At 67.6% G+C, this 57354-nt stretch carries 54 protein-coding genes and 1 pseudogene (2 of these 55 running past the window's edge); 14 read left to right on the top strand and 41 right to left on the bottom strand.

What is annotated here, in order from left to right; genetic code table 11:
• The 3 genes from ACFVJ3_RS28690 to ACFVJ3_RS28680 form a co-directional block, all read right to left on the bottom strand.
• Window positions 1-133 carry the 5' end (the start) of a GlsB/YeaQ/YmgE family stress response membrane protein gene (locus ACFVJ3_RS28690; protein WP_005239513.1) on the bottom strand. It extends 137 nt beyond the left edge of the window, so 133 of the gene's 270 nt are visible here — the first part of the coding sequence; the start codon lies at window positions 131-133; the stop codon falls past the left edge of the window.
• A gap of 148 nt (window positions 134-281) precedes the next feature.
• Window positions 282-908 (bottom strand): response regulator, encoded by a 627-nt coding sequence (locus tag ACFVJ3_RS28685; protein WP_378455279.1) that lies wholly within the window; start codon window positions 906-908, stop codon window positions 282-284.
• A complete protein-coding gene (locus tag ACFVJ3_RS28680; RefSeq protein ID WP_378455278.1) occupies window positions 905-2107 on the bottom strand; it encodes a sensor histidine kinase in 1203 nt (400 codons plus the stop codon). The genes ACFVJ3_RS28685 and ACFVJ3_RS28680 overlap by 4 nt, the downstream gene beginning before the upstream one ends.
• A 163-nt stretch (window positions 2108-2270) precedes the next feature.
• Between ACFVJ3_RS28680 and ACFVJ3_RS28675 the strand changes: the two genes are divergently transcribed.
• Window positions 2271-2861 carry a heme-binding protein gene (locus ACFVJ3_RS28675; protein ID WP_378455277.1) on the top strand — a complete coding sequence of 197 codons (591 nt, stop codon included), beginning with the start codon at window positions 2271-2273 and terminating at the stop codon, window positions 2859-2861.
• A gap of 19 nt (window positions 2862-2880) precedes the next feature.
• On the opposite strand, the gene ACFVJ3_RS28670 is transcribed toward ACFVJ3_RS28675, so the two are convergent.
• The 5 genes from ACFVJ3_RS28670 to ACFVJ3_RS28650 form a co-directional block, all read right to left on the bottom strand.
• The gene (locus ACFVJ3_RS28670; RefSeq protein WP_378455276.1) at window positions 2881-4518 is read right to left on the bottom strand and encodes an AMP-binding protein; all 1638 of its coding nucleotides are present in this window, start codon (window positions 4516-4518) and stop codon (window positions 2881-2883) included.
• 161 nt (window positions 4519-4679) lie between these two features.
• On the bottom strand, window positions 4680-6020 hold the full coding sequence (locus ACFVJ3_RS28665; protein WP_378455275.1) for an MFS transporter: 1341 nt from the start codon (window positions 6018-6020) through the stop codon (window positions 4680-4682).
• Between the two features lie 120 nt (window positions 6021-6140).
• Window positions 6141-6686 (bottom strand): hypothetical protein, encoded by a 546-nt coding sequence (locus ACFVJ3_RS28660; RefSeq protein ID WP_378455274.1) that lies wholly within the window; start codon window positions 6684-6686, stop codon window positions 6141-6143.
• A gap of 78 nt (window positions 6687-6764) precedes the next feature.
• Window positions 6765-7532: an ethanolamine ammonia-lyase subunit EutC gene (eutC, locus tag ACFVJ3_RS28655; protein ID WP_054245398.1), complete on the bottom strand. Its 768-nt coding sequence runs from the start codon at window positions 7530-7532 to the stop codon at window positions 6765-6767.
• A complete protein-coding gene (locus tag ACFVJ3_RS28650; RefSeq protein ID WP_378455273.1) occupies window positions 7529-8941 on the bottom strand; it encodes an ethanolamine ammonia-lyase subunit EutB in 1413 nt (470 codons plus the stop codon). Before ACFVJ3_RS28650 ends, eutC begins: the two co-directional genes overlap by 4 nt.
• 110 nt (window positions 8942-9051) lie before the next feature.
• On the opposite strand from ACFVJ3_RS28650, the gene ACFVJ3_RS28645 reads away from it, so the two are divergent.
• On the top strand, window positions 9052-10212 hold the full coding sequence (locus tag ACFVJ3_RS28645; RefSeq protein ID WP_378455272.1) for an RNA-guided endonuclease InsQ/TnpB family protein: 1161 nt from the start codon (window positions 9052-9054) through the stop codon (window positions 10210-10212).
• A gap of 32 nt (window positions 10213-10244) precedes the next feature.
• On the opposite strand, the gene eat is transcribed toward ACFVJ3_RS28645, so the two are convergent.
• The 14 genes from eat to mftA all read right to left on the bottom strand — a co-directional run bounded on the left by eat (window position 10245) and on the right by mftA (window position 26749).
• Complete coding sequence (eat, locus tag ACFVJ3_RS28640) at window positions 10245-11699, bottom strand: ethanolamine permease (RefSeq protein ID WP_378455271.1); 1455 nt, start codon at window positions 11697-11699, stop codon at window positions 10245-10247.
• 155 nt (window positions 11700-11854) lie between these two features.
• The gene (locus ACFVJ3_RS28635) at window positions 11855-12397 is read right to left on the bottom strand and encodes a DUF779 domain-containing protein (RefSeq protein ID WP_378455270.1); all 543 of its coding nucleotides are present in this window, start codon (window positions 12395-12397) and stop codon (window positions 11855-11857) included.
• Window positions 12397-13920 (bottom strand): aldehyde dehydrogenase, encoded by a 1524-nt coding sequence (gene adh / locus ACFVJ3_RS28630; RefSeq protein ID WP_005239499.1) that lies wholly within the window; start codon window positions 13918-13920, stop codon window positions 12397-12399. The genes ACFVJ3_RS28635 and adh overlap by 1 nt, the downstream gene beginning before the upstream one ends.
• A 75-nt stretch (window positions 13921-13995) precedes the next feature.
• A complete protein-coding gene (locus ACFVJ3_RS28625) occupies window positions 13996-15312 on the bottom strand; it encodes a transcriptional regulator (RefSeq protein WP_378455269.1) in 1317 nt (438 codons plus the stop codon).
• A gap of 66 nt (window positions 15313-15378) precedes the next feature.
• A complete protein-coding gene (mftG, locus tag ACFVJ3_RS28620) occupies window positions 15379-16854 on the bottom strand; it encodes a mycofactocin system GMC family oxidoreductase MftG (protein ID WP_378455268.1) in 1476 nt (491 codons plus the stop codon).
• A complete protein-coding gene (gene mftF / locus ACFVJ3_RS28615; RefSeq protein WP_378455267.1) occupies window positions 16854-18254 on the bottom strand; it encodes a mycofactocin biosynthesis glycosyltransferase MftF in 1401 nt (466 codons plus the stop codon). The genes mftG and mftF overlap by 1 nt, the downstream gene beginning before the upstream one ends.
• 106 nt (window positions 18255-18360) lie before the next feature.
• Complete coding sequence (gene mftE, locus ACFVJ3_RS28610; protein WP_378455266.1) at window positions 18361-19083, bottom strand: mycofactocin biosynthesis peptidyl-dipeptidase MftE; 723 nt, start codon at window positions 19081-19083, stop codon at window positions 18361-18363.
• A gap of 41 nt (window positions 19084-19124) precedes the next feature.
• Window positions 19125-21086: a mycofactocin system FadH/OYE family oxidoreductase 2 gene (locus tag ACFVJ3_RS28605; RefSeq protein ID WP_378455265.1), complete on the bottom strand. Its 1962-nt coding sequence runs from the start codon at window positions 21084-21086 to the stop codon at window positions 19125-19127.
• Window positions 21083-21895, bottom strand: coding sequence for a mycofactocin-coupled SDR family oxidoreductase (locus tag ACFVJ3_RS28600; protein ID WP_378455264.1), 813 nt, complete (start codon window positions 21893-21895; stop codon window positions 21083-21085). Before ACFVJ3_RS28600 ends, ACFVJ3_RS28605 begins: the two co-directional genes overlap by 4 nt.
• A gap of 8 nt (window positions 21896-21903) precedes the next feature.
• Window positions 21904-23868, bottom strand: coding sequence for a mycofactocin system FadH/OYE family oxidoreductase 1 (locus ACFVJ3_RS28595; RefSeq protein WP_378455263.1), 1965 nt, complete (start codon window positions 23866-23868; stop codon window positions 21904-21906).
• A gap of 16 nt (window positions 23869-23884) precedes the next feature.
• A complete protein-coding gene (gene mftD / locus ACFVJ3_RS28590) occupies window positions 23885-25066 on the bottom strand; it encodes a pre-mycofactocin synthase MftD (protein ID WP_378455262.1) in 1182 nt (393 codons plus the stop codon).
• 29 nt (window positions 25067-25095) lie between these two features.
• Window positions 25096-26313 (bottom strand): mycofactocin radical SAM maturase, encoded by a 1218-nt coding sequence (gene mftC / locus ACFVJ3_RS28585; RefSeq protein WP_378455261.1) that lies wholly within the window; start codon window positions 26311-26313, stop codon window positions 25096-25098.
• Window positions 26314-26348: 35 nt separating this feature from the next.
• Window positions 26349-26651 (bottom strand): mycofactocin biosynthesis chaperone MftB, encoded by a 303-nt coding sequence (gene mftB, locus ACFVJ3_RS28580; protein ID WP_080578158.1) that lies wholly within the window; start codon window positions 26649-26651, stop codon window positions 26349-26351.
• Window positions 26652-26653: 2 nt separating this feature from the next.
• Window positions 26654-26749 (bottom strand): mycofactocin precursor MftA, encoded by a 96-nt coding sequence (gene mftA / locus ACFVJ3_RS28575; RefSeq protein ID WP_005573048.1) that lies wholly within the window; start codon window positions 26747-26749, stop codon window positions 26654-26656.
• A 133-nt stretch (window positions 26750-26882) separates the two neighbouring features.
• Here mftA and mftR point away from each other — a divergent pair, with 133 nt between their 5' ends.
• Window positions 26883-27506: a mycofactocin system transcriptional regulator gene (mftR, locus tag ACFVJ3_RS28570; RefSeq protein WP_378455260.1), complete on the top strand. Its 624-nt coding sequence runs from the start codon at window positions 26883-26885 to the stop codon at window positions 27504-27506.
• Between the two features lie 38 nt (window positions 27507-27544).
• A complete protein-coding gene (gene mftM, locus ACFVJ3_RS28565; protein WP_378455259.1) occupies window positions 27545-28369 on the top strand; it encodes a mycofactocin oligosaccharide methyltransferase MftM in 825 nt (274 codons plus the stop codon).
• Window positions 28370-28374: 5 nt separating this feature from the next.
• Here mftM and ACFVJ3_RS28560 read toward each other — a convergent pair whose 3' ends face one another.
• The 4 genes from ACFVJ3_RS28560 to ACFVJ3_RS28545 all read right to left on the bottom strand — a co-directional run bounded on the left by ACFVJ3_RS28560 (window position 28375) and on the right by ACFVJ3_RS28545 (window position 31414).
• A complete protein-coding gene (locus ACFVJ3_RS28560; RefSeq protein ID WP_378455258.1) occupies window positions 28375-29658 on the bottom strand; it encodes an HNH endonuclease in 1284 nt (427 codons plus the stop codon).
• Between the two features lie 136 nt (window positions 29659-29794).
• Window positions 29795-29992, bottom strand: a complete 198-nt coding sequence (locus tag ACFVJ3_RS28555; RefSeq protein WP_378455257.1) for a hypothetical protein — start codon at window positions 29990-29992, stop codon at window positions 29795-29797.
• 155 nt (window positions 29993-30147) lie between these two features.
• Window positions 30148-30621, bottom strand: coding sequence for a DUF6226 family protein (locus tag ACFVJ3_RS28550; protein WP_378455256.1), 474 nt, complete (start codon window positions 30619-30621; stop codon window positions 30148-30150).
• A 208-nt stretch (window positions 30622-30829) separates the two neighbouring features.
• Entirely contained in the window at window positions 30830-31414 is a 585-nt protein-coding gene (locus ACFVJ3_RS28545; RefSeq protein ID WP_378455255.1) for a DUF664 domain-containing protein, read from the bottom strand.
• 219 nt (window positions 31415-31633) lie between these two features.
• On the opposite strand from ACFVJ3_RS28545, the gene ACFVJ3_RS28540 reads away from it, so the two are divergent.
• Complete coding sequence (locus tag ACFVJ3_RS28540; RefSeq protein WP_378455254.1) at window positions 31634-31951, top strand: putative quinol monooxygenase; 318 nt, start codon at window positions 31634-31636, stop codon at window positions 31949-31951.
• A 25-nt stretch (window positions 31952-31976) separates the two neighbouring features.
• Here the strand turns inward: ACFVJ3_RS28540 and ACFVJ3_RS28535 are convergent, their stop codons facing one another.
• A complete protein-coding gene (locus ACFVJ3_RS28535; RefSeq protein WP_378455253.1) occupies window positions 31977-33176 on the bottom strand; it encodes an RNA-guided endonuclease InsQ/TnpB family protein in 1200 nt (399 codons plus the stop codon).
• Window positions 33177-33211: 35 nt separating this feature from the next.
• On the opposite strand from ACFVJ3_RS28535, the pseudogene ACFVJ3_RS28530 reads away from it, so the two are divergent.
• The 4 genes and pseudogenes from ACFVJ3_RS28530 to ACFVJ3_RS28515 all read left to right on the top strand — a co-directional run.
• A pseudogene (locus ACFVJ3_RS28530) lies at window positions 33212-33412 on the top strand (transposase); the annotation flags it as partial.
• A 71-nt stretch (window positions 33413-33483) separates the two neighbouring features.
• Window positions 33484-34715, top strand: a protein-coding gene (locus ACFVJ3_RS28525; RefSeq protein WP_378455284.1) for an IS3 family transposase whose coding sequence is annotated in 2 segments (ribosomal slippage) — window positions 33484-33805 and window positions 33805-34715 — 1233 coding nt in all. Because the reading frame shifts where the segments join, the coding sequence is not laid out codon by codon here.
• Window positions 34688-35062: an IS200/IS605 family transposase gene (gene tnpA, locus ACFVJ3_RS28520; protein WP_378455283.1), complete on the top strand. Its 375-nt coding sequence runs from the start codon at window positions 34688-34690 to the stop codon at window positions 35060-35062. Before ACFVJ3_RS28525 ends, tnpA begins: the two co-directional genes overlap by 28 nt.
• 61 nt (window positions 35063-35123) lie before the next feature.
• Window positions 35124-35696: a putative immunity protein gene (locus ACFVJ3_RS28515; protein WP_378455252.1), complete on the top strand. Its 573-nt coding sequence runs from the start codon at window positions 35124-35126 to the stop codon at window positions 35694-35696.
• Here the strand turns inward: ACFVJ3_RS28515 and ACFVJ3_RS28510 are convergent.
• The 8 genes from ACFVJ3_RS28510 to mdo form a co-directional block, all read right to left on the bottom strand.
• A complete protein-coding gene (locus ACFVJ3_RS28510; protein ID WP_378455251.1) occupies window positions 35683-37347 on the bottom strand; it encodes an ABC transporter permease in 1665 nt (554 codons plus the stop codon). The two genes, ACFVJ3_RS28515 and ACFVJ3_RS28510, sit on opposite strands and share 14 nt — an antisense overlap.
• On the bottom strand, window positions 37344-38279 hold the full coding sequence (locus tag ACFVJ3_RS28505) for an ATP-binding cassette domain-containing protein (protein WP_378455250.1): 936 nt from the start codon (window positions 38277-38279) through the stop codon (window positions 37344-37346). The genes ACFVJ3_RS28510 and ACFVJ3_RS28505 overlap by 4 nt, the downstream gene beginning before the upstream one ends.
• A 70-nt stretch (window positions 38280-38349) precedes the next feature.
• Window positions 38350-39036: a response regulator gene (locus ACFVJ3_RS28500; protein WP_378455249.1), complete on the bottom strand. Its 687-nt coding sequence runs from the start codon at window positions 39034-39036 to the stop codon at window positions 38350-38352.
• A complete protein-coding gene (locus ACFVJ3_RS28495) occupies window positions 39033-40373 on the bottom strand; it encodes a histidine kinase (RefSeq protein WP_378455248.1) in 1341 nt (446 codons plus the stop codon). The genes ACFVJ3_RS28500 and ACFVJ3_RS28495 overlap by 4 nt, the downstream gene beginning before the upstream one ends.
• Before the next feature lie 4 nt (window positions 40374-40377).
• On the bottom strand, window positions 40378-41565 hold the full coding sequence (locus ACFVJ3_RS28490; RefSeq protein ID WP_378455247.1) for an iron-containing alcohol dehydrogenase: 1188 nt from the start codon (window positions 41563-41565) through the stop codon (window positions 40378-40380).
• 138 nt (window positions 41566-41703) lie between these two features.
• The gene (locus tag ACFVJ3_RS28485; protein ID WP_378455246.1) at window positions 41704-43242 is read right to left on the bottom strand and encodes a VWA domain-containing protein; all 1539 of its coding nucleotides are present in this window, start codon (window positions 43240-43242) and stop codon (window positions 41704-41706) included.
• Window positions 43243-43244: 2 nt separating this feature from the next.
• Complete coding sequence (locus ACFVJ3_RS28480; protein ID WP_378455245.1) at window positions 43245-44351, bottom strand: AAA family ATPase; 1107 nt, start codon at window positions 44349-44351, stop codon at window positions 43245-43247.
• A gap of 106 nt (window positions 44352-44457) precedes the next feature.
• The gene (gene mdo, locus ACFVJ3_RS28475; RefSeq protein ID WP_005239439.1) at window positions 44458-45729 is read right to left on the bottom strand and encodes an NDMA-dependent methanol dehydrogenase; all 1272 of its coding nucleotides are present in this window, start codon (window positions 45727-45729) and stop codon (window positions 44458-44460) included.
• Between the two features lie 322 nt (window positions 45730-46051).
• Here mdo and ACFVJ3_RS28470 point away from each other — a divergent pair, with 322 nt between their 5' ends.
• Window positions 46052-47107 (top strand): 2Fe-2S iron-sulfur cluster-binding protein, encoded by a 1056-nt coding sequence (locus tag ACFVJ3_RS28470; protein ID WP_378455244.1) that lies wholly within the window; start codon window positions 46052-46054, stop codon window positions 47105-47107.
• 6 nt (window positions 47108-47113) lie between these two features.
• Here the strand turns inward: ACFVJ3_RS28470 and ACFVJ3_RS28465 are convergent, their stop codons facing one another.
• Both ACFVJ3_RS28465 and ACFVJ3_RS28460 read right to left on the bottom strand, forming a co-directional pair.
• Window positions 47114-47710: a CHAP domain-containing protein gene (locus tag ACFVJ3_RS28465; protein WP_378455243.1), complete on the bottom strand. Its 597-nt coding sequence runs from the start codon at window positions 47708-47710 to the stop codon at window positions 47114-47116.
• 25 nt (window positions 47711-47735) lie between these two features.
• The gene (locus ACFVJ3_RS28460) at window positions 47736-48464 is read right to left on the bottom strand and encodes a DNA alkylation repair protein (RefSeq protein ID WP_378455242.1); all 729 of its coding nucleotides are present in this window, start codon (window positions 48462-48464) and stop codon (window positions 47736-47738) included.
• 174 nt (window positions 48465-48638) lie between these two features.
• Between ACFVJ3_RS28460 and ACFVJ3_RS28455 the strand changes: the two genes are divergently transcribed.
• Both ACFVJ3_RS28455 and ACFVJ3_RS28450 read left to right on the top strand, forming a co-directional pair.
• Window positions 48639-49004 (top strand): SPW repeat protein, encoded by a 366-nt coding sequence (locus tag ACFVJ3_RS28455; protein ID WP_378455241.1) that lies wholly within the window; start codon window positions 48639-48641, stop codon window positions 49002-49004.
• An 87-nt stretch (window positions 49005-49091) separates the two neighbouring features.
• Window positions 49092-49745: a TetR/AcrR family transcriptional regulator gene (locus ACFVJ3_RS28450; RefSeq protein WP_378455240.1), complete on the top strand. Its 654-nt coding sequence runs from the start codon at window positions 49092-49094 to the stop codon at window positions 49743-49745.
• On the opposite strand, the gene ACFVJ3_RS28445 is transcribed toward ACFVJ3_RS28450, so the two are convergent.
• The 4 genes from ACFVJ3_RS28445 to ACFVJ3_RS28430 all read right to left on the bottom strand — a co-directional run bounded on the left by ACFVJ3_RS28445 (window position 49733) and on the right by ACFVJ3_RS28430 (window position 55099).
• The gene (locus ACFVJ3_RS28445) at window positions 49733-50506 is read right to left on the bottom strand and encodes a glutamate racemase (protein WP_378455239.1); all 774 of its coding nucleotides are present in this window, start codon (window positions 50504-50506) and stop codon (window positions 49733-49735) included. The genes ACFVJ3_RS28450 and ACFVJ3_RS28445 overlap by 13 nt on opposite strands.
• A 32-nt stretch (window positions 50507-50538) precedes the next feature.
• Window positions 50539-51720 carry an NAD(P)/FAD-dependent oxidoreductase gene (locus tag ACFVJ3_RS28440; RefSeq protein ID WP_378455238.1) on the bottom strand — a complete coding sequence of 394 codons (1182 nt, stop codon included), beginning with the start codon at window positions 51718-51720 and terminating at the stop codon, window positions 50539-50541.
• A 69-nt stretch (window positions 51721-51789) separates the two neighbouring features.
• Window positions 51790-54321, bottom strand: a complete 2532-nt coding sequence (locus ACFVJ3_RS28435) for an ABC transporter permease (protein ID WP_378455237.1) — start codon at window positions 54319-54321, stop codon at window positions 51790-51792.
• A gap of 4 nt (window positions 54322-54325) precedes the next feature.
• Complete coding sequence (locus ACFVJ3_RS28430; protein ID WP_378455236.1) at window positions 54326-55099, bottom strand: ABC transporter ATP-binding protein; 774 nt, start codon at window positions 55097-55099, stop codon at window positions 54326-54328.
• Window positions 55100-55243: 144 nt separating this feature from the next.
• Between ACFVJ3_RS28430 and ACFVJ3_RS28425 the strand changes: the two genes are divergently transcribed.
• Complete coding sequence (locus ACFVJ3_RS28425; protein ID WP_378455235.1) at window positions 55244-56161, top strand: hypothetical protein; 918 nt, start codon at window positions 55244-55246, stop codon at window positions 56159-56161.
• 72 nt (window positions 56162-56233) lie between these two features.
• Window positions 56234-57354, top strand: partial view of a long-chain-fatty-acid--CoA ligase gene (locus tag ACFVJ3_RS28420; protein WP_378455234.1) — the 5' portion only. It continues 442 nt past the right edge of the window; only the first 1121 of its 1563 coding nucleotides appear in the window; it begins with the start codon at window positions 56234-56236; its stop codon lies off the right edge, out of view.

Genomic DNA, 57354 nt, shown 5'->3' with positions numbered 1-57354 from the left:
CGATCAGCGCACCGATGATGCCGAGGACGACGGTGATGACCCACCCCATCGCTTGCTTTCCCGGAATCACGAGACGCGCCAGAACGCCGATGACCGCACCGAAGATGATGGTGCCGATGATGTTGCCGACCATGGCCCTTGTCCTCTCAACACGCAATTCATGGTGCGAGCGGAAGGTCACCGCTCATTTCGAACATAACCACCTGGACAGCCGTTCGACAGGGCTTCGGCAAATCGTTGCCAAAAGGTTCACACGGCGTACCGCCGTGAAACCCGCCGGTTCAGCGAATACCCTGCCGTCGCAGGGCAACGGACACCGCTGCGGCACGGGTGTCGACACCGAGCTTCGCGTAGATGTGGACGAGATGCGTCTTGACCGTCGCCTCGCTGATGAAGAGGGCTTTGCCGAGCTCCTTGTTGGTCATGCCCTCGGCCAGCAGGGTGAGCAGTTCGGCCTCCCGCGGCGTGAGGGCCTCCGCGGGGCGCTGCATCTGCTGCAGTAGTCGCGACGCGACGGGCGGCGACAGCACACTCTGGCCGGCGGCCGCGCCGCGCACAGCGGTGAAGATCTCCTGGGGTGTCGAATCCTTCAGGAGGTATCCGATGGCACCGGCGTCGATGGCGCGCACCACGTCGGCATCCGTGTCGTAGGTCGTGAACACCAGCACCGGCAGGTCCCGATCGACCTGCCGGATGCGGCGAATGGCCTCCGCCCCGTCGATGCCGGCTCCGAGGGCGAGATCCATCGTCACGAGCTGCGGACCGAACTTCGTCACCGCAGCCACCGCCTCCTCCCCCGTGCCCGCCTCGGCGATCACCTCGATGTCCGGCTGCGAATCGAGAAGCGCTCGCAATCCGGCGCGAACGACCACGTGATCGTCGACCAGCAGCACCGTCACGATCGTCATGCCGCGGTTCCTCTCGCGCACGGTATCTGGGCGGCAACCACGGTGCCCTCGCCCGGCGCACTCTCGACGGTGAACGTGCCGCCCAGTTGCTCGACGCGACTGCGCATCGCGCGCAGGCCGTATCCGCCGCGCGCCGAGGGAGCTCCGGTGGGCGCGGGTTCGAAACCGGTGCCGTCGTCGAAGATGTCGAGGGCGACGGCGCCCGGGAGGTACGTCAACGTGACACCCACGGTCTCGGCGTGGGCGTGCCGGGCGATGTTGGAGACCGCGCTCTGGGTGATACGGAGTAGCGCGTGCGTCACCTCCGCCGGAATCGCGATCGGAGTACCCACGATCCGGAGCTCCGCCCGCGGGTGGTGGGTGCGCGCGGCAGCGAGCAGTGCCGCGTCGAGCGGCTGGGATTCCAGGTTGGGCGCCGCGAGATGGTGCACGAGGCTGCGTGTTTCCGCCAGGTTCTCGCGCAACGTTCCGGTCGCCACTCGGACGTCCTCACGCGCCCGTGCCTCCGTCCGCGGATCTGCCTGCGCCCAGATCTGCTCGGCCGCCTCGAGCCGGAGCAGGCTGCTGGTCAGTCCCTGCGTCACGGTGTCGTGGATCTCGCGGGCCAGTCGTTCGCGTTCGGCGAGCACCCCCGCCTCCCGCTCGGTTTCCGCGAGCCGGGACCGGGTCTCGGCCACCTGGCGGAGCAGACGCACCCGTTCCCGACCGTCCCGCTCGATCTGGCTGTACGCCATGACGATCAGTGCTCCGGTGCACAGCGGTCCCACCAGCACAGCCCACTCGGTGCGCCCGGAGAAGGTGAAGAACGCCAGCGATGTGAGTACGGCGAGAACACCGACGACCGGATACGCGATGCGGCTCGGGTAGGCCCTCGTGCACAGGAAGAACATGGGAAACGCGCACCAGGCGAAACTCGGCGCGAGCCAGACGAGCACCGCCCACGTCGTCAGGACCGGCCACACCCACGGTTCCCACGCGCCTTCCCGCCGTGCGACCACGGCGGTGAACGTGTACAACGCGGCGAGCGCGGCGATCAACGCGACCACGACGACGAACTGTCCGCTCACTCCGTGGTAGGTCAGATACCGCGCCGTCGATGTCGCGAGGAGGACGTAGAACGACACATGGATGGCGGTAGCGAGCGGGCCGCGCAGACCCGCGCCGTCCGGCCTGTCCACTCCGTCCACGGGTGTCGTCACGTCGATTGATCCTACGGATCTGCCGTGGGTCGCGGATCCACCGTTCGGATGATCTGCCGGGGCCGGACGGATGAGTTCGGGAGCACCGTCGGCCCGATGCGCTCAACGCCGCCGCCGAGCCAGGCTGGTCACGTCAGCTCGTCACTTCCCGAAAGGCCATCCGATGCGCACCCTCCACCGCCTGCCCCGCATTCTGGCGATCACCGTCCCATTCGCCGCGATCGTCGCCACCTCGGCGTGCGGCACATCCGCGTCCGCGTCCGACGAGGCGAGTCCGACGTCCACTCCGGTCGCGACCGCCGCCGCGCCGGCCCCGATCGACGGTGCGGACGGCGTGGTGAGCCAGAACCATCTCGGTATCGGCACTGCGCAGGCCGCCGCGCAGGCGGCGCTCGCGAAGTGCCAGGCCGACGGGCTCGGGTTCGTCACCGTGTCGGTGGTCGATCGCGCCGGCAACGTGCAGGCCATGTTGCGCGGGGACAATTCCGCTCAGCACACCGTGGAGGCGGCCCGCCAGAAGGCGTACACCGCTGCCGCGTTCGGTGCGAACACCAGCGATCTGAGCGAACGGGCCAAGGGCGACGGCGCGACGGTCGCCGACCTTCCCGGCACGCTGTTCCTCGCCGGCGGGGTGAGCGTGAAGTCGGCCGGCGGGTCGATCGCGGGTATCGGCGTCGGCGGCGCCCCCGACGGAATGCGCGATCAGGCCTGCGCGACCGCCGGTCTCGACGCGATCGCCGGGGCGCTGGGCTGATACCGTCCGCCGAGCCGGGTCAGGTGCGCCCGATCAGGTCGAGGGACTGCTCCCGCATCTCGACCTTGCGCACCTTGCCCGTCACCGTCATCGGGAACTCGTCGACGACGTGCACGTACTTCGGGATCTTGTAGTGGGCGAGCTTGCCGGTGCAGAATTCGCGCACCTTCGCCGCGTCGAGGGGTTCGGCACCGTCCTTCATCCGCACCCACACCATCAGTTCCTCACCGTACTTCGCGTCCGGCACCCCGATGACCTGGGCGTCGAGGATGTCCGGATGCGTGTACAGGAACTCCTCGATCTCGCGGGGATAGACGTTCTCGCCACCGCGAATCACCATGTCCTTGATCCGCCCGGTGATCGCGACGTAGCCGTCGGAATCCATCACACCGATATCGCCCGTGTGCATCCACCGTCCGGCATCGATCGCCTCCGCGGTCTTCTCCGGGTTGTTCCAGTACCCGAGCATCACCGAGTATCCCCTGGTGCAGAGTTCGCCCGGCGCGCCCCGCGGAACCGTCAATCCCGTTGCCGGATCGACGATCTTGACCTCGAGATGCGGACCGACCCGACCGACCGTCGACACACGCTGATCGATCGTGTCGTCCGACCGGGTCTGCAGCGACACCGGGGACGTCTCGGTCATGCCGTAACAGATGGAGACCTCGGCCATCCCCATCTGTTCGATGACCTGCTTCATCACCTCCACCGGGCAGGGCGATCCGGCCATGATCCCGGTCCGCAGGCTCGACAGGTCGAACGACGCGAAGTCCGGTTCGGCGAGTTCGGCGATGAACATCGTCGGCACCCCGTACAGCGACGTGCACTTCTCCGCCTCGACGGCCTCCAGCGTGGCTTTCGGGTCGAAGGACGGCCCCGGAATGACCATGGTCGCGCCGTGACTCGTACACGCCAGGTTGCCCATCACCATGCCGAAGCAGTGATAGAACGGCACCGGGATGCAGACGCGGTCGTTCTCCGTGTAGTGGCACAACTCGCCGACGAAGAATCCGTTGTTCAGGATGTTGTGGTGACTGAGCGTCGCACCCTTCGGGAACCCGGTTGTCCCCGAGGTGTATTGGATATTGATCGGGTCGTCCGAGGACAGGGCTGCCTGCGCAGCGGGCAGCAGGGCCGGGTCGGCGGCGTGCGCAGCCATGCCGTCCGACGCCAGCCTGCTCCACTCGGCACTTCCGAGCAGCACCACCATCTCGAGGTCGGGGCACTGCGGCCGGACCTCCTCGATCATGGCCGCATAGTCGGAGGACTTGAATTCGGGCGCCGACACCAGCAGACGGATACCGGCCTGATCGAGCACGTACTTCAACTCGTGCGCCCGGTAGGCGGGGTTGATGTTGACCAGCACCGCCCCGATCTTGGCCGTCGCGAACTGGATCAGCGTCCACTCCGGGCAGTTCGGCGCCCAGATTCCCACCCGGTCGCCCTTCCCGATCCCCCGCTTCAACAACCCCACCGCCACGGCGTCGACGTCCCGCCGCAGTTCGTCGTACGTCCACCGCCGCCCCGAGGGCCGGTCGACCAGGGCGTCACGATCGGCGTGGGCTGCCACGGTCCGGTCGAAGTTGTCTCCGATGGTGTCGCCGAGCATCGGGGCGTCCCACACGCCGTTGGTGTAGCTGGGAAGCGGGGTTGTCATCACTCTTCCTCTCCAGGAGCCCGTTCGGGCACCTACGGGACGGGCAGACCCGAAGGCCCTTCCGCGGTCGAACTTACTCTTGGTTGATGTGATCCAGGGCATACTGCACGGCGAGGGGCGCCGGTATCTGTGCGAAGTCCGGACACCCCTCGCCGGCCCCGTCAGAGCGCGTCGTCCTTCGTTTCCACCAGGGCTTTCGTGCACAGCAGGCTGAAGACGCCGAGGACGGCGAGCATCACGCCGATCGCGGCGCTGCCGTACGCGGACGCCAGGGGTGCGGCGATCAACGGCGGCACGGCGCCGCCGAGCACGCCGGCGAGGTTGTAGCCGAGGCCCGCGCCGGTGTACCGATACCGCGTCTGGAACATTTCCGGAAGCAGAGCGCCGCAGGGGCCGTAGGCGATTCCGAAGATGGCGAGCGTGACCATCACGCCGATCGTGAACGCGACGGGTGAACCCGTGTCGAGCAGCGGGAACAGCGCGAGCGCCCACACGACGGCCAGTCCGCAGGAGATCATGATGACCCGTCGACGCCCGATCCGGTCCGAGTACAGAGCGGAGACGACGATCGTGAATCCGAAGACCACTGCCGAGGCGATCCCGACCGTCAGCACGAACGGGCGGCTGAACCCGAGGGTCTTGGTGCCGTAGCTGGTGAGAAACGCTGTGCCCATGTAGAAGAACGCGAACAGTGTGGCGAGCGCGCCGGCCGAGAGGAGGATCTCCTTGGTCTGGTACCGCCAGGCGTCCATCAGTGGGAGGGTCCGCGGGGACGCGTCGGCACGGTCGGCCTGCTGGGCCGCGCGGAACACCGGTGTCTCCTCGATCGCCAGGCGCATGTAGAGGCCGATTCCGACCAGGACGGCACTGAACAGGAAGGGAATCCGCCATCCGTATTCGAGGAAGACCTCGTTGGTGTCACCGAGCAGGGAGCCGGTGACGAGGAACGTGGCGCTGGAGAGGATGAAGGCCACCGCGGGGCCGAGTTGCGGGAACATCGCGTAGAGGCCCCGCTTACCCGGAGGTGCGTATTCCGCCGTCAGCAGCGTGGCACCTGCCCACTCGCCGCCGACGGCGAATCCCTGACCGAAACGCAGCAGCACCAGCAGGATAGGGGCCGCGACCCCGATCGTCGCGGCACCGGGCAGCAGGCCGATCAGGAAGGTCGAGACACCCATCAGGACGAGCGTGGAGATCAGAGTTTTTTTACGTCCGATCCGGTCGCCGTAGTGGCCGAAAAGCATCGCACCCACGGGCCTGGCGATGAACGCGACGGCGAAGGTCGCGAAGGAGGCGACGGTGCCGGCGGTGGAGCCGAGGGCGGGAAAGAACACCGTCGGGAACACCAGGGCTGCGGCGGTGCCGTAGATGAAGAAGTCGTAGAACTCGATGGTCGTGCCGATGCCACTGGCGATGGCCACCTTGCGGACGCTGGTTCCGCCCTGGCGCACCGGCGTGGGGGCGTGGGGGGCGCCCGCACCCGAGTTGGAGACTGTGGTCACTCGATTCCTCCGTGGTCCGTGGGGAACACCCTGGTGGGCGTATCCCGGATGAGAGAAAAGTAGTGATCCGGCTCACTGCGTCACCACCCCCGAATAGGGGGGGTGGTGACGCGTGTCACGTCACTCGGCAGTGCCGGACGCGCCGAGCAGTTCCTTACGGAGCTCGATCCACACGGTGGCGTACGAGTCGATCACGGGTTCCGAGATCCACTTCGTCTCCCCCGCAGCCACTTTCGCGAGAGCGTCGGCGAACAGGTCCTGGTAGCGGGACAACCGGGGCACGAACGCCGACAGGTCGTCGAACACGACCGACGCACGACGGTCCAGATCGGCCAGCTGATCGGCGTCGGCCGAATCGATCAGTCCGACGAACTCCTCGTGGAACGGCACGAAGCTCTCGTACACCTCCGCAATGGAGTCCTCGTCGATGGACACCCGCTCGGCGTCGAGCTGATCCTCGAGCTCCGACAGTCCGGCCTCGGTGAGCCCGATCCGGCCGTCCGAGACTTCCTGCGCCTTGCCCTGGGTCAGCAGCGCGTCGTAGGCGGCCTGCGCCGACGCGGCGCTCACACCGAGATGCTCGGCCAGAACAGGCGCGCTGACCTGCTCTTTCAACCGGACCGCCTGCAGCAGGGCCAACTCGTCCACATTGCCAGCGAAGGCCATAGATCTCTCCTCGTCACACCCCGTCCAGGGCGGTTCTCCGCGGGCCCGGTCGGACCTGCCGCCCTTTAGATAACACGACTACAGTTCGAGGATCTCCGAGGGGGCTGCGAGCGCGTCCGCGCGGGAGGTGTCCTTCAACTCCACTCCGGACCGGCCCAGTTTTCTGGCGCCGGACACGAGACCCGCCACGACGCGGGCTGCGAGTTCGTAACCGAGCCCCTCGGGTGGGTGGATGTTGGACACGCAGTTCCGGTCCGCGTCGGTGCGTCCGGGGCGCGGGAGGTGCGTGAGATAGACGCCGACACTGTCGGCCACCGACAGTCCGGGCCGCTCCCCGATCAGCAGGACGAGTGTCTGCACGCCCAGTGCCTGCGCGATGTGATCTCCGAGGGCCACCCGGGCCTGGGTCGCGATCACCGGCGGCGCCAGCGAGTACGTCCCACCGAATTCGTCGACCAGCGCGGACAGCAGGGACACCCCGTGATCGGTGAGCGCCCGGGGCGACAACCCGTCGGCGAGGACGAATCCCACCTCGGCGGTTCCCGCGGGAACCGCGGACAGGTCTGCCGGTGTGCGGCCCAGGTCGGGTCGGCGCAGGTACTCGCTGCGGTCCGATGCCTGACTCGTGACGACCACGGGCCTGCCCAGGCCCACGGCCTCGACCTGCTCGGCCAGTGCCTCCGCGTCGAGCGGTTGGTGGACGGCGTCACGTGCGGCGGCGTGCGCGGACCGGAACTCGAGGACGCGCTGCGTGGGCAGGGCGTCACCGGTGCGGCCGAGACCGATACGCGCCTGAGTCGTGGCCCGTAGTTCCGCCCAGAAGTCTTGCACCACAGGATCGCTCATGGTGCCACCGTCAGCGCCCGCAGCGGCGACGCCGACGCGTCGACCGGCAGGACCCGCCCCGCGTCGTCGACCATCCCGAGACGGCGCATCCAGTCCTCGAATTCCGGTGCCGGCCTGAGTCCGAGCACCTGACGTGCGTACAGTGCGTCGTGGAACGACAGACTCTGGTACCCGAGCATGACGTCGTCCGCGCCGGGTACCGCGATGACGAAGGCCGCGCCTGCCACACCGAGCAGGGTGAGCAGCGTGTCCATGTCGTCCTGGTCGGCCTCGGCGTGATTGGTGTAGCAGACGTCGACACCCATCGGCAGGCCCAGGAGTTTTCCGCAGAAGTGGTCCTCGAGCCCGGCCCTGATGATCTGCTTGCCGTCGTACAGGTACTCCGGACCGATGAACCCGACCACCGTGTTGATCAGCAGCGGCTCGAGATCACGGGCCACCGCGTACGCCCTGGTCTCGAGGGTCTGCTGGTCGACGGGCCGGCCACCCGTGCCGAGGTGGGCGCCGGCGCTGAGCGCCGAGCCCTGACCCGTTTCGAGGTACATGACGTTGTCGCCGACGGTGCCGCGTTTCAGCGACCGGCCGGCCGCGTTGGCCTCGCGGAGCAGTGAGATGTCCACGCCGAAACTCGAATTGGCGCCCTGGGTTCCGGCGATGGACTGGAACACGAGGTCGACGGGTACGCCTTCCTCGATCAGGCCCATCGTGGTGGTCACGTGCGACAGCACGCACGACTGCGCCGGAATGTCGAAGCGCTGCCGGATGTCGTCGAGCAGGTGGAGCAGTTCCGCGGTGGCGTGCGGCGAATCGGTGGCCGGGTTGATCCCGATGACGGCGTCACCGCAGCCGAGCAGCAGGCCGTCGAGGGTGGCGGCCGCGATACCGCGTGGATCGTCGGTGGGATGGTTGGGCTGAAGCCGGGTTCCGAGGTGCCCCGGTACGCCGAGCGTCGTGCGGAATCCCGCGGTGACGGTGACGGCCCGCGCGACCGCGATGAGGTCCTGGTTGCGCATGATCTTGCTGACCGCCGCGACCATCTCCGGGGTGAGCCCCGGGGCGACGCGGCGGAACGTCTCGGCCGCGCCGTCCCGCGCCGCGACGTCCAGCAGCCAGTCGCGCAGACCGCCGATGGTGAGATGGGAGATCTCGCCGAACGCGATCCGGTCGTGCGAGTCGATGATGAGCCGCGTGACCTCGTCGTCCTCGTAGGGAACGACGAGTTCGTTCAGAAAAGTGCCGAGCGGGACGTCGGCCAGCGCCCATTGCGCGGCGGCGCGTTCGGCGTCGGAGGATGCCGCGCATCCGGCGAGTTCGTCACCGCTGCGGAGCGGTGTCGCCTTGGCCATGAGGTCGACGAGACCGTCGAACGAGTACCCGGTTCCTGCGACTCCGTGACTGTAGGTGGTCATTCGGACTCACGGGTCTCTGCCCCACCTCTTCGAATCTGGATGCAGCTCGTCAGGCAGATGCGGTGAGTGTGACGTCTGTTCATGTCGGTGCTCCTGACTACGGTAATGCTGTGGAGGAAATCGTGCGGTTCAGCTTTCGGCTTCGGCCGGGCGCGACGGCTGTGCGCGCGCTCGAATCGGAGTGGCATCGTTGCCGGTATCTGTGGAACGAGGCTGTGCGGCAGCAGAAGGCCGGGCGCAAGCCGACGTTCGCCAAGCTCGGAAAACTTCTGACCGATGCCCGCAGCCATGATGCATGGCTGCGGGAGGGTGCGCAGGTTCCTCAGCAGCAGGTCTTGCGCACGTATGCGCAATCTCTGAAGCACTCGTTTGCAGTGAAGGGGCGCGGGCGCCCGAAGTTCAAGACGCGCCGGGAGACGCTTCCGTCGCTCGAATACAGCTCCCGAGGATTTTCCTGCCGTGGCGGTCGACTGTGTCTGGCGAAGGACATCGTGATTCCGGTGGTGTGGTCGCGCGAGCTCCCAGCCGAGCCGACCTCTGTGCGAGTGCATCGAGATTCGCTCGGGCACTGGTACGCGTCGTTCGTGGTGCGACGCGAAGTCGTCGCTGCCCCCGCTGCCGATGAGGGCAGTGGGATCGGCATCGACTGGGGTGTGTCCGTCACGGCCACGACCACCAGTACGGAGTTCGACCTGCCGTATCTGGGACATCGAAAGCGCTGCGCCGCCGAGCTCGGCAAGGCGCAGCGGAAGATGGCCCGACGACACAGCGGCAAGCGTGGGCCGCAGTCGAAGGGATACCAGCGGGCTCGCAAGGCCGCAGCGACCTTGCAGAAGACGGCTGCTCGGCAGGCCCGGCATGATGCGAGGGCCTGGGCGAAAAGTGTTGTCGACAATCATCATCTGATCGCGGTCGAGGACTTCGCGCCAAAGTTCCTCGCCAAGTCCACGATGGCCCGCAAGGCCAGCGATGCAGCGATCGGAATATCGAAGCGGGAACTGATCGAGTGTGCCGCGCGGGCCGGCCGGAAGGTGGTTTTGGTCGCGCCGCCCGCGTACACGACGATGACGTGTTCGAGTTGTTTTGCGAGAGCCAAGCAGCGACTCGGGCTCGCGGAACGAACCTTCCAGTGTCGGGAGTGCGGATTCATCGACTGCCGAGACAGGAACGCTGCCAGGGTGATCTTGGTTGTGGCAGAACGGGGCCACACTCGTGTTGACGACGTCAGCCATGCGCATTCCGCCTTCGGGTCGAATGTTCATGCGGTCTGAGCGTGAAATCCTCCGCCTCCCGCGGGGAGCCGTTAATCCAGTTCTTCCTCTGCCTTCGCAAGAACAGCAAACTCCTCGTCGGGCGAATTGGCAACGAGGTGATGGCGGCTGTACAGGCCGAAGTAGGCCATGAAGGCCGCGAACGCGATGAGCGTCCACAACGCGGCGACCGGATCGACGAGGAAGGTGGCGATCACCGCGGCGGCCGCGATGACGAGCGCGAACGACGTGGTGACGATGCCGCCCGGCGTGCGGTACGGCCGCTTCATCTCCGGCTCACGCCTCCGGAGGACGATGTGGCTGACCATCATCAGCACGTAGCTGACGGCCGCGCCGAACACTGCCATGTTCAGCAGCATCGCGCCTTCACCGGTGAGCGACAGCACGAACCCGACGACACCCGGCACGATGAGGGCGAGCGTGGGCGCCTTCCGCGAATTGGTGATCGACAGGTTCTTGGGAAGGTAACCGGCGCGGGACAGCGCGAACGTCTGCCGCGAGTAGGCGTACATGATCGAGAAGAAGCTGGCGACGAGGCCGGCCAGACCGATGTAGTTGACGACCTTCGCCGCGGTTCCGTCGCCGAGCGCCTCGACCAGCGGGTTTCCGGATGTCGAGAGGCTCTCGGCACCGAGCGCTCCGGTGGCGAGGAACAGGACGGTGGCGCCCGTGACGATGAGGATGAGCATGCTGATGATGATTCCGCGGGGCACGTTCTTCTCCGGTTCGCGGGCCTCCTCCGCGGCCAGCGGCACGCCTTCGACGGCGAGGAAGAACCAGATGGCGAACGGGACGGCGGCCCAGATTCCGAATGCGCCGAAGGGCAGGAAACTCGACGCGCCCACCGCATCGGTCGCGGCGATGTCGGTGAGGTTGCTCGCGTCGAACAGACCGATCGCGGAGACCGCGAAGATCACGAGACCGACGAGCGCGATCGCCGTGATGACGAACATGGCCTTGAGCGCTTCGCCGGCTCCGGTGAGATGGATTCCGATGAAGATGGCGTAGACCGCCAGGTACACCCACCACCCGTCGGTGATCCCGAACAGGTTCAGTGACTCCACGTAGCTGCCGATGAAGGTCGCGATGGCGGCGGGCGCGATCGCGTATTCGATGAGAATGGCCGTGCCGGTGGCGAATCCGCCCCACGGCCCGAGTGCGCGCCGCGCGAACGTGTAGCCGCCCCCCGCGGCGGGAAGGGCGGACGACATTTCAGCCATGCCCAGCACCATGGCCAGGTACATGCCCGCGATGACGACTCCGGCGATCAGCAGGCCGCCGAATCCGCCCTCGGCCAGTCCGTTGTTCCATCCGGCGTAGTCGCCCGAGATCACGTAACTGACACCGAGGCCGGCGAGCAGCACCCAGCCGGCCGAACCCTTACGGAGCGTGCGTTTTTCCAGATAGCTGCTGTCTTCCGAGTGGAAATCGGCAGCATCGTGATGTTGCCCGGTTCCGGAATTCTTGGATGGTTCTACGAGTGACATTCCGTCCCCTACGTCGATCCGAATAGTGCCTCGCCCGCGCCGCTCGAGGAGCGGAGTCGGACGGCCGAGGCCAATGTTGAACGAGTTGTGTACACGTCGTGTCAGCGAATCATGACCACGACGTAAAAACCGAGGTCGTAGTGCACTGCGGGGCGCTAAGGGCCGGGGCGGCGGGCGGGCACGGGACATGCGTCGACGGCTTCGGCGACCACTTGCGGTTCGGGGGACGGCGCGGGCCTCCAGCCCTGCTCCCATCGCTGACCCACGATGACCTCCTCCGCGGCGAGGCTGGCGTTCTCCTCCGGGGTGAAGGCACGCGCACGACTGAGAAAGCGCATGCCTTCGGGACTTTCCAGGCTGAATCCCGATCCGCGACCGGGCACCACGTCGAGCACCAGCTGGGTGTGCTTCCACGCCTCGAACTGCGAACCGGAGATCCAGACGGGTACCGCATCGCCACCGTCGGGCCGGGTGGACGGGGTCTCCCCGACACCGAGACGCAGGTCGAGGACGCCGAGCAGCACGTCGCGGTCGCCGACGATGAATTCACCGTCGGGGTAACACATCGGCGCGGACCCGTCGCAGCACCCGCCGGACTGATGCATCATCAGTGGCCCGTGGGTACCGCCGAGGCGGCGGAGAAGCTCCACCGCCCCGGCGGTTGCCTTCAGGCGCTGAGGCGCCCGGGCTGTGTCCATCAGAAGAAGCCCTGAGCCTTCTGGGCGTAGCTGACCAGCAGGTTCTTCGTCTGCTGGTAGTGCTCGAGCATCATCAGGTGGTTCTCGCGGCCGATGCCGGACTGCTTGTAACCACCGAACGCGGCGTGCGCGGGGTACTGGTGGTACGTGTTGGTCCACACCCTGCCGGCCTGGATGTCACGACCGGCCCGGTAGGCGACGCCACCGTCCCGCGACCACACGCCGGCGCCGAGGCCGTACAGCGTGTCGTTGGCGATCTCGATGGCCTGGTCGTAGTCCTTGAACGACGTGACGGAGACGACGGGACCGAAGATCTCCTCCTGGAAGATCCGCATCTTGTTCTGCCCGGTGAAGATCGTCGGCTGCACGTAGTAGCCGCCGGACAGGTCGCCGCCGAGTTCGGCACGCTCACCGCCGGTGACGACCTTGGCGCCTTCGCCCTTGCCGATCTCGATGTACGACAGGATCTTCTCGAGCTGATCGTTCGACGCCTGCGCGCCGATCATCGTGTCGGTGTCGAGCGGGTCGCCCTGGCGGACGGCCTTGGTGCGGATGGCCGCCATCGCGAGGAACTCGTCGAAGATGTCCTCCTGGATCAGCGAACGCGACGGGCAGGTGCACACCTCACCCTGGTTGAGGGCGAACATCGTGAAGCCTTCGAGCGCCTTGTCCTGGTAGTCGTCGTTGGAGGACAGCACGTCGGAGAAGAAGATGTTGGGGCTCTTGCCACCGAGTTCGAGGGTGACCGGGATCAGGTTCTGCGACGCGTACTGCATGATGAGCCGACCCGTGGTGGTCTCACCGGTGAACGCGATCTTCCGGATCCGCGGACTCGAGGCGAGCGGCTTGCCCGCCTCCACACCGAAGCCGTTGACGATGTTCACCACACCGGCGGGCAGCAGGTCGCCGATGACGGAGATCAGGTGCAGGATCGACGCCGGGGTCTGCTCGGCGGGCTTGAGAACGACCGCGTTCCCTGCGGCGAGTGCGGGAGCGAGCTTCCACACGGCCATGAGGATCGGGAAGTTCCAGGGGATGATCTGGCCGACGACGCCGAGCGGCTCGTGGAAGTGGTAGGCGACGGTGTCGGAGTCGATCTCCGACAGTGCGCCTTCCTGCGCCCGGATCGCGCCGGCGAAGTACCGGAAGTGGTCGATGGCCAACGGAATGTCGGCGTTCAGGGTCTCACGGATCGGCTTGCCGTTGTCCCAGGACTCGGCGAGCGCGATGGACTCGAGGTTCTCCTCGATGCGGTCCGCGATCTTGTTCAGGATGATGGCGCGCTCGGCCACCGATGTCTTGCCCCAGGCCGGAGCCGCGGCGTGTGCGGCGTCGAGCGCAAGTTCGATGTCCTCGGACGTCGAACGCGCGACCTCGCAGAACGGCTGCCCGGTGACGGGTGTCGGATTCTCGAAGTACTGGCCCTTGACGGGCGCAACCCACTGGCCGCCGATCCAGTTGTCGTAACGCGATTGGAAGGACATGACGGCGTCCGGCGAACCCGGGCGGGCATACACGGTCATCGATAACTCCCTGGTGTCGTGAAACTCGGGTGGAACTGGGTGTGACTCACAACACTAGGGACCGTACCGTTGCAACTACGTTGCGTACTGCTGATCGAACAGATCGATCCTGGACTTGACCTGCGAATACAGGGGCGAACGCGGGTCGAGGCCTGCCAGGTACGCCTCCCATGCGGCGACGTCCTCGCGGCCGTGGACGGACGTGGTCCACTTGGCAAGCAACCGTTGATCACCTTCTCGAAGCAGCGCCGCCTGGACGCGTGCCCGCAACTCGTCGCGAAGGTCCTCGACCCCGGGCGCCTCCGACCCGGGGAGGACCGGGCCCGAGTAGACGTCGAGGGCGGCGGCGAGCTCACCACGGTCCAGGGCTCCGCGGACCTGCCGGACGTCCGACGTCAACTCGGCGAGCAGCCGATAGGGCCGCGAACCGAGGTTTGCGGGGCCGAAAACCTTACGCAGGCGGGACATCTCGGCACGAATCGTGACGGCGTCGAGTTCGTTCTCGTCCAGCAGGACCGCGAGACGGTCGGAACTCAGGCCTTCGGGATGCTCCGCCAGGAGCAGGAGGATCTCCGCGTGCCGCTGCGACAGCGGGATGCGGTCGGCCCCACGGACCAGAGTCGGCCGTCCCGATCCCAGCACCTCCAACCGCAGCACCGTCTCGACGAGCGGATGCGGTGAACGCAGCTGGTGTAGGCGCAACTCCGCCTCGGCGGCCGCGACGGTCGCCCTGATCAGCGAGAGCACCTCGGGCACCGCGACCCGCGGACCACCGGTGATGTCGATCGCCCCGACGATCAGTCCGGTCGCCGGGTCGTGGACGGGAGCCGCCGAACAACTCCAGTCGTGCACCGAGCGGCTGAAATGCTCGGCCCCGAAGATCTGCACGCAGTGGTCGAGCGCCAGCGCGGTACCAGGGGCGTTGGTGCCGACGGTGTCCTCACTCCAGTCGGCGCCCTCGACGAAGTTCATCTCCAGTGCGCGGTCCTTGGCGGACGAATCGCCCTCGACCCACAGCAGCTGACCCTTCTCGTCCGTGATGGCCACGAGCAGTCCGGTGTCGGCGGCGTCCTCGACGAGAAGCTTGCGGACCACCGGGCGGATGATCGACATCGGGTGCGACGCCCGGTACACGGCGAGATCCGCGGCCGCCAGATCGACCGCGCGGGCCGACCCGTCCGGGTTCACGCCCTTGCTGGTGCTGCGCATCCACGAGTCGAGGATGACGGAACGGACGGAACTCCCCTCACCGTCCGGGGCACGATCGGCGGGCGCGTGACGCTCGACGAACAACTGATGCGCCGACGACACCCTGCGCGCCAGCATTGCGACGTCGTCTCCCGGGCGCACGGCGACCCACGGATTGCCCCCGGTGGGCGGTTGACTTTGCATCGAACTCCTCCACGGCGTCTCTGCCTACTGTAACCCGCATCACACGGGCCTGTGTCGTCCCCTCGGTCACTCCTCCCCCAGGAAGGTACTGACGCGCTCGGCGACCATGACCGCCGTGGCGTGCGGCCCACGGCTCGGGACCACCGGGAACACCGAGGTGTCGGCGATGGTCAGTCCTTCCATTCCGCGGACGTTGCACCACTCGTCCACCACCGCGCCGGCGTCGTCGCGTCCGCCCATCCGGCAACTGCCGCACAGGTGCAGCGACGTCCCCAGGTGGGCGAGCACCGCGCGGTCGGACACCTCCCGGGACAGCGGTTCGAGCAGCGGACCGAGTTCCGGTGAACGGAGCAGTTCCAGTCCGATGGCCTGCCCCTCGCGCAGCGCCCGGCGATCGGCGGCGGATTGCGCGTAGCGGTATACGATTCGGGGACGGTCCCGGCGGTGCCCCGACGTGAGCCGGATGTCGCCCCGGCTGTCCGTCACCATGAGCCCGATCCCGAAGACCGGGTCGGGCTGCCCGGATCCGGGGACGAGCACGTCGAACGGCGCCGTGTACGGACGGATCTCGAGGTCGCCGACATTCAGCACCGTTTCGACGACCGGGCTCGTGTCGCTGCGGCGGATCGAGTCCCGGATACGGTACGGCAGAGCGACTTCGGGGTGATCGCTGAATTCGCTGCCGACACCGGGCACGTCGAGCACGACGGGAATGTCGTTGTCCTTCAAGTGTTCTGCCGGTCCGATTCCCGAAAGCATCAGCAGCACTGGGGTTTCGACGGGACCTGCCGCCAGCACGACCCGACTGGTGCGGACCGTGCGCCGCAAGCCGTCCGACTCCACCTCCACCCCGACGGTTTCGTTACCGGAGAACAGGATTCGGACGACATCGGAATTCGCTTCGACCGTCAGATTGGGCCGCTCCCACACCGGCAGCAGGTACGCCACTGCCGTGCTGACACGGCGGCCGCCGTCGACGTTGAGGGGCACCGGACCGACCCCGCCGGCGCCGGCGCCGTTCTTGTCGGGTTCCTCGGGATGTCCCGCGCCGAGCGCCGCGGCGCGAAATGCCGCGCTGATCTCGCTCAGCCGTTCCGCGGGCTGCCTGCGAACAGGCATCGGCCCGGTCGTGCCGTGCCGGGAGTCGTCGAAGTCGGCGTCACGCTCGAGTGCCCGGAAGGCGGGCAGCACGTTCTCGTACGACCACGACGCGGGCCAGTGCCGGAAGTCCGCTTCCGTCCCTCGGACGAAGTAGGCGCCGTTGACGGCGCCCGAACCGCCGAGGACGTGCCCACGCACCATGGCCGAGGGCACGCTCGGAGCCAACTCCACGCCGTACGTCTCCGCGAACGCGCTGCCCGGACCGACCGGCAGCGTCCGGTAGTCGAGCACGGGACAGTCGGAGACCGACCGGTAGCCGGGTCCGGACTCCAGGAGAAGAACCGATCGTCCGGGATTCTCGCTGAGCCGGGCAGCCACCACACATCCGCTCGAACCGCCGCCGACGACCACGACGTCGGCGGCGCGAATCGGATCGGCCACTACGACTTCAACCGGGGCTTCAATGCATCGAGGTCGCGGGCGGTGATGGCGCCCTTCCAGAGCCCGGCGCCGTACGCCACGTCGTCGATCCGCTTGAACACGGTGTGCCGCACGGGTCCCAGTCCCCCGGGCTCCCGGTGAGTCACCCAGTCGGCGACGCCCTCGGCGACGGCGATCGCGAGCGCGATACGGCGAATCCGTTTCGACAGCAGCACCGCCAGCAGTGTGATCGGCCAGTAGTGGCGACACATCGCGGACGCCAGCTGCCAGGCACCGCCGGCGAAGCCCTGGGCCGCGAGGATCGCGGCGATGCGGGTGGGCTGGTCGAGGCCCGTGAACATGCGGCGCAGGCGCAGCAACATCATCGCGAGCGTGGCGACGGCGCCGAGCAGGCCCAGCCGGGTACAGGTGGCGGCGGCGATGCACGCGAAGAACGTCCACGGCGACATCGACAGCGGTGGAACCATGCCCGAATGCCTCGCCGCCAGCGGCGCCGCACCGGTGCCGTAGAACAGCTTGCGGTCGAACCACTTTCCGAACGTCACACGGTGATCGTGCGCAACGTGGGCCACGGGCTCGTACCGCAGTCGCCAGCCGGACTCCTGGAGTCGCCAGCACAGGTCGACGTCCTCCGCCACGTGCATGGATTCGTCGAAGCCGCCGAACTCGTCGAGCACCTCGCGACGGGCGATCATCGCGGCGCTCGGGACATACGACACCGGGCCGCCGGACTGGACCGCGGACTCCTTGCGTCCGAGGTCGAGGGAGGAGCGGGCGTGCTCGTACCGCGCGAGTGTGCTCGCCTCGGGTTCGAGCGCCACGATCCTCGGGGCGACGAGTGCGACCGCGGGATCGCTGAAGTGGCCGAGCATGACCTCGATCCAGCCGGTGCGCGGCAGGACGTCGGAGTCGAGAAACGCCACGAACGGAGTTGCGGCGTAACGCAGACCGGTGTTCCGTGCCGCGGCCGGCCCCTTGGCCGTCTCGTGTCGCAGGACGGTGACGTGACCACCGCACCCGTTCTGCAGCACGGGCGCGACGATCGGGACGTCGGAGCCGTCGTCGACGACGACCACCGCGAGTCCGCGGAGCGAGGCCAGCACCCGGTGCAGCCCGGACGCGTTGTTCTTCACCGGAATGACAACGGTGACATCCCGGGGGGACGGAGTACTCATGGGGCGCGGGTTGGCGACCCCCGAGTCGAGGAGGCGGCGTGCGACGACCGCGGACTGCGGATCGACGACCTCGAGGTAGCCGTCTCCGATCATGGCCGCGGCGGTGGGCGCCAGCTTCAGCATCCGAGTCGGCGAACCGCCGATGAGCACTCGACCTCCGGAATATGCGCGTACCTTGGGGTCGATTCGGATCCCGAATCCATCGGGAAGTCGAGCTTGGCGCATCAGTCGATCGTATGCGGATCGGAGAGTGCTGGCAGGGCATGCCGGAAATTGGTCGCGTAGGCATGCCGGAAATCCGCCCTCGGCAACTCGAGGACGCCCGTGCGGGTCATTGGAGCCTCCCATCGGCGCCCGGTTCCGACCGGAGCCTTCCATCGGGGCCCGGTTCCCACCGGACCAGTGCCTTGGTGACTGTGTCGACGAGTACGCCGAAGATCTGCGCCCCCTCCGCGGCCGTAGCGTCCGTCGGGTCACCGAGCACGCCGTTGGCCGACACGGCGACCATACCGCCTTCGCGCAGTCTTGGCATCAACCTCGCAACAGGTTCCGTATTACCGGCTTCAGCCCTGGACAACCGCACCCGACCGGGTGAAAGGTGCAGCAACAAGGACGTTTCCGTACGCCCGGCATGGGCGTCCGCCCCTGGTACTGCACACGGCACCCAGGCCACGTCGCGGGCCTCGTACCGAAGCAAGGCGACAGCCTTGACCAGCGCGGGCCCGTTTCCTCCGTGACCGTTGACGAACAGCACGCGGTCGGCCCACCGGCACGCGGACCTGCCGTACTCGACCAGCACGGTCTCCAGCGCCTCTGCCCCGAGCGAGACGGTCCCGGGAAACCCCTCGTGCTCGCCGCTGGCGCCGTAGGCGATCGGGGGTGCCACCAGTACGTGCGGCAGCGCGCGGGACACGGCGTCGGCTATGGCGGTGTCGGTGTCGAGCGGCAGGTGCGGACCGTGCTGCTCGAGAGAGCCGACCGGGACCACGACCGTCGACACACGGGACACGAGGTCGGGCCACACCGCGTCGTCGAGGTGTCCGGAATGGGGCATCCTCCGATGCTAGGCGACGCGGAACCGACCGCTGCGCCCTCCTAGAGCACGAGGGCGACCCGCTCCCCCTCGATGACGGCGGAATGCGCGCGCCGCGGGGCCAGTGCGTCGCCGATGCGATGGACCTCGATACCGCTGTCGGCCAGGTCTTTCCAGAGCCCGTCCTCCGGTTGCTGATGCGCCGAGGACACCACCCAGTCGACGGTGAGCTGCCGCGACTCACCGGTCGGGTGGTGCAGGAGCATGACCACGAGCCGCCCGCCGTCGGCGACGCAACATCCGGCCGGCACCACGTCCGTCACCTGCGCGATGCCCTTGTCGTGCGCCCGCCGGTTCCATCCCTCGAGGTCCAGCGTGATGCCGAGGTCCTGGCCGACGATCATCCCCGGTGTGCAGATCGTGACGGCACACCCGGCGTCGGCGGCGAACTCCGCGACCGACGTGCCCTGATGGAATCCGAGTTCGTCGACCACCAGCACCGTCCCGGACGGACGCGCGCGGCCCTCCAGCACGTCCCGCACGTCCACCACCCGGTCCGACGCGCCCGCCCAACGCGGTCGGCGCGGACGCGCCCCGGTCGCGAGCACCACCACGTCGGGACATGCCTGCATTAGTGCGTAGGCGGTCACGTCGGTGCCGGTCCGCACGTCCACACCACGCCGAACGCATTCCGATTCCAGATCGACGACGAGGTCGAGGAACTCCCGGCGCCCAGGGACGACGGCAGCCGTCCGGACCTGACCGCCGAGAACAGTCGCGCGTTCGAACAACGTCACGTCGTGACCCCGCTGCGCCGCGGTCGCCGCGGCCTTCAACCCGGCCGGTCCACCGCCGACCACGAAGACCCGCCTGCCGCGAACGGTCGGTTCGGGCAACAGGACCGATTCCCTGCCCGCTCGCGGGTTGACGACGCACCCGAGCCACCGGCCCAGCCCCATGCGCCCGATGCATTCCTGATTGCACGCCAGGCACGTTCGAATGTTTCCCTCTTCGCCGGCCAGGGCCTTCGCCGCGAAGTCGGGGTCCGCGATCTGGCCGCGCACCACCCCGATCAGGTCGCAGTGCCCCTCGTCCAAGGCCTGGTCGGCCTGGTGCGGATCGGAGAATCGGCCGACGCCCACCACGGGAAGACCGACCCGTTGCCGGATGGCGTTCGGGACGAACAACGCATACCCGCGAGGAACGGCCATGGACGCCTCGATCATGTGGAGCGTCTCGGTGGCCATCCCGATGGACGTGTTGATGTAGTCGACGCGGCCGCCCGCCTCCACCAGAGCGGCCACCTCCACCGCCTCGCCGAGGCGGACTCCACCGTCGAACAGGTCCTCCCCCGCGAGCCTCACCCCGAGTGCGCGGTCCGGACCGATCGCGGCGCGCACGGCCTCGACGACCTCGAGGAGGAACCGGGCACGGTTCTCCAGCGATCCTCCGTACCGGTCCGTGCGCTGGTTCGTGGCGGGGGCGAGGAAACTGCGCACCAGCGACGAGTGGGAGCACTGCAGTTCGATCCCGTCGAATCCGCCTCGGACACAGTGCTCGGCCACGCGCGCGTACCCCTCGACGAGGGTCCGGATCTCCCGCCGATCGACCGCCTTGGGAACTTCACGGAACAAAGGATCGGGGACGGCGCTCGGCGCCCACAGCGGCCGCCGCGAGTACATGCTCGATCCCTGACCGCCGTTGTGGTTGACCTGAGCCAGGATCGGGACACCATGCTCGTGGACCGCGTCGGTGATCCGCCGGTATCCCGGGACGACCTCCGGCCGGTAGCCGGCGATCACCTTCTCGTACGGCCAGTCACCGGGATGGGTGGCGTGCTCCTCGGAGATGATCAGGCCCGCACCGCCCTTCGCGCGCGCCGCATAGTAGGCGGCGTGCTGCGCGGTGGGCAGGCCGTCGACGGCGTACCCCGTGAGGTGCGCGGAGAAGACCACCCGATTGCGCAGGGTCAGCGGCCCCAGGCGCAATCGGGTGAACAAGTGGCGGTACGCGGAGGTGCTCACACCTTGGTGTTGCCCATGTCGACGGCGACCTGACTGCCCGTGACCCTCCGCGAACCGTCTCCGGCCAGCCACAGCACCGCATCGGTGACGTCGTCGGTGTCGGCCAGCGGGTGCTCGGTGAGGATGGTGCCGAAGCTCGACAGATAGTGCGGGTGCTTCTCGAGTATCACGAGGCTGCCCGGATCCGTGCCCATCGGGGTCTTCACCCCGTACGGGTGAACGGAGTTGACCCGTATGCCGTATTCGCCCAGTTCCTTTGCCGCGGTCTGGGTGAGTCCGACGAGCCCGAACTTGGAGGCGGCGTAATTCGCCTGCCCCGGAAGCGGCTTGATGCCCGCGACGGAGCTGATCACGATGATCGAGCCCCCGCGACCTCCCTCGATCAGCGCCGGGACCGCAGCCTTCAACGTCTTCCACGCGCCGGTGAGGTTCACGTCGATCAGCGTCTCCCACTGCTCGTCGGGCATCTCCCAGAAGCGGTTCCAATTGCAGATCCCGGCGTTCGCGATCACGATGTCGAGCCGGCCGAACTGTTCGACTCCCCGGTCCACGACAGCCTTCAGTTGTGCACTGTCACGCACGTCCGCCTGCTCGGCGAGAATCTTGCCGCCCTCGGATTCCACGAGCCGCACCGTCTCGGCCAGGTCGTCCGGCGTCGCCGGCTCGTAGGTGTTGTACTCCGACACCGGCCCGCAGATGTCCACGGCGATGATCGCCGCACCTTCCCGCGCCAACCGCACCGCGTGCGTCCGCCCCTGCCCACGGGCAGCCCCGGTGATGAACGCGACCTTGTCGTCGAACTGTCCCATGAAATGTCCTATCTCTCGTTGACGAGGGTGAACGGATGGTGGTCGGACTCGTTGTGTCGGTGCGCGATCACGGTCAGCGCCTCGGTGCGACCCTCCCGGACCGCCTCGAGCAGTGTGCGGGGGGCCACGCAGTCGCCGACCCGCACCGCGTCCTCGAGTGACGAGCCGAGTGCGTCGTCGGGGAGGCGATGCGAGCAGTCGATCAGCACGGTGCACGGCACCACCGACTCTTCGGCGGTGTACCGGTTGCGTAGGCGCACACCTTCGTCGCCGATCGACACGATGCGGCTGTCGAGGTGGCGCGTCACCCCGGCTCGTTGCAACCGGGTGTTGGCGTCGGCGAGGTCGCCGGTCATGCCGAGTCGTGAGCCGGCCACGGAGTCCTGGGTCACGATGCTCACATTCCGTCCCCGCGCCGCGAGCCATTCGGTGACTGCCACGCCGACCGGTCCACCGACTGGGTCGAAGACGACGTGGGGCCCGTCCGTCGGCGCCCCTCCATCCAGCAGGTCCGCGGCGCCGATGCACCGGACGCTCCCCTCGACCGGGAACGGCAGCGGGCGAGCCCTGCTGCCGGTCGCGAGGATCACCGTCGCGCCCGCGCGTTCCGCGGCGTCGAGTTCGGCGTCGGAGACAGCGGTACCGAGACGGAATTCGGCCCCGAGGCTGCGGCATTCGTCCTCGAGCCAATCGGTCAGCGCCGTGAGGTGCGGCGCCCCCGCGGCGGCTCGCACGATCCCGCCGAGCCGTGGCGACGCGTCCGCCACGGTAACGCGGAGACCGCGCAGGGCCAGCACTCGCGCCGCCTCGAGACCGGCCGGACCACCACCGACCACCAGCACCGCGCCGGCGGCCACATCGGCGATGTCCTCGGCGGGATCAACGGTCTCGTGCCCGGCCGTCGGATTACCGACACAGGTGACGACCGGATTGCGGGGGTCGAGCACCTGACACGTCTGATTGCACAGAACACACGGCCGCGGCACCGCACCGCGCCGGATCTTGACGACGAGGTCGGGGTCGGCGATCTGGGCGCGCGTCATCTCGACGACGTCGGCGACACCCTCGTCGAGCGCCCGCCGGGCGTCGGCCGGATCGACGACACTGCCCTGGAGGACGACCGGGACCGCGCCTGCGACCGCCGCGCGGATGTCCCGGCAGAGTTCAGTGTTGAACGCGGGTGGCCGGTGGAAGTCGGGCCGGTAGGCGTTCGGCGTCATCGGTCCGCCCCGGACCACCACGAGCAGGTCGAGAGCCTCGGCAAGTTCCCGTGCGTGTCCGGCGGCGATCGACGGCGTGATCCCCGCCCAGGACGTCTCCTCGTCGCAACTCAGGCGCAGGGACAGGATCCGGTCGGGGCCCAACTCGTCGCGGACGGCGGCGAGGACCTCCCGGGTGAGGCGCAGCGGGTCGGTGCCGTACCCGTCTTCGCGCACATTGGTGAGGTTCGAATGGAACTGTCGCAGTAACCCTCTCGGTCCGGCGTCGAGCTCGACACCGTCCACATCCGCGGACACGGCCGCGGCCGCGGCGGCACGGAAGCCCTCGACGAGACCGTCGATCTCCGCCTGCTCCATCTGCATCGGCATCTCACGGGAGATCACGTCGGCAATCCTCGACGGCCCCCACAGCACCGCCTGCGAATACGCGCTCGACCCCTGCAGTCCGGTGTGCCCCAGCCCGGCCAGCACCAGCGTGCCGCGCGGACGGCAGGCCGCGACCACGTCCCGCCAGCCGCCGACGCAGTCGGACGCCAGCGGAGCCCGCTCGTACGGCCAGTCGGAGGCATGGACCGACGCCACCTCGGTGACGACGATCCCCGCGCCACCACGCGCCCGACGCTCGTAGTACGCGACGTGCCGCGATGAAAGCGTTCTTCCCGCACCGAGATTGGTGGGGTGCGGACCCAGAAGCACCCTGGACCGGGCGTGGCGCCCGGCCAGGGTGATCGGGTCTGTCAGTTGCGCAGACATCTACGCCGTTCGTCGGTCAGGATTCGGCGCCGAGCACACGCGCGAATCCCGGCGGGATCACGACGTCGGACGGCGTGAGGTCGTGGATGGACGAATGACCCAGCCCGAGCAGTGCCGAGTCGATACCTCCGCGGAGGACGTCGAGGACGTTCTCGACGCCGGCCTGACCGTTCGCCGAGAGGCCCCACAGGTACGCGCGGCCGATCATGACCGCCCTGGCGCCGAGCGCGACGGCCTTCACGACGTCGCTGCCACGGCGGATACCACCGTCGAGAAGCACCTCGACCTGGTCGCCGACGGCCTCCGCGATGGCGGGCAGCGCTCGGATCGGCGCCGGGGTGCCGTCGAGGTTGTTGCCGCCGTGATTCGAGACGGAAATCGCGGTGACGCCGGCGTCGACGGCGCGCTTGGCGTCGTCGATCCGCATGACACCCTTGAGCATGAACGGGCCACCCCACTGCTCGCGCAGCCACGCGATGTCGTCCCACGTCGGCAACGGTGTCTGCATCCACTCGCCGTAGGCACCGAAGAACGTGGGCGGTTCCTGACCGGGCTGCGCCAGGTTCGGGGTGGTCAGATCCGGGATCTTGCCGGTCTTCGCGAACTCGTACAACCACTTCGGACGGGTGATGCCCTCCGGCGCGAACTGGAGCATCGCCTTGAGGTCCATCTTCTCGGGGATGGCTGGGCTGCCCCAGTCGCGTCCGTACGAGAACGACCAGTCGGTGGTGATGATCAGTCCGGTCGCCCCGGCTGCGCGGGCGCGCTCCATTCGCTGGATCAGCACGTCCCGGCTACCGACCCAGTACATCTGGAAGAACGTCTGAGGATTGGCCGCCGTGACCTCCTCGATGGACTTGCTCGCGAACGAGCTCAGACCGATCGCCGTTCCCCGCGCCGCCGCCGCACGGGCGACCGCGACCTCGCCGTCCGGATGCACCGCCTGCACACCGGTCGGGGAGATCACGACGGGCAGCGAAATCGGCTGTCCCATCACGGTCGTGGACAGCTCACGCTTGTCGGACAGACCGACGACGTGGGGGGCGAACCCCAGCTCGGCGAACGCCGCGATGTTGTCGTCGACCGTCACGCCCCGCTCGGAACCGGCGATCAGCGCTGCATACACCGACTTCGGCAGGCGCTTCTTCGCGCGACGCTGAGCCTCGGCCACCGTCTCGAAGAACGGATTCTTACCCATGGCAATACCTCTCGTACCTGGCAGACGACTTACGTCTGGTCCATGCCCGCAAGCGGGTTCTCGTCACAAATCTTGGCCGGCGGACGCACCATCAGCGTCAACGGAACCGGCGCCCGCGGAGTCCGGCGCTGGCCGGTGCGGGAGTGGTCGACACTGGATTTCGGGATCTCCCCCGCGGCCGCCAACGCCAGTTCGCCGTTGCCGATCACACATTCGGGGTCCGGGCCGTCCATGGGCAGCCCGGTGAAGAACTTCGCGGCCATGCATCCGCCGCGGCAGGAGTCGTAGTGGTCGCACTTGCTGCACGCGCCGCCGGTCTGCGGGGACCGCAGCTCCTGGAACAGCTCCGACGTCTGCCACACCTGCTGGAAACCGCCGTCCGCCACGATGTTTCCGGCGAGGAACTGCTCGTGGATCGCGAACGGGCAGGCATAGACATCGCCGATCGGGTCGATCAGGCACACCACCCGTCCGGCGCCGCACAGGTTCAGACCGGGCAACGCGTCGCCGTACGCGGACAGGTGGAAGAAGGAGTCGCCGGTGAGCACGCCCTCGCCGTTGGCGACCAGCCAGTTGTAGAGCTCACGCTGCTGCGCCTGCGTGGGATGCAGTTCGTCCCACACGTCCGCGCCGCGCCCCGAAGGTCGGAGCCGGGTGATACGCAGGGTGGCGCCGTACTTGTCGGCCAGGGCCTTGAAGTCGTCGAGCTGGGACACGTTGTGCCGGGTGACCACCACGGAGATCTTGGCGTCCTTGAAACCGGCCTCGGACAGATTCTCGAGTGCCCGCACCGCCATCGCGAACGAACCCGGACCACGGACGGCGTCGTTGACCTCGGCCGTCGCACCGTCGAGGGAGATCTGCACGTCGACGTAATCGCTGGCCGCGAGCCGGGCGGCGACCTTCTTGTCGATCTTCACCCCGTTCGTGGAGAACTTCACCCCCACCTGGTGGGCGGTCGCGTAGTCGACCAACTCCCAGAAGTCCGAGCGAACCGTCGGCTCACCGCCGCCGATGTTCACGTAGAAGACCTGCATACGCTGCAGTTCGTCGATGATCGACTTGCACTGCTCGGTGCTCAACTCCCGCGGGTCACGCCGGCCGGAGGAGGACAGACAGTGCACACACGACAGGTTGCACGCGTAGGTCAACTCCCAGGTGAGGCAGATCGGGGCGTCGAGACCGAGTTCGAACTGGTCGACGAGGCGGCCGACCGGGGCGGAAGGCCTTTCGAGCATGGAGGTCATGGGCTGTGTCCTCTGGTACGGGTGAAGAGAGCTGGTCAGGCGGGGACGATCATGTGCGACTCGGCCAACGTGCCGAGCGCTCGCGCATACTGCGCGGCAGTGTCGTCCCCGATACCCTGCGCCCGCAGTGCGGACCGGGCGTCGGCGTGTGAGGGAAGGGCTTCGACCACCGCGACGATCGTGCGGTTCTTCAGGAACGACAACTTGCGCGTCCCGAAGTGGTAGAGCAGCGCCCCGAAAGGTTCGGGACGCAGCGCCACCTGCGGATGAAGCTTCCAGCCCACATCGAGATCGATACCGGCGTTGCCGGCCACTGAAGCAGAAGCTGGAGCGGACATGATCAGTACACGCCGCACATGCCGTCGATCGAGACCTCTTCCACCAGGGATTCCTCCACCAAGTCGTTTTCCAGCACGTTGTTGTCGCGATCCGACATGATTTCCTCCTACTGTTCGGTGATACGGCGCGAGCCGGAGGGATGTTCCCCGTCATAGGAGACCGTCCCTGTGACTCGCCTCACCACTGTAATGGCATCGAGTGCAGAATGACAGATCGGGAGGGAACGAAAATTGAGAAGTCGTCGAAAACCATCCAGTCGGATAGGGCGACGCCCGTCCACAACGCAGGATCGGATCAGTACCGTCGGGATCGAACTGTTCACGGAACAGGGGTTCGACGCCACCAGCGTCGACGAAGTCGCCGAAGCGTCCGGCATCGCCCGGCGCACCCTTTTCCGCTACTTCCCGTCCAAGAACGCGATCCCGTGGGGAGACTTCGACGCCCACCTCGCCGAAATGCGCGCCCAACTCGCAGCGCAACCCGATGACATCCCGATCGTCGACGGGCTCACCGCAGCACTCCTGCAGTTCAACGCGTTTCCCGAGAGTGAGGAAATCAACCACCGCAAGCGCATGGGGCTGATCCTGCGAGTCCCCGCCCTGCAGGCGTATTCGGTGGTGATGTACGAAGGGTGGCGCAACGTCATCGCCGAGTACGTCGCGAGCCGGCTCGGAACCTCATCGACCGACCACGTTCCGCGGACAGTCGGCTATCTCCTACTCGGCGTAGCGATGTCGGCGTACGAGCAGTGGCTCGACGATGATTCGCTCGAACTGAACGAACTACTCGCCAGCGGAATGCAATCGCTCTACGATGGGCTGAGTTCCCTCGGCGAGCCCGACACCCGAACCTGACCCACTCCAGCCATCACCTCCCGGCAAGGTTGCCTCGAATGACTTCCACTCTCGACACACCCGCTTTCGACTCGCTCGCACCCTGCGAATCCGGGCTGTGGTCACATGGTCACGTCACGGTCGAGCGGGTCGCAGGCGGGCCGCTCACACTCACCCGCGACGGCGACCAACTGCAGGTGACGCACGCCCTGACGCCCGACGATCTGAGCGAACGACTCGTCGCCTCGGTCACCGCGTCCATCGAGGACGCAGACTTCGGTCAGGACGAATTCGAATCGACCATGGTCGGACTGGTCCGCTCCACCGTCAACGGTGCGCTCGAGGCGTGGACCGTCTACTACCGCAACTCCCTGGACGAACTGCTGGACGGCACCGCCGACTTCGCACCGATCCACGAGAAGGCGGAACAACTGGTCCGCGGCTCCGTCCTCGACCTCGGGTCGTGCTTCGGATTCCTTCCGCTGCGACTCGCCCGCGCCGGGCGGTCCGTCACGGCGACCGACATCCTGCCCGGCACCATGACCCTCCTCGACGCCGTGGCACCGGAACTCGGACTCGATCTGCGCACCCTCGTGTGCGACGCCGCGCACGTGCCGGTTCCCGACGACAGCGCCGACACCGTCACCGCCATCCACCTCCTCGAACACGTCGACGAAAACATCGGGGCCGCAGTGATATCCGAGGCGCTCCGCGTTGCCCGCGACAGGGTTGTCGTCGCCGTCCCGTACGAGGACGAGGCGACGGCCTGCCACGGACACATCCGCACCTTCGACACCCCGTCGCTCACGAAGCTCGGCGAATCGACGGGACGCCCGTTCGAGGTGTTCGAGCACCACGGCGGGTGGCTCGTCATCGACTGCTGACCACCTCACGATGCGCGCAGGTGTGCAGGCGCCGGTAGCGGTGGGGCCGCCGAGCGGTAGTGGTGTCCGGTCGGCGTGCCGAGGTCGATGAGGTGGGTGCGGCCAGGGTTCTGTACTGGGCGGGCGGTCCATCCGTCGCCTTCCTTCGCATAGTTGCACGCTTCGCACAGCCCGGACCCGTTGTCCGCCGACGTCGCACCGGACTTGCCGTGTGAGCGAATGTGGTCGTGATGGCGGATCGGCGCATCACACCACGGAGTCCTGCACGTCTGATCCCGCAGATCGATCAGCTTTCGCAGACTCTTCGGGAATGTGCGGGACTGCGATTCCATCGCCGTCAACGACCCCGACTGCGGGCATACGTAGATGCGCTGCAACGACGTCTCGGTGTCACTATCGACGGCGTCGGCCACCAGCCGCCGCGCAATCCCCGCCGGCACCGGCCCGAAACCCTGCAACTGCGCGGCCTCATGCCCGCCGGCCAACAGCACCTCGTCCGAGAGCACAAGATTCACCGCCACCGGAACACCCGACGCCAACGAGGCTCCGGTGCCGCGTGCGAACAACAAGTCCACCATCACCTGATTGCGGGTACGGCCACCGCTGTTCCCGGTCGCGATCAGACTGTCCGCGTCCCGACCCAACGTGGCCTGCAAACACACCGCCTGCTCGACCGGCATCAACACACTCAGGTACGCCATCGAATCCGGTGCCGGGCGCGTCGTCACCCGACGCTCGGACTCGGCCTTGCGATGCCGGGCCACGACCGCGGCGGCGTCGAGTTCCACCGCCAATCCCTTCGCCCGTGCGATCAGACCACGGTCGCCGACGCCGACGAGAGTGGCCGGGTCCGAGCACAACCGGCGGTCGACGATTCCCCGATCTGCCGCCGACAGGCACGCCGTTTCCCGCACGAGCAACGTTGCTCGCCATTCGTTCAGCCGGCCGGTCCGCAACATGGCCAACGTGTGCGGCATTTCGTGCACCAACGCCTGCGCGAAGCCCAGATGTCGACCGCCGCGGTTCGGGGACTCCCTTCGCGCCAACGCAATCTGCGACCCAATACCGCGGCCCCACTCGGACTGCGGAAGTCTCCGGGCTTTACGGTCCTCTCGGATGCTCGTCGCGACATCGTCCGTGATCACCGCCTGCACCGCACACCCGACCGACTTCAACGTCTCGATCGCGTCGATCAGATCAATGCCCAATCCCGCGTCGCCACTCGCCGCCTCGGCACATTGCAGCCGCGCCGTGAATGTGCGTAATTCTTCGAGCAGTATTGCCCCCACAACCAACCTCCCCCAAGGTCGTTCGAAACTTTGTTCGATTCTAGCAACCGAACGCGACCAGAGCAATGGGTTCCGACGTCGCGGTCAATACAGGTACGCGTTCGACCATCTCCCCGGTGTCGGAACCGCGCGAAGGTCACGCGGCAGCGCCGGGCCCGGGAAGGTCGTCGACGTCGCCGGCCTGCATCGACTCTCCGCAGTCGGTGCAGCGCAGGTCGACTCGGCCCAGCTCGCCGCAGTACATCACGAAACCGGCAGCGCCGCTGTTCGTCCTCAGCCACCGGCCGGGCCGCAGATGGCGGCCGCCAGAGCTGATCAAACTGGGCTGGCGCACGCCGTCGCGGCCGCCCGCGACGCCACCGAGGGAAGGACTCTGCCCATCCTGCTCGGTGCCGGCCGCCTACTTCCACAGCTGCCTTCAGCGGCGCGGTGACCAGGGCCGCGAGTGACCATCGGCCGGCGGTTGCACCGGCCGGGCGCGCAATTCGTTCACGTCCGCCACCGACAGCGTCCTGGTTCCGTGCCGGCGCCAGTCGTCGCCCTCCCATGAGAACTCGAGAACAGCGCGGGGCCGGCCGTGATCCGTTCGGACAGCCGCCCGGCGGTGAGCCCCTCCGTATTCTCGGCTAGCTCGCGCAGAAGGTACTCCGCGTCCTCGTCGCACGCGTCGCAGCCACACGCCGGGAGCGCGAAGTCCTGCCACGCTCCCGCACGCAGGTACAGGCCGGGAAACGACGTGAAGGTGATCGTCAGTGGAGCCTGATCCCGCTGAACGGGAGTGATCGTCACCAATTCGAGGGTCGCCACCGTCCGCGACTCCGACGGCGGCGCGGACGCGCGGTCGACAGCGACATCGAACCGACGACCGAGATCGGCGATCAGAGCCTCGGCCGCCGGGATCAGCGGGGCGAACCGCTCCGGATTCGTCACCCGCCCGTACGCTTCCTCCGGTGGGTCCGCCACAACCCCGGTCCCTTTCGCCTCGGTCGGCGCTCACGGTGGGCGCCACGAAGGTCCATCGTCGCGAAAACTGTCGACGGTCGGCAACCGATTTACCGCGGGCGCCGACCACCGTTGAGCACAGGCGTATGCCGTAGGACTACTGTCGACGGTCGGCAACCGATTTACCGCGGGCGCCGACCACCGTTGAGCACAGGCGTATGCCGTAGGACTAACGAAATCCGATGCCGCACCGACAGAAGCAACATACGGACCCGAAGGAGTACCCGATGAGCCCACAGGATCCGCAGGTTCCTCGCCGGCGCGGCCTCGTCGTCCACCCTCGCCGCCGCGGTGGTCGCGGCGGCGGACTGTCACACCGGCACCACGCCCAGATCGGGCACTCGCACTGCACGGCGCACGGCGCACGGCGCACGGTCTGCGCGCGCTGTACCTGCAGGTACAGCGCCCACACGGTGCGTTCGCCCCGGCCGTCGACGATGTCGTCGAGCGCCAGGGCGGCCATGGTCCGCCGGGATGCGTCACAGCGTTCGGCGTGGGCGTCGAGCACGGATGCGATGGTGTCGGCCCGGGTGAGGGTGAACGACTGGCCCGGGGTGCTCGCGGTGCCGATCTCCCGATACGAGCGACCGGTCACCGCTTGGTCGAACCACACGCCCTCGACGTCGGTGACGTGTTTGACCAATCCGAGCAGCGTCGTCTTCGAGCGCACCAGACGCCGGCGCGCCTGCTCGTCGTCCAGACCGTCCACACTGCCGCGCAGGGCGGCCCGGTACCCGTCGAGTAGTTCGTCCAACCGGCGACGGAGATCGTCAGTCCGCCCATGCCGGGAATGATAATCGCCCCCGAGCGGTCGGTGTATCGGATCTGCTGGGCTGGGGCGACAACGACCGCGATGAGTTTCGCGCGCGCATGCTGTCTGTACTGGATGAGAGGTGTTGTGGCGAAGACGCGTCCCGGCCCGAAGTACGCCCGACCGGCTCGACACGAGGACGCCAGGAAGAGGAGCGAACCCATGGTCATCGTCGCAGGACGCATCACCGTCGAACCGCAGCAGCGCGAGTCCTACCTCGCAGGCTGCGTGCGCGTCGTCGAACAGGCACGCGCCGCAGCAGGCTGCCTCGACTTCGCCATCACCGCCGACCTGATCGATCCCGGTCGCATCAACGTCTTCGAGCGCTGGGAGTCGCAAGCGGCGGTCGAAACCTTCCGCGGCAGCGGCCCCAGCGACGAGCAGGGCGCGGAGATGCTCTCGGCGTCGGTAGCCGAGTACGACGTCGCCGACGTGAGGCCCCTGTTCGGGGAAAGCACAGCATCAACTACCCGGTCCTGAAGGACGCGGGTTTGCTGCTCACGTTCTAACTGGCTGTTAGAGGGGTGGCTGCTTTAGGCACGGTTGATTGGGCGGCCCGGTAGTTGTTGTGTCCGAGTGCGGCAATGTTGGCGGCGGCGTTATGGTCCGCGTGGCCGGTCCATCCGCAGCCGCGGCACCGGAAGAGTGCTTGACTGTGCCTGTTCGCGGTGTCGCAGTGCCCGCAGTGATGGCACGTTTTACTGGTATTGCGAGGGTTGATCACCTGCACCGGCACCCCTGCCGCGTGCGCCTTATAGGTGATCTGGTCGCGCAGTTGCGCGTATGCCCAGGAGTGCAGTCGTTGCCGTTGTCCGCGTGCGAGCCGTACCCGGTCCCGGATTCCCGACAGGTCTTCTACCGCGATTCCTTGACCGGTGCGTTGTGCTTGGGCAACAATCGTTTTCGAGAGTTGGTGATTAATGTCGGTGGCGTACCGAGTCTCCTTCCTACGCCGCTTCTTCAGTTTCCGTTTCGCGGACTTGGTCCCCACCTTTTGCAGCGCGGACCGCATGGTTCCGTTCTTTTTCCGGCGGGCGGTGACCGCACCACCGGACCACCGGACGTCGAGTTCGGCCGGGTCGTCTGCGGTGGTCACAGCCAGGTTCACGATCCCCAAGTCCACGCCCAGCCACCCGGTGGGGTCGTCGGCGGGGACCAGCTGATCCGGTGCGTCGGTGTCGACGGTTGCATGCAGGTAGAAAGATCCGTCGCGGAAAATCAGATCTGACTCGCCTTTGCGGTCGGCGAGCATTTTCCGCTGCCACGGCGCGCACACGAATCCGACGTTGCGCATCCGGCCCGCGGTCGTCCAGATCGACACCGTCGATCGATCGATCTGCCACGACAAGCACCGATCGTCGAACGGTTGGCCCGCGTCCTGACGGAACACGATCGCCTTACCTGCAACCTTCGCATACCGTTTCGATCCCGGCGTGCCGTAATTCCCGTTAAGCAAGTTCACTTTCCGGGTCGCGTACGCATCCGCGACTTTCTTGATGACCCGGATCGCCGGTTGCGCCGACAACCCGCACGCTTTGAGCTGGGCATAGACCTGCTTTTGCAGCGCGAACGGGCGTCGATCAGCGGCGGTGTGCGCGAGCTGCGCAACCATGTTCGCCCCCGCATTGCACAACTCCAGTGTCGATTTCAGCGCCACATACTGCTCTGGGGTGGGAGCCAGCTTCACGACAACGATCCGCTTCACACCCTGCGCCTTTCCCTGCGGATACTCTTTGGTCTATGTCACCGAGATGGACGCCCGACCCGGACATACGCCGCGGTCGTAGCGTTGTCTACAACCTACATGCACACTTGGTCTTCGTCACGAAGTATCGTCGCGGTGCGTTCACCGACCCGATGCTGACCCGATGCGGACAGATCATGGCAGAGGTGTGTGACAAGTTCGGCGCAACGTTGACCGAGTTCAACGGAGAAACCGACGGGGGTTCCCCCCTGAGTGAGGACATCGTGAACACTGGGTCGTGAAGGTCCCAGAGGAAGAGATGTCACTGATGGCGATGAAGGCGTACTCGGCGGAGTTCAAGGCCGATGCCGTCGCGTTGTACCTGTCCGATCCGAGCCACACCTTCGACGGCATCGGCAACGACCTGGGCGTCAGCCGCGAGACCCTGCGCAACTGGGTGCGGGCCGAACGCAAACGCACCGGCACTTCCACGGCCGAGCTCCGGGCCGGCGGGGCGGCGCGGTCGGCGTCCCGGGCGGGCGAGGTATCGTCCGAGTCCGTGTTGGAGGAAGAAAACAAGCAGCTCAAGGCCCAGATCCGGAAACTCGAAACCGAGCGGGAGATCCTGCGTAAGGCGGCGAAGTATTTCGCGGGCGAGACGAATTGGTGAGCCGCTTCCAGTTCGTTGACGACCACTGCGACACCGCTCCGGTGAAGTGGCTGTGCCAGATTCTCGAAGTCTCCCGCTCGGGCTTCTACAGGTGGCGGACCTCTGCGCCGGCCCGGGCGGCCCGTGCCCGCGCCGACGAGGAGCTGGCTGCGCGGATCCGCGCTATCCATGCAGACTTCGATGGCACCTACGGTGCCCCGCGCATCACGGCCGAACTACGCGAGGCCGGGATCGAGGTGAACCACAAGCGGGTCGAGCGGGTGATGCGCGAGCACGGGATCGTCGGCGTGCACCTGCGCAAACCGGTGCGCACCACCGTCCCCGATCCAGACGCGGCCGCGGTGCCGGACCTGATCCGGCGGGACTTCACCGCGAGCGCACCGAACACCCGATACGTCGGCGACATCACCTACCTCCCAGTCGGTGACGGCGAATTTCTGTATCTGGCGACGGTGCTGGACCTGAGTTCCCGACGGTTGGCGGGGTGGTCGATCGCCGACCACATGCGTACCGAGTTGGTCACCGACGCGTTACAGGCGGCCGCTGCCTGTCGCGGCGCCGCAGGGATCGATGGGTCAATTTTCCACAGCGACAACGGATCCCAGTACGCATCGGCCAAGTTCGCTGACCTCTGCCGCGAGCTCGGAGTGACCAGATCGCGGGGCGCGGTCGGAACGTCGGCGGACAATGCGGCTGCCGAGTCGCTGAACGCGACGTTGAAACGGGAGACGCTGCAGGGGCGGAAGCGCTGGAACGGGGCAGGTGAGGCTCGCGCCGAAGTCTTCCGTTGGATCACGCGCTACAACACCAGAAGGAGGCATTCCACCCTCGGTCAGATCTGTCCGATCAAGTTCGAGCAGCGATCGGCTACGCTGGCCACCGCTGCATAGGAATTGGTGTCCACATCTCGGGGGGAACGCCCGACCACGTCCACCTATTGATCCACTACCCACCTACCGTGCAAATCTCCACCCTGGTCAATAGCCTCAAGGGCGTCTCCGCTCGTTACCTGCGCCAAGAGTTCCCCGACCACATCCAGAAATACCTGTGGGGCAATCACTTCTGGTCACCGTCCTACTTCGCCGCCTCCGCAGGCGGAGCCCCACTCGCCATCATCGCCGAGTACATCACCAACCAAAAACGACCCGAACCCACAAAAGAAAGCGACCCCGCTACGCGCGATCGCGCAGTACAGAATCAGCTTCCTCCCGGCCCTAAAGGGCCAGGCTTCCTCTGATTAATCCGGTAAACGCGCGGCCCCGGCACCGGCACCGGCACCGATGGTCGAAAATGGAACCATGGCAGGGGAAGCGAGCGAGATCGTTCTGAGCAAGCAGGATCTTCGTGAGGTCACCGCGTTTGCTGCGGGGTGTGCGGAGGTGGTGCTCGAGTTATTCGAGGCCGATCAGCCGCACGACTCGCGGCCCCGAGATGCGATCACGGCTGCGTGCGAGTTCGCGCGGGGTGCTGAGCGTGGGAAATCTCTGCGCGATATCGCGTGGGCGGCGCTCGAGGCAGCCAAGGGCACGGACACCGCGGCTGCGCGCGAGGCCGCGTGGGCAGCGATGTCTGCGGCAGGCGCCGCCTATTTGCATCCGTTGGCCAAGGCCACCCAGGTCAAACATATTCTCGGAGCAGGCGCTCACGCGGCCCGAGCGGCCGAGCTCGTCGCCGGTGACGATCGGATCGTCGGTACCGGACACGTCGAGCAGGCGGTGCATCGTGCGACACCCGTCGTCGTCGACGTGCTCGAGCGCTTTCCTGAGGCACCGGCGGGCGGTGGACGGGTCGGTGAGTTGATCCGCATGCTGGACACCGACCTTCGTCGCCGACCGTCGACCCAGCCCCCCTGTGCCGCTAAGAATTCGTGAGGTCTCGCCGACGGAACAGCACCACTCCGACAGCACCCACGACGACGGCGATCACCGCGAGCCAGACCAGCGGAGTGGCCGTCACCTCCACGGCGGGAACGGGCGGAACGTGCGTGAACGGCGACAGATCGCGGACCGCCTGAGGCAACCCGAGCAGTGATCCGAGGAATCCGAAGATCAGGCAGACCGCGAGCACACCCCAGGAGAGCCCGGCCGACCAGGCCGGGACACCGCCGAACGCCAACACCACCAATGCCGCGACCACCGCGATCGCCGGTACGAAGACGAGGGCGGCCCCCGTGAGGTTCACGACCTTTCCCGGCACGTCCTCAGTCACCAGACCGTACGCGAGACCGGTCGCCGCTCCGGTCAGCGTCTGCAGGACGACGATGCCGACGGCGACCAGGCCGACGTGCGCCAGCATCCACCGCGGACGCGAGACCGCTGTCGCGAGAACGGGTTCGAGTCGTCCCGCGGACTCCTCTCCGCGCATCCGGAGCAGTGCCTGCACGGCGTAGCCCGCGACCGCGATCGCCATCATGCCGAAGATGGCGGCGAAGTAGGCGTCGACCATGTTCGTCGTGCCGCCACCAAGCTGTTCCATCATGTCGGCCACCTGCTCGCCCTCGCCGAGGAAGTCGTCGATCTGGTCTGCGATCGCGCCGTACACCACGGCGAGGACGGCGATTCCGAATGCCCACCAGAACAGGATCGTCCGTTGCATCCGCCACGCCGATCCGACCGCCGTCGGCAGCGAACGGGACGCGCGGGCGGGGCCCGGGCGGGTCGGCACGAGCCCCGAGCCGACGTCCCGGTGCTCCGTGAGGGCGAAGCCGACCGAGCCGACCGCGAGTGCGAACACGGCGGGCAAAGCCAGGACCCACCACGCGTTGTCGTCGTACGGACGGACCTGCTCGGCCCAGCCGATCGGCGACACCCACGTCGGCCAGCCACTCACCACCCGAGTGCCGTTGTCCGTCACCGTCCCCGTCATGTCCCCCACCGCACGCAACAGGAATGCCACGCCCAGGGCGGCCCCGGCCAGTCCGTTGGCGGTGCGGGCACTGTCCGTCACCTGCGCCGTCACCGCGGCGATCGCCGCGAACGCGATACCGACACCGGCGACGGCCGCTCCGAGCGCCACCGACCCGTCCAGTGGCAGACCCGCCGCCACCAGCACGACGACGTTGAGCAGTCCGAGGGTCAGGTTGGCACCGACCGCGACCACCAGGGCCGCGGTGAGCAGTGCCTTCCGGCCCACGACGGCGGCCTCGACGAGTTCGGCGCGGCCGGTCTCCTCGTTCTGGCGGGTGTGCCGCACGACCAGCAGGGTGGTCATCAGGCCGGCGGCCAGCGACAGAGGCATGACGATCTGGCAGGCGAGCACGGCGCCGGCACTGTACCCCGATACGAGACCGTTGGTTGCCAGCGCGACCGGCGACGCCGCAGTGGCCATCGCGAAACTGCGCAGGTCGGGCTCCGTGGGGTAGAGGCCGAGCACGCTCGACGCCGAGAACGCCTGCAGCGCTGCGAGAGCGAGCAACCACACCGGTAATTGGATGCGGTCGCGGCGCAGCGCGAGCCGCACGAGCCGGGCGGTTCCCGCGTACTGGCCGCGGCCCGCCGTCGACGGTGCCGTCACCGTGCTCATGACGTCCGCGTCCCCGACTCGGCCCGCCGATGGTTCTCGCCCTCTCGGGCCAGTTCGTCCCCGTAGTGCCGGAGGAACAACTCTTCCAGCGTCGGTGGCGTCGACGTCAGCGACGTGATCCCGAACGTCAGGAGATGGCGCAGCACCCCGTCGATCGCGCTGGTGTCCACCTCGCACCGGGTGTGCTGGCCGTCGACCCGCACGTCGTACACCCCCTCGACGGCCTCGAGTCCGGTCACCGGCCGCTGTGTATCGGCGGTGATCGACGTGCGCGTGAGGTGACGCAGTTCCGTGAGGGTGCCGGTCTCCACGGTCCGGCCCTCGCGGATGATGCTCACCCGATCGCACAGCGCCTCGACCTCCGCGAGGATGTGACTCGACAGCAGGACCGTCTTCCCCGAGTCGGACATCTCCTCGACGCAGTCCTGGAACACCGACTCCATCAACGGATCCAGCCCCGACGTGGGTTCGTCGAGCACGTACAGTTCGACGTCCGACGCGAACGCAGCCACCAGCGCGACCTTCTGCCGGTTGCCCTTCGAGTACGTGCGCGCCTTCTTCGTCGGATCGAGTTCGAACCGCTCGAGGAGTTCCGCGCGCCGCGGCTCGTCCAGCCCGCCGCGCAACCCGGCGAGGAGATCGATCGCCTCGCCGCCGGTGAGATTCGGCCACAGGTTCACGTCACCGGGAACGTAGGCGAGCCGCCGGTGCAACGACACCGAGTCGCGCCACGGGTCGCCGCCCAGGAGGCGGGCACTGCCCGAGTCCGCGCGCAGCAGGCCGAGCAGTACCCGGATGGTTGTCGACTTGCCGGACCCGTTGGGGCCGAGGAATCCGTGCACCTCCCCCGTCCCCACCTCGAGGTCGAGGCCGTCGAGTGCGCGGGTCGGCCCGAACGTCTTGACGAGATTCTCCACCGAGATCGCAGCCATGCTGGGGACGCTACGCCGGTTCGCGGATGGTCACGACGGGTTCCGCGGCCCCCGCCGCGACGGGGCCGGATCAGATCAGACCGAGTTTGCCCGCCTCGTACACGGCCTCCGCACGGCGGCCGACGTCGAGTTTGCGCATGATGTTGCTGACGTGAAATTTCACCGTCGTAGCCGAGATGAACAGCCGCTCACCGATTTTCGCATTCGAAAGCCCCTTGGCCAGGAGTTGCAGGACCTCGAGTTCACGCTCTGTGAGCCCGTCACGCGGCGTCGTCTGCCCGTTGAGCGAGCGAATCACGGCCGACGCGCTGCGTGAATCGAACGCGCTCTCGCCGCGGGACACGGCGCGGATGGCGCGCACCAGTTCGGTGGTGTCGACGTCCTTGACCACGTATCCGCGGGCGCCGGCATGGATCGCGCGGACGACGAGTTGCTCGTCGAGAAACGTGGTGAGCACGAGCAGACCCATCTTGCCGTCCGCGGCGGACAGTTGCGCGCACAGTGCCAGCCCCTCGTAGTCGGAGGCCGCCGACAACTTCAAGTCCATCAGCACGACATCCGGCGCGACGTCACCGACGACCGCCAGCGCCTCCTGCATGGACGACGCCTCCCCGACCACCTCGAGATCCGGCTCCCGCTCGAGGACGGAACGCAGACCCTGACGGAGAATCGCGTGGTCGTCGACGAGCACGAGCTTCACCACCGAGATGGGGCGAGCGGACCCGGTCTGGTCATGCACCGAGGTTCGTATGGTCATCGGTCCACCTCACTGTCGGAATGTAACGGGATCCGGGCAGCCACCCGGACTCCGCCGATCCTGGCCCGCGCCACTTCGAGGGAGCCGCCCAACTCGGCTGCCCGGGCCTGCATGTTCGCCAACCCGCGGTGGTGCCCGTCGAGGTCGTTGTTCGCCGCCATCCGCAGCATCAGGCGCATCCGCTTGGGATCTCCGTCTCCGTCGTCGGCGACGGAGAGCAGCACCGAATCGGCCGAATACGTGAGCCGCAGGACGGCGCGCGTCGCGTTGGCGTGGACCGCCGCGTTGAACAGCGCCTCACCGGCGATCCTCAGCAGCGCATGTTCCCGGTCGCTGGACAGCTCGGCCGGGGTGCCGCCGACCCGGACGGTCACCGCGAGTTCGTCGGGCATGTGCACCACCCCGAGCTGCTCGAGCATCTCGGGCAGGGACGTCCGGTCGGAACCACCGGAGTGATTGAGCGCGTAGATGGCCGAGCGCAACTGCTCCACGGCGCGGCGCGTCAATTCCTTTGCAAGATCGAGCCTCTCGCTGCGTTCGTCGTCCGGCACACCGCTCCGGCACACCTCGATCTGCATGCCCGCCGACAGCACCGCCTGGGTGACGCTGTCGTGGAGTTCCCGGGCGATCCGGTGCCGTTCCTCGTCGAGCACCTGGTGCCGGTGGGCCGCTCCGAGTTGACGCTGGGTGGATTCGAGTTCGGCGTTGCGCACCGCGAGATCGGAAGCATTGCGACGCGCCTCCGAGTACGCGTGCTCAGCCCGCTCGAGCAGCAGCTGACCCCGCTGGTAGAGCGCCGAATTCTGCAGTGCTACGGCGGTCTGGCTCGCCAGGATGCTGAGAACTGCGCCGTCGGTGGTGTCGAGCGTGCGGTGCTCGGCCGTCCAGGCCGCGAAGGCTCCCACGACGCCACCCTCGAGGATGATTGGTACGAAGGCATGGTGCGCGTCGATGACGGGAGCGTCCCCGGTACGCGCGGACCGGATGTCGGCCAGACACGTCACGACCTCATCGGGCAGCGGTGGGCCCTCGACGTTGTCGACGAGGAACGGCGTCGCGTCCGGCCCTAGGACGAGCCGGCGCGGGCCGGCGTCGGGCAGCATGCCGTCGGCGAGGGCGAACGCGACCCATTGCGCGTCCAGGTGGGCCCGGGCCGCCTCGGCGACCGCGCAGATGAGGGTCTCGGGGCCGTCCACCGTGCGGACGAGGGCCCGCGAGATGAGTTCCAGTGCGTGGACGACACGTTCGAGACGTTCTGCGGCGCCGCGATATTGGGGGTAGAACGTCGGCTTGCCGGACCGCAGTCCGGTGAGCGTCGACAGGTCCGGGGCGTTCATGCGCTCACAGCGCAGTCCGGAACAACGCCACCATCTGCTCGTGGGTGGCCGTGCGCGGGTTGGTGGACATGCACGCGTCGCGGAGCGCGAACTCGGCCAGGCGTGACAGATCCTCTTCGCGAACTCCCAACTGTCCCAGACCTTTCGGCACTCCTACCTCGCGGGCGAGGCGATCCACCCGGTCCGCGACCGCCAGAGCAGCCTCCTCGGGTGTTCCGCGGCGCTCCTCGAGACCGAGAGCAGCGGCGATGGCGACGAACGGAGTGGCGTCGTCGGTGGCGTTGAATCGGATGACGTGCGGGAGAAGGATGCCGTTGATGACTCCGTGCGGCAGGTCGAGCAGTCCCCCGACCTGATGGCTCATCGCGTGCGCGGCACCGAGGATCGCGTTGGTGAACGCGAGGCCGGCTTCGAGACTCGCCTGCGCCATGACGGCGCGCGACTCCATCTCCATCGGCTCCTCGATGGTGCGGACCAGGGTGTCGGTGACCAGCCCGACGGCGCGGAGCGCGTGGTGGTCGGTGAGCGGGTTGTGTGCCAGCGACACGAACGCCTCGATGCCGTGAGTGAGGGCATCCAGGCCGGTCGCGGCGTTGAGCCACTCCGGCATGGTGGTGAGCAGCCGGGGGTCGATGACGGTCACGTCCGGCACGAGCGCGCGGCCGATGATGGTGATCTTGGTGCCCCGCCTCGTGTCCGTGACGATGCAGAACTGCGACACGTCGGCGCCCGTGCCCGACGTGGACGGCACCATCACCAGCGGCGGAATCGGACTGGTCGCCTGGTCGACTCCCTCGTAGTCGAGGATATTGCCCCCGTTCGCGGCGAGCACCGCGATGCCCTTCGTCGCGTCGATGACGGAGCCGCCGCCCAGGGCGACGAGGACGTCGCACTCCCCCTCGCGATACGCGTCGTGCCCGGCCGCGATCTCGTGGTCCTTGGGGTTGGGCGTCAGCGCACTCCACACGACGGGGGTGAGGCCCTGTTCGCGCAGCTGATCCTGGAGTTCGGCCGCCCAGCCCGCGTCGATCAGACCCGGATCGGTGACGAGCATCGGCCTCGAACCGCCGAGTCGGAGTACCGCGTGCGCGGCCTCGACCATCGACCCGATACCGAACACGATCTCGGGTGCGTGGAATTTCACCAGTCTGCCCGGGGCGGTCGTGCGGGTGGACGGATAGGACACGGACAAGTCGACACTCCTCCCGACACCTGTGTGCATGTGATCCAGATTACAGACTCTGACCCAGACCTTACGGTCCGGGACGAGCTCCCACACCCACCGAAGGACAGGTACGGTACCTACCCGATCGGGTAGGTAGCAGGGATCTCACCGCAACGCGTGCCCCAGTTCGGCGGCGCGGGCCATCAGCTGGGCAGCATCCCGCGCGACGACGACACGGTCGCAGATTTCCGCGTACTCCGGCATCGCGCACGACGCCTGATTCCAGTACCGCTCGGGTTCCGGGGTGATCCACGCCAGCCGGTGCACCTTGCGACGCAGTTCGGCGAACTCGTCGACACCCGGCGGCAGGCCGTTGCACCGCCCGTCGCCGACGACGACCACCGAGGTGCGGGAGTTCACGTCGGTGCCGAACTCGGTCAGCACGTCGGAGAACACCCGGCCGTAGTCGCTGCTCGCCTCCAGATCGATGCGCGGGTCGGCGAGCACGGACGCGAGCGCGTCGTCGTCGGCCCCGGCGAGGAGGGTGTCCGTGACGTCGACGGGGCGGTCCACGAACGCCAGGACCTGGCAGCGGCTCGCCCGGCGATGCATCGCCTGGGCCAGCCGGAGGGTGAAGGCGGTGACGGGTCGTACCGACAGCGACACGTCCGCGAGGATCAGCACCCGCACCCGGTCCGGGCGGGGCGCCTTCACCATGAGGTGGAAGGGTATGCCCTCGGTCCGCAGGCTCGCGCGCACGGTCCGGCGCATGTCGAGCCGGCCCCGCGCCAGTTCGCGCGGGCGGGGACGCGACGGCCCGCGCATCCGCCGAAGCACCTCGTAGCACGCCTGATTCACTTCCGCGCGGGTCGTGGCCGCCACGGTCCCGCTCGTGGTCTCCGGTCCGTCTGCGGGTCCGGCGGTGAGGTCCCGGGCGTCCGCCAGCGCGCCGACGAAGGCCTCCACCGCCTCCGCCAGCCGGTTCAACTGGGCCGCGGTGAGAGGTTCGGCCCCATCGGAATCGGCGTAGACCTTGCTCGGGTCGTAGGCGTCGAGCCACGCGAGAATCGACTCCGGATCGTCCCAGGACAACGATCCGACGACGGCACCGCTCGTCGACGACGCCAGGTCACCGACGGCGGTACTCGCCGCCCGCTCGACCTCCACCGTGTAGGTGACACCGCGTCGTCCGGACTCCGCTTCCGAATCGACGGACAGATCCGCGTCGCTCGACGTCATGCTGACATCGTCGTCGTCCTTGTGGGGGTTGAACCCCTTCTGCGCCTCGGGGGTGTCGAAGTGGTCGCCCACCTCGGCGGCGCGCTCGTTGTATTCCGCGTACCGGGCGGTCTCCGCGTTGTCCGCCACCTCCAGCGCGGAGGGCAGACCCTCCGCGAACTCGGTCCGGGACGGCGCACGCACGTCGTCGGGTGACGCGTCGGCGGCCGATTCGAAGAATACGTCGAAGGCGCGGTCGAAACCCGCCTGCTCGTACGTATATTTCGCGCACACCGCACGCAGCGACGCCCTCAGCGTGGGCAGGTCCCGGCCGCCGACCAAGCCGAACACCCGGCGAACCTCGATGACCTCGGCAGGAGACGCGGCGACGCCGTAGCGGCGCAACACTTTTCCGAAGGACGCCGAGAGAACGTCGAGGAGTTGCGCGGGAAGAGACGGGGAGGGGTCGGGCTGCGCGCGGAGCATCGTCAGCGCCTGCCCTGCCGACCCGCGCCGATGCCGCCACGGTCGCGGCCACCGTGCCCGCGGAAGACTGCGGTGGTGGTGTTGGCCGGCCGCGATGCGACCGTCACCCGCTCCACGGGCCCGGCCGGAGCGGTCTCCTGATCGTCCGCCGGGAAAGGCTGGTCACCGGACAGCCGGGTGCGGACCAGTTCGACGTCGCTGGTGTACTTGAGCAGGGCGGTGAGCAGGATGTCGCGGACCGCGGCCTGCGAACTCACGGCCACCCCCGTCGACTTCAGGACCACCGCCGCACGGGCCGCGTCGATGACCTCCGCGATGGACGGACTCTTGCGGAGCGGCAACTGCCGCAACGTGCGAGCCAGATCCACGACGTCCGCCGCGACGGCCTCCTCGACCTCGGGGGCCTTGGCCGTCACGATGTCCCGCTCACGCTGCGGTGTCGGGTAGCCGAGGTGGTAGTGCAGGCAACGCCGCTTGAGTGCGGGCGAGAGTTCGCGAGTGTCGTTGGACGTCAGGATCACCCACGGCGCCGACCGCGCGGCGAACGTCCCCACTTCGGGGATGGTGACCTGCCCCTCTGCGAGAACTTCGAGGAGCAACGCCTCCATCGATTCCTCGGTGCGGTCCACCTCGTCGACGAGCAGTACCACTGGTTCCGGTGACAGGATCGCCTCGAGCAGCGGACGGACCGACAGGAACTTCTCCGAATACAAACCGAAATCCTGCGCGGCCAGGAACTGCGACGCCTCGGCGACGTCGTCGAACGCGGCCATCTTCTCACTGATGCGGTCTCGCAACATCTGTACGTGCAGAAGCTGTTTCGCGTAGTCCCACTCGTACAGGGCCCGGTTGTCGTCGAGACCTTCGTAGCACTGCAGACGGACGAGCTTCCGCCCCGACGCCTCGGCCAGCGACTTCGCCAGCTCGGTCTTGCCGACGCCGGCCGGCCCCTCCAGGAGCAGCGGACGTTCTAGCGCCGTCGCCAGGTGGACGACCACCGCGAACTCGTCGTCGACGATGTAGTCGACCTCGCGCAACGCCGCCTTCAGTTCCGCGCCGTCGGCGAAGCGGATGTCCACCGGTTCCGGGGCTGTTTGCGGTGCAGTCATGATCGGGGCGTCCGTCCTTCGTCAGCGGTGTGGTTATGGAAACGCATCCGGGGCGGGGCCGGGCTGGGGTGAGGCTCCCGCCCCGGACGCGAGTTTCTGTGGTCGGTCAGTACGCGCTGTTGATCGCGTGGTCGACGACGGGGAGCATCGACTCGACCGTCACCTCGCGCGGGTTGCCCGGCGTGCACCAGTCGCCCTGGATGTGCTCGGAGATGGCCCGCACAGTCTTCTCGTCGCCCCGGATGGTGTCACCGCGACCCTCGTACTTCTTGGTGTTCATCTGGTTCTTGTCGTACGAGTCGGTGCGCACCTGACCGAAGTTGTCCGGAATGCCGACGTCCTTCGCAAGGCGGATGGCCGCCTCGACCGCCGCGTCCGCGGCCTGCACGGTGGTGAGGTTGCGGGTGTCGACTCCCAGCGCTCCGGCCAGCTGGGCGTAGCGCTCGTACCGCGACGGCAGGTTGTACTCCCAGACGCGGGGCAGGGCGATGGCGTTGTTCAGGCCGTGGTGGCTGTCGAAGAACGCGCTGACCGCGTGCGAGATGGAGTGCACGATGCCGAGGCCGCCGGAGTTGAATGCCTGGCCGGCGATGTACTGCGCGTTCATCATTCCCTCGCGGGCCTTCAGGTTGCGCGGCTCGAACACGGCCTCCCGCAGGTTCTTCGCGACCAATTCCACCGAGTACAGCGCATTGCCGAGCGACGGCGCGAAGTCGAGACGCGACACGTACGGCTCACTGCCGTGCGCGAGGACGTCGAATCCGCAGTACGCCGTGAAGTGCTGGGGGCAGGTGTAGTACAGCAGCGGGTCGTCGATCGCGAGGGTCACGATGGTCGCCTCGTCGAATCCCACCCACTTGTGCGGGTTGTTCATGTCCGACGTGTCGGTGATGACGTACGCCCACGACGTCTCCGAACCCGTACCGGCGGTGGTGGATACGGCGATGTGGGGCGGGTTCTCCTTGTTGGTGGACTTCGCGAATCCCTCGAACTCGTTGATGTTGCGGCCGTCGTGCGCGACCACCACACGGGCGCCCTTGGCGGCGTCGTGACTCGAGCCGCCGCCGACGGAGATGATCGAGTCGCACTTCTCCTTCTGGTAGAGCGCGGCCGCCTCCATGACGTTGTAGTCCTTGGGGTTGGACTCGACCTTGTCGTAGAGCACGACCTCGACGCCCTGGTACTCGATCTTGCCGACCAGTTCCTCGATGATGCCCGAGCCACGCAGGCCCGTGGTCATGAGCAGGGTCCTCTTGAATCCGAGGTTCTTCGCCTCGACGCCGATGATGTCGTGGGCGCCCACTCCCATCAGTGCCCGCGGGAACGGGTGGAATTCCTTGATGGGGAAGTCCCAGATCTGGTTGAGCTCGATGGCCATGGCCGTCTCCTCGATTAGTCGATGTCGGATCTGAAGCGTTGTGGAAGGGGACCCAATTGATGTGATCGGCGTCTCACCTGGAACCCACTGTGACCTAGTTCGGGCCCCGGTTACAGGCCTGCGGGCCCGAACCGTCCGACCGCGGCGCACAAACTGCCCGAACGGACAGGTGCGGCCGGGCCGAGCCGGAGGGGGCGGCACTCGATACGCTGTCCACTTCACGCGGAGTCCACCCGCTAGGCAAAAACTAGAACCTGTTCTATATTTGGAGCAGGCAAGCGAGCGTTCCGGCGCTGCGAAGTACGGAAGGACTGCACACACGATGACGACTGTCGAGGTGCCGCACAGCTCACGATCGGTGGTGCTCACCGTCTCGGGCGTGGTCGAGGAAACCCCCGACTCCCTGTCACTGGTCTTCGACGTCCCGGCAGACCTCGCCGACAAGTTCGCCTACAAGCCGGGTCAGTTCCTCACCCTGCGCATCCCCAGCGACCGCACGGGATCGGTCGCCCGGTGCTACTCGCTGGCCAGCTCACCGTTCACCGACGACGCCCCCAAGGTGACCGTCAAGCGGACGGCCGAGGGCTACGGGTCCAACTGGCTCTGCGACAACGTCGCCGTCGGCGACACCCTCGAGGTCCTCCCCCCGTCGGGAGTGTTCACACCCAAGTCGCTGGACCACGACTTCCTGCTGTTCGCGGCGGGTAGCGGCATCACCCCGGTGATCTCGATCCTCAAGTCCGCCCTCACCGAGGGATCCGGCAAGGTCGTGCTCTTCTACGCCAACCGCGACGAGAAGTCGGTCATCTTCGCGGAGGAACTCCGCACCCTCGCGAGCCGGTACCCGTCACGGTTCGTGTCCATCCACTGGCTCGAGACTGTCCAGGGACTGCCCGGCGTCGATCAGCTCGCCTCTGCCGTCGCACCCTACCTGGGGCACGAAGCATTCATGTGCGGACCGGCGCCGTTCATGGACACGATCCACAAGGCCCTCGCCGACGCCGGGATGCCGCGCAGCCAGGTGCACGCCGAAGTGTTCAACTCGCTGGCCGGCGACCCGTTCCGTGACGCCGACGTCGTGGAGGTCACCGAAGACGAGGCCGCCGACGCCGCCATCGTGGAGGTGGAACTCGACGGCGAGATCCACAATCTGAGCTGGCCCCGCAAGCAGACCCTCGTCGACATCATGCTGGCCAAGGGAATCGACGTGCCCTACTCCTGCCAGGAGGGCGAGTGCGGGTCCTGTGCGTGCACCGTGCTCGAAGGCAAGGTCGAGATGGAGAACAGCGAAATCCTCGACCCCGAGGACATCGAGAGCGGCTACATCCTGGGCTGCCAGGCCCGTCCGGTCACAGATCACCTCAAGATCGAATTCTGACGCCGCTCACCCCAGTCGGCCGAAACCGACAACGGCGGAGTCGCTCGTCCAGTCCACGGTGTGCACGCGGATACGGCCGAACTCGTTGCCGCCGACCGTCGTAGCGGTGTCCCCGTCGACAGCGACGACGACGTTGGTGTGCTGGCCGACCCAGCTGCTGTTGTCGTAGAGCACCACGTCCCCGACGGTCGGGCGGTACCCGCCACCGACCTCCTCGAACCGCGATTGCGACTCGTAGTACTCCTGCAACGTGTAGACCCCGGGGATCCGCCAGTGCCCGGAATTCGGATTCGACAGCGGCCGGCCGGCTTCCCGCATGATCCAGCTGACGAAGTCCGCGCACCAGGGCTCCTCGACCCCTTCGGAGTAGAACGTGCCCGGCCGCTGCCTGTAGTGCTCGGCCTCGAGCAGCCCGACGATCCGTGCCTGTTGCGGCGACAACGCGGACGTGTCGACGGCCGGGAATTCGGCCGTGTCCCAGGGCAGGTAGCGGTCCGGCGCCAGCCACAACACCCCTCCCGCCACGACGACCATCACCGCGACGACGGCGCCGAGGATCAGCCCGGCACGTCGGCGGCGGCGAGTGGGCGCGGGAGCAGTCATGCCACCGAATGTAGCGGGTATCCGGTCACCGCATCGCGCGGTAGCCGGCGCGCTCCTCGGCTGTCAGATGCTCGCACGCGTACGTCAAGGCGGTGCGGCCCATCGCCGCGGCGTGCCGGTCGAGGAAACCGGTGAGCAGGTCGCGGTCGACCCGCTTGCCGACCTCACGCAGCATCCAGCCCGTCGCCTTCTGTGTGAGGTCTCGGCGATCACCGAGGACGGACTCCGCGACGTCGAGCGTGGTGGAGGCGTCACCCCGGCGGATGAAACCGAACGTACTGAGCAGCGCGACGCGCCGCCGCCAGAGGTCGTCGTCCGCGGCCAGCTCGAAGACCGGGTCCCGCGGCCGGTCGTACAGCCACGCGCCCAGGATCCGGTCGGCGGACGAGTCCACCAGATCCCAGTTGTTCACGCGTCCCCGCATCAGCAGGTCGAGGTAGAAGGACACGATCTTCTCGCGCAAGGCGTCGTCGCCTGCCTTCGTCGCCCGGTCGAACTGCGTAACGAGTACCAGCAGCCCCGCCAGTCGATGCTCGTGCGCCGGACTGTCGAGCAGCACCGTCACCTCCGGCAGGTCCAGATCGGCGTGAGCACGAACCACGCTGCGCGTCCCGGGAACCCGCACGCCGATGAACACGTCGCCCTCCCCGTACTCCCCCGGACCGGTCTTGAAGAACCGTGCCAGATTGACGGCGTCGGCCTCGTCCGACAACTCGGCGAGTGCGCGTTTCACGTCGGCTGCGGTGGAAGTCACGAAGGCACTGTCCCACAGGTGAGCGACAGTCGCCGCGACACTACGGACGAAGATCACGAAACATACTCTGACCTGCAGTTCGCGTTATTCGAATGCAACGATGCAAGTATTGATCGGGCGGTCAATCAGGCGTGTACTCGAGGTGGACACAATCCGTTCTCGAGGAGGTTGGACATGAGATCGTGGAGTCGTATGCAGGATGTGGTGGCGATCGTGATCGGCGCCTTCGCGGCACTTTCGCCGCTGTGGCTCGACACCAACAACGCCGCGATGTGGTCACTCATCGTGCTCGGTGTGCTGGTGGCCCTCTCCGGTCTCGTCCACATGAGCCGCCCGGAGATGACTGTCGCCGAGTATGCAATGGCGGTCTTCGGAGTGCTGTTGTTCCTCTCCCCGTGGGTGATGAACTTCGACGCACTCACGGGCGCGTCGTGGACCGCATGGGTCGTCGGTGTCCTGGCAGTCGTCGTGGCTGTCACGGGGTTGCCGATGATGAGTTCCCGGATGCACGGACACGGAGGGCTGGCGACACATCACTGATCTGTGAACCAACAGCACCGAGAACATCGATTCGGGCGGGGCGCAGGCTTACGGCCTGCGCCCCGCCGTTCACGTCGGGAAAGGCCCATGCCAGCACCCCATCTCGGCAAACCCGGTGGCCCCCAACCGCGGAAAGGCCGGCGGCGGCGCAGCGCGAAGATCGACGGAGACGCCCGGGAACTGATTCTCGACGCCGCCGAATCCCTCATCGCCGCAAACGGATTCGATGCCACGTCCACCGCATCGATCGCCTCTGCCGCGCACGTCCCGAAAGGCCTGGTGTTCTACTACTTCCCCACCAAGACCGACATCCTTCTGGCGCTGCTCTCCGAAAGACTGCCGACCGAACCCTTCGGCGACGTGAGCCCCCTGGTCACCCCGGGCGACCCCGCCGCCAGCCTCGTCAACCTCGACACCGCGCTGAATCTGCGCGATCACCACTCGTCGGTGATGCGCGTGATCATCTGGCGTGAAGCCGAGACCCACCCGGACGTCCGCGCCCATCTGCGGCGGTTCCGTGACTACCTCAGCGACATCACCGAGCGACTGCTCCAGGCCAGTTCGCCGTATCCCGTGCAACCCGGAACACTCCGGGCATGCGCGACGGCATGGGTGGCCGCGATGTTCTCCGTCGCAGGCAACGACCGCCTGCACGACCTCGACGACCTGCCACGACGGCACGGCGAGGAACTCGACAACGTCGCGCGGGTGGTGGCGGCCGGGATGGTTCAGCTCGGCTGAGAATGTCCCGCGGACAGCAGCTGACCGGCGGGGAACGCCTCCGCGCTCGCAGGCAGACGTCCGGGCCTGCCGCTGAGGAAGACCTCGACGGTGCCCTCCCCCGCGCTCGGACGGTTCAACGCATCGATACGGCGGAGGGTCTGCGCCGCAACCGCCTCCGCGCTGTCGAACAACCGCACCCCGGCGGGGAGTTGCGCAGCGATCTCGTCGGCCACCAGCGGGTAGTGAGTGCAGCCCAGCACCACTCCGCCGACGTCGTCGGGCGTGCGCTCCACGGCGGAGGCGATGGCCGCGGTGGCAGCGTCCCGCTCGCCGCGGTCGATGGCCTCCGCGAGACCATGGCACGCGACCCCCACCACGGAACTGCCGTTCCCGAACTTCTCGATCAGATCGGCCTGATACCGGCTCGCCGTCGTCGCCGCGGTCGCCCAGACGGCTACCGACGGACACGCGGCGGCCGCCGGCTTGATCGCCGGAACCGTGCCGACGACCGGAACTGCCGGTCCGACGAACTCCCTGACGTGGTCCAGCGCGGTGACGCTCGCCGTGTTGCACGGCAGCACGATCACCTCGGCTCCGCGGTCGAGGCAGCGCTGCGCGGTCGCGAGAACGCGGTCGATCACCCACTGTTCCGGCTTGGGACCCCACGGAGCCCCGTCCGGATCCAGAGCGAGGATCAGATCCAGGTCGGGTCGCAACTTGCGCAGCCACGCCGACGTCGGCAGCATGCCGAGACCCGAGTCGATGAGCGCAATAATCACCCGGAGAATCTATCGCGCCCCCGCCCGGCCGCCTACGCCGACGCGGCCTCGAGAACTTCGCCGATCGGAGTTCCCGCCGCGATCTTGCCGCGCATCTTCATGACGCCTCCCGCCATTCCACCGCCGACGACACCAACCAGGATGCCGTCCCGCTCGTAATAGGCGAGGAACTTGCGGCCGTCGTCCTTGATCAAGTGCACCTCGTCGGTGGACGCCACCGTGCCCAGTGCCTGGATCTTGATGTCGTACTGGTCGCTCCAGAAGTACGGCACCTGAGCGGCGGCGTTCTCGTCGCCGGTCCCCGTCAACGCCCCGGCGAGGATCTTGGCCTGCTCACCGGCATTGCTCCAATGCTCGACGCGTTTGCGACCGCCCACCCGCAGCTGCCACGCGGCCACGTCGCCGACCGCCCACACGTGCGGGACCGCGGTACGTCCGACGCCGTCGCACACCACACCGTTGTCCAGTTCGACGCCCGAGCCGTCGAGCCACGCGGTGACCGGCACCGAGCCGACTCCGATCGCCACCACGTCGACGTCCACCTCGCTTCCGTCTCCGAGGACGGCTCCGGTGACCCGGTCGGTGCCCACCAGCGACGCGAGCCCGACACCGGCCCGTAGGTCGACCCCCTCGGCGGTGTGCAGCCGGGCGACGAGTCCGCCGAGCTTCTCGCCGAGGACGGACGCGAGCGGTGTCGCCTGCGGCTCCACCAGCACCACGTCGAGACCACCGGCCCGCATGCTCGCCGCCAGCTCACAGCCGATGAAGCCCGCCCCGACGATCAGTGCGCGCTTGCCCTCGCCGAGGTCCGCGCGCAACGCCAGGCTCTCGTCGATGGAACGGAGAACGTGGACGCCCGCGAGGTCCGGCAGACCCGGGATGCGCCGCGGCACGAGGCCGGTGGCGATCACCAGTTCGTCGTAGTCGAGTTCGGTGCCGTCGGCGAGTCTCAGAATGCGGGATCCGGTGTCCACCGATACCGCCTCGACCCCCAGACGCAACTGGATGTTCTTCTCGTCGAAGAACTCACGCGGCTTGAGCGTGGTGTCGCTCTTCTCCCCGCGCATCACTTCCTTCGACAGCGGCGGCCGGTCGTAGGGAAGGTGCGGTTCACCGCCGAGAAGAACCAGGTCACCCACGTATCCGGCCCGCCGGAGTTCCTCGGCTGTGCGCAGACCTGCCAGGCCCGCACCAACGATCACAATTCTCTGCACGCGACCACATTATGCGCTCCGCGCCCGTGAGTACTTATCAACCGCCCGCGGTTGACAAGTACTCACGGGTCAGAGATCGGCGATGGCCTCGAGCGGGCGGGTGCGGGCGGCGCGGCTCGCCGGCCACAGCGCTGCGAGCACACCGACCACGCCGGATCCGAGGAGCATCGCGACCACCTGCCCCCACGGCACCGTCACCTGGTCGAGACCCTGATCCTTCAGGGTGCTCACGAAGCCCCAGCCGAATGCGATGCCGAGCAGCACGCCGACGGCCGCACCGAACACCGCGATCAGCATCGATTCCAGGTAGATCGTGCGACGCATCTGGGACCGCTGCATTCCGACCGCGCGGAGCATGCCGATCTCCCGCCTGCGCTCGACCACCGACAGCGCGAGCGTGTTGATGATGCCGAGGATCGCGATCACGACGGCGAGTGCGAGCAGTCCGTAGAGGATGGCGAGGAGCGTGTCGATCTGCTGCCCCTGCGTTCCCTTGAACTGTTCCCGGTCCTGCACCTGAACGACGACGAACTGCTTGGTCGCGGACTCGAGGTCGGCACGCAGCTGCGTCAGATCCGCACCTGGCTTCGCGTCGATGAGGACAGCCAGATCGGGAATGGTCGCGGCGGGCATCACCTGGCGGTACACGTCGTCCGAGACGAGCCAATCGCCGACCAGCTGGTTGTCCTCGAAGACACCCGTCACCTCGGCGTCGACGACCTTCCCGTCGGCGCTCGTCATCGGGACCGTCGTCCCCAGCGTCCAGCCCTTCTGCGCGGCCGTCGTCTGGGACACGATGAGGTGGTTACCCGTCAGATCGGCGCCGCCCTCGACGAGCTTGTAGTCCAGGACGCCCTCGAGCGGGCCGTCCAGCGACGCGCCCTGCTGCTGCTCGTCGTCGACCTTCACGGACACCGGATGCAGGGCGGCGGCACTCTGGACGTCGTCGAGGTTCCGCACGGCCCTCGCCGCGCCGCTGGGCACACCGATCTGGTTGGGTCCGGTGAGCACGTAGTCGGCGGACACCCCCGAGTCGACGAGCTGGTTGACGCTGGCCTTCGCGGACGCGCCGAACACGCCGATCACGGACACGAGCATCAGACCGAGCGTCAGCGCGAACGCGGTGGCGGCGGTACGGCGCGGATTCCGCACGGCGTTGGTGCGGGCCAGGTGCCCGACCGGGCCGAACGGCTTGGCCAGCACCGCTCCGAGCGCCCCGACGATCGGCCGGGACAACGCCGGGGCGGCGAACAGCACAGCCAGGATCAGAGCGAGCGCGCCAGCACCGACGACGGCGGCCGCGCCACCACCCGTGCCCCGCGAACCGATCACGAGTCCTACGACGCCGAGGACACCGAGGACGGCGCCGGCGATGGTGCGCACGTGCAGTGAGTCACCGGTGGACGCGAATTCCTCCCGCATCGCCGCGACCGGCGGCACCTTGGACGCGCGCCGGGCGGGTGCGTACGCGCTGATCGTCGTGACGAGCACACCGACCACGAGGGCGATGAGAATCGTGCGCGGCCCCACCTGCAGGGGACCCTCGGGCAGACCGACGTCGAACGCGTTCAGCAGTGCGCGCAAACCGTAGGCCAGGCCGACGCCGGCGGCTATCCCGATCGCACTGCCGATCACGCCGACCACGAGAGCCTCGAAGACCACGGAACGGCCCACCTGCTTGCGGCTGGCGCCGATCGCGCGGAGCAGCGCCAGTTCACGCAGACGCTGCGCCACGATCATCGAGAACGTGTTGTAGATGATGAACGTGCCGACGAGCAGGGCGATCGCACCGAATGCGAGGAGGAAGTAGTTGATGAAGCTCAGCGCCTCCGTCACCTGCGCCTTGGTCTCCTCGCGCACCTCGTCGCCGGTCTGGACCTTTGCGTCGGGAAGGGCGGCGGCGATCTCGTCGCGCAGTTCGGTCTGGGACAGACCGGTGCCGGCGACGTCGATGTACTCGACGTGCTTGCCGTCGGTGAACAGTTCGCGGGCCTGCGAGTCGACGAACGTCGCGCCGATGAACCCACCGGTCTCGTTGCCGGTGTCGTAGATACCCGAGACGGTGACGTCGACCATGCCGCGAGCGGGCACGAGAACCTTGGTGGTGTCGCCGACCGCCAGCTGGGCGCGTTCGGCGGCACTGGCGTTGACGGCCATCTGGCCGACCTGTGCCGGCGGCGTTCCCTGGACGTACTCGTCGGGTTCCCCGAGCGCCTGGCCCGGCGGCAGGTACGACTCGCCGATGCTCGGCGCACCACCCGTCTGGACGGCGGCGCCGTCGGAATCGATGAGGACGATCTGCCCGCTGACGGCAGGTGCCACCGCGCGCACTCCGTCCAGCGCGGTGATGGTGTCGAGGTCGGCGAGGGGCACTCCGCTGGAGTTGCGCTCCTCGCCCGACACCCGGACGTCGACCCCTTGCGCGGTGTTCTCGAAGATCGAGTCGAACGTCTTCTGGAGTGTGTCGGTGAAGACGAAGGAGCCGGCGACGAACGCGGTGCCGAGCACCACGGACAGCACCGTCAGTGCCAGCCGGACCTTGTGTGCCGCCAGGTTGCGGAGCGACACCTTACGCATCGGAGCGCTGGATGTGGACGCCATGCGGTCAGACCGCCGCGTCGGACGCGAGGGCGTGGGCGGGCTCGTCGAGTCGCTTCATCGTGTCGAGGACCGAATCGGCCGTCGGGTCACGCAGTTCGTCGACGATCTTGCCGTCGGCGAGGAAGACCACCCGGTCGGCGTAGGCCGCCGCGCGGGGATCGTGCGTGACGATGACGACGGTCTGGTGGAACTCGTCCACCGCGGCGCGCAGGATCGACAGCACCTCACCTGAGGACTTCGAGTCGAGGTTGCCGGTGGGCTCGTCGCCGAAGATGATCTCCGGCTGCCCGGCCAGGGCGCGGGCACACGCGACCCGCTGCTGCTGACCTCCGGACAACTCGCCGGGGCGGTGCTCGAGACGGTCCTGCAGTCCGAGCTTGGTGAGCACGTTCTCGAGCCACGCGGCGTCCGGCTTGCGGCCCGCGATGTCCAGCGGAAGGGTGATGTTCTCCAGTGCCGTCAGCGTCGGCACGAGGTTGAACGCCTGGAATACGAAGCCGATCCGGTCGCGTCGCAGTTGCGTCATCTGCTTGTCCGTCAGCGTCGTCAACTCGGTGTCGCCGATGAGGACGGAACCCGAACTGGCCTCATCGAGACCGGCCAGGCAGTGCATCAGCGTCGACTTACCTGAACCGGACGGTCCCATGATCGCAGTGAACTCACCACGGGCGAACTCCGCGGATACCGCGCTGAGCGCGTGGACCTGGGTGTCGCCGGTGCCGTACGTCTTGGACAGCTCGACAGCACGGGCAGCGACAGCGGGGGCATGCGTGCTCATGATCGCCTTTCGTCATTCCTCTTGTGGCGGTCCGGCCCCGTGGTGACGGGCCGGGACGGTGCACGCGCGGCGCACTCCTCCATCTTGTCGACACCCGCGGCGGCCCGCCATCAGGGACCACCCTGATCTTCGGTCCGACTGCGCGTGATCTCGGACACGGAGACCCGCACGGAAACGCCCACGACGGAACTACCGACCTGGGAGAATTCCGGTATCGCCGGTGCGAAGGAGAGCCTCATGGCCATCGAATCCCCCAAACCCCGGGTGGGATCGCGGTTCCTCGACGCGTTCCTGCAATCACCGTTCGCCGGCCTGGCACCGTGGATCGTGATGTCGCTGCTGTCCGGCCCTGGGCGGTTCGAGGAATCGGTCGCCACCGCTCTCGGGTTGTCGATCCTGTTCCTGTTCCTCAGCCACCGCCGCGGCGGAACCCTCAAACCCCTCGAAGTGTTCGACATCCTCTATTTCGGCTGCCTCGCCGCGATCGGACTGTTCGCGTCCGACGACCTGATCACGTGGCTGGAGAAGTGGTCGGGCGAGATGTCGAGCCTGGCGCTGGTCACGTTCGCGTTCGGCTCGCTGCTGCTGCGCAATCCGTTCACCCTCCCGTACGCGAAAGAGACCACACCCGAGGAGTATTGGGCCTCGCCACTGTTCCTCAAGGTCAACCAGCTCATCACGCTGGTGTGGGCGCTGTCCTTCACGGTATCGGCGGCGGCCGGACTGTACGGCGACCTGGTCCTCGACCAGCCGGACAATTTCTGGACGGGCTGGATCATCCCGATCGGGGCGTTGCTGTTCGCGCTGTCCTTCACCGAGTGGTATCCGGACGTGGCGAGCGCGCAGGCGCCGCGGGAGCCCGGAGAACCGGAAGAGGTGGCACCGCCCCTCGTCAAACTGTTCGACTTCCTGCCGCCGTTCGTGGTCGGCGTGGGGATCGCGATGCTCGTCACCGACAACGACCCCGACTGGCTGGGCATCACCCTGATCGTGGTCGGTGTCCTCGGCACCGCTGCGCTGCGACGCGCGGACGCACAGAGCCGAAGCAGTTCGGCCGCGTGAGGCAAAACGTCACTGATCGGATCACCGGCTACTAGCCTGATGTGACTGACGTCACAGACGAGAGGTGGGCGCATGTCGGACGCCGACAACGAGATCATCTTCGACCGACTCGCGCACTGGGCGCAGGTCCGACCGGACGACGTCGCCGTGCAGTTCCAGGGCACCGAATACACGTGGTCCGGGTGGCACGACCGGATCCTGCACATCGCGGGAGCCTTGGCGGAAGGCGGAATCGGGGCCGGTGACACCGTCGCGTTCGTCGACAAGAACCATCTGTCCTGCCTCGAGGTCACCTACGCCGCGTCGGTCCTCGGCGCAGCCGCCGCAGTTCCCAACTGGCGACTGGCCGGTGAGGAACTCGACTATGTGATCAACGATTCCGGGGCGCGGATCCTGTTCGTGGGCAACGAGTTCCTCCAACAGGTCATGGCACTCCGCGACCGGCTGACCGGCATCGAGCAGATCATCACCGTCGGCGGGGAGCACGACGAGTTCGAGCCGTGGCTCGCCGAGGCGTCGGTGCTGTCGTCGAGGCCGGAGGTGGGAGCGGATGCCACCGCCCTGATCCTGTACAGCTCGGGAACCACCGGCAGGCCGAAGGGAGTTCAGCTGACCCACCGCAACCTGATCGCCCACAGCGTCGCGGTGCTCGAGATCCTGCCCGCGCGGCACGACGACTGCCTGCTCGTCGCCATGCCGCTGTTCCACGTCGGTGGGAGTTGCTACGCGATCATGGGCGTGCACGCCGGCGCCCGGTGCCACTTCACCCGGGAGGCCGACGCCCCGTCCCTGTTCGGCGCGCTCGCGGCGGGTGCGAACATCGCGTTCCTGGTGCCGCCGGTGATCGCCGGAGTGCTTGCCGCAGGTGAGCAGGCCGTGGCCGCGTTCGGTGCGCTGCATCGCATCACGTACGGCGCGGCGCCGATGCCGCTGCCGTTGCTGCGCAGCGCGCTCGCCGCCTGGCCGGAGGCGGAGTTCGTCCAGGTCTACGGAATGACCGAATGCGCGGGTGTCGTCACCGCTCTACTGCCCGACGTGCATCGCGACGAGGCGCAGGAGGCGAGAATGGCGTCGGCGGGACAGCCCATTCCCGGTGTGGAGATGCGCATTGTGGATCCGGCCACCGCCGAGGACGTCGCCCCCGGCAAGACGGGGGAACTGTGGTGGCGTTCGGAACAACGCACGCCCGGCTA

The organism is Rhodococcus sp. NPDC127593 (genome assembly GCF_042671975.1).
Classification (GTDB): domain Bacteria; phylum Actinomycetota; class Actinomycetes; order Mycobacteriales; family Mycobacteriaceae; genus Rhodococcus_F.
Note: the sequence above shows the minus strand (reverse complement) of the source record. Positions and strands in the feature narration are given on the sequence as shown.

Bases quoted from the DNA above. Each gene is read 5' to 3' on its own strand.
- ACFVJ3_RS28685 (WP_378455279.1), bottom strand. From the start codon at position 908: ATGACGATCGTGACGGTGCTGCTGGTCGACGATCACGTGGTCGTTCGC.
- ACFVJ3_RS28675 (WP_378455277.1), top strand. From the start codon at position 2,271: ATGCGCACCCTCCACCGCCTGCCCCGCATTCTGGCGATCACCGTCCCA.
- ACFVJ3_RS28670 (WP_378455276.1), bottom strand. From the start codon at position 4,518: ATGACAACCCCGCTTCCCAGCTACACCAACGGCGTGTGGGACGCCCCG.
- ACFVJ3_RS28660 (WP_378455274.1), bottom strand. From the start codon at position 6,686: ATGGCCTTCGCTGGCAATGTGGACGAGTTGGCCCTGCTGCAGGCGGTC.
- eutC (WP_054245398.1), bottom strand. From the start codon at position 7,532: ATGAGCGATCCTGTGGTGCAAGACTTCTGGGCGGAACTACGGGCCACG.
- ACFVJ3_RS28650 (WP_378455273.1), bottom strand. From the start codon at position 8,941: ATGACCACCTACAGTCACGGAGTCGCAGGAACCGGGTACTCGTTCGAC.
- eat (WP_378455271.1), bottom strand. From the start codon at position 11,699: ATGTCACTCGTAGAACCATCCAAGAATTCCGGAACCGGGCAACATCAC.
- ACFVJ3_RS28635 (WP_378455270.1), bottom strand. From the start codon at position 12,397: ATGGACACAGCCCGGGCGCCTCAGCGCCTGAAGGCAACCGCCGGGGCG.
- adh (WP_005239499.1), bottom strand. From the start codon at position 13,920: ATGACCGTGTATGCCCGCCCGGGTTCGCCGGACGCCGTCATGTCCTTC.
- ACFVJ3_RS28625 (WP_378455269.1), bottom strand. From the start codon at position 15,312: ATGCAAAGTCAACCGCCCACCGGGGGCAATCCGTGGGTCGCCGTGCGC.
- mftF (WP_378455267.1), bottom strand. From the start codon at position 18,254: ATGCGCCAAGCTCGACTTCCCGATGGATTCGGGATCCGAATCGACCCC.
- mftE (WP_378455266.1), bottom strand. From the start codon at position 19,083: ATGCCCCATTCCGGACACCTCGACGACGCGGTGTGGCCCGACCTCGTG.
- ACFVJ3_RS28600 (WP_378455264.1), bottom strand. From the start codon at position 21,895: ATGGGACAGTTCGACGACAAGGTCGCGTTCATCACCGGGGCTGCCCGT.
- ACFVJ3_RS28595 (WP_378455263.1), bottom strand. From the start codon at position 23,868: ATGTCTGCGCAACTGACAGACCCGATCACCCTGGCCGGGCGCCACGCC.
- mftD (WP_378455262.1), bottom strand. From the start codon at position 25,066: ATGGGTAAGAATCCGTTCTTCGAGACGGTGGCCGAGGCTCAGCGTCGC.
- mftC (WP_378455261.1), bottom strand. From the start codon at position 26,313: ATGACCTCCATGCTCGAAAGGCCTTCCGCCCCGGTCGGCCGCCTCGTC.
- mftB (WP_080578158.1), bottom strand. From the start codon at position 26,651: ATGTCCGCTCCAGCTTCTGCTTCAGTGGCCGGCAACGCCGGTATCGAT.
- mftA (WP_005573048.1), bottom strand. From the start codon at position 26,749: ATGTCGGATCGCGACAACAACGTGCTGGAAAACGACTTGGTGGAGGAA.
- mftM (WP_378455259.1), top strand. From the start codon at position 27,545: ATGACTTCCACTCTCGACACACCCGCTTTCGACTCGCTCGCACCCTGC.
- ACFVJ3_RS28540 (WP_378455254.1), top strand. From the start codon at position 31,634: ATGGTCATCGTCGCAGGACGCATCACCGTCGAACCGCAGCAGCGCGAG.
- ACFVJ3_RS28515 (WP_378455252.1), top strand. From the start codon at position 35,124: ATGGCAGGGGAAGCGAGCGAGATCGTTCTGAGCAAGCAGGATCTTCGT.
- ACFVJ3_RS28510 (WP_378455251.1), bottom strand. From the start codon at position 37,347: ATGAGCACGGTGACGGCACCGTCGACGGCGGGCCGCGGCCAGTACGCG.
- ACFVJ3_RS28505 (WP_378455250.1), bottom strand. From the start codon at position 38,279: ATGGCTGCGATCTCGGTGGAGAATCTCGTCAAGACGTTCGGGCCGACC.
- ACFVJ3_RS28500 (WP_378455249.1), bottom strand. From the start codon at position 39,036: ATGACCATACGAACCTCGGTGCATGACCAGACCGGGTCCGCTCGCCCC.
- ACFVJ3_RS28495 (WP_378455248.1), bottom strand. From the start codon at position 40,373: ATGAACGCCCCGGACCTGTCGACGCTCACCGGACTGCGGTCCGGCAAG.
- ACFVJ3_RS28485 (WP_378455246.1), bottom strand. From the start codon at position 43,242: ATGCTCCGCGCGCAGCCCGACCCCTCCCCGTCTCTTCCCGCGCAACTC.
- ACFVJ3_RS28480 (WP_378455245.1), bottom strand. From the start codon at position 44,351: ATGACTGCACCGCAAACAGCCCCGGAACCGGTGGACATCCGCTTCGCC.
- mdo (WP_005239439.1), bottom strand. From the start codon at position 45,729: ATGGCCATCGAGCTCAACCAGATCTGGGACTTCCCCATCAAGGAATTC.
- ACFVJ3_RS28470 (WP_378455244.1), top strand. From the start codon at position 46,052: ATGACGACTGTCGAGGTGCCGCACAGCTCACGATCGGTGGTGCTCACC.
- ACFVJ3_RS28465 (WP_378455243.1), bottom strand. From the start codon at position 47,710: ATGACTGCTCCCGCGCCCACTCGCCGCCGCCGACGTGCCGGGCTGATC.
- ACFVJ3_RS28455 (WP_378455241.1), top strand. From the start codon at position 48,639: ATGAGATCGTGGAGTCGTATGCAGGATGTGGTGGCGATCGTGATCGGC.
- ACFVJ3_RS28450 (WP_378455240.1), top strand. From the start codon at position 49,092: ATGCCAGCACCCCATCTCGGCAAACCCGGTGGCCCCCAACCGCGGAAA.
- ACFVJ3_RS28435 (WP_378455237.1), bottom strand. From the start codon at position 54,321: ATGGCGTCCACATCCAGCGCTCCGATGCGTAAGGTGTCGCTCCGCAAC.
- ACFVJ3_RS28430 (WP_378455236.1), bottom strand. From the start codon at position 55,099: ATGAGCACGCATGCCCCCGCTGTCGCTGCCCGTGCTGTCGAGCTGTCC.